Consider the following 56649-nt stretch of genomic DNA (forward strand, 5'->3'; position numbering starts at 1 on the left):
TCTGCGGTTCCAGGTCCTCCTCCTCGAACACCAGCAGCGTGCGGGTGCTGAGCACCTCGGGGATGGCCTGGAGCCGGGTCAGCACCACCTCGCGCAGCGCCCTGTTGTCGGGCGTGTGCACCAGCAGCAGGACGTCGAAATCGCCCCCGACGAGGGCGATGTGGGAGGCGCCGGGCAGTCGGCGGAGCTGCTCGCGGACGGTCCGCCAGGTGTTCTGCACGATCTTCAGGGTGATGTAGGCGCTCGTCCCCTGGCCCGCGCGCTCATGGTTCACCCGGGCTCCGAACCCCCGGATGACGCCGTCCTCGACGAGCCGGTTGATCCGCGCGTAGGCGTTGGCGCGCGAGACGTGCACGCGTTCGGCGACCGACCGTATCGAGGCCCGGCCGTCCGCCTGGAGCATCTGGAGGATGTCCCGGTCGATGGCGTCGAGCGGCCGGGCCGGGGGCGGTTCCTGCACGTACGCCCCGCTCTCCCCGTTCTCCCCGCTCGCCCCGCTCTCCGGGGGCGCCGCGTTCTTCGGGTGCTCGGCCATTTGTTCAGGTGCCATGTCCCCCCGCCTCTCCGCCATGGACGTCCTGCGTCCATCTCAGGTTGTGGAGAACCGTTTGTCCACAGCCTGAGGGTGCCTGTAGCCAAAATGTGCCGACGACCGAACAATCGGTAGGTGAGGCGGGTCACAAGCCGACCCGTCTCTCCGAGCCGCTCCCACGAGGAGGTGCCGTCATGACGGTCATGGAGCAGCGGGGCGCGTACCGGCCGACCCCGCCGCCCGCCTGGCAGCCCCGCACCGACCCCGCGCCGCTGCTGCCCGACGCGGAGCCCCACCGCGTCCTCGGCACCGAGCGGGCCGCGAAGGCCGATCCGGAGCTGCTGCGGCGGCTGTACGCCCAACTGGTTCTCGGCCGCCGCTACAACGCGCAGGCCACCGCCCTCACCAAGCAGGGGCGGCTCGCGGTCTATCCCTCCAGCACCGGCCAGGAGGCCTGCGAGGTCGCCGCCGCGCTGGCCCTGGAGGACCGCGACTGGCTGTTCCCCAGCTACCGCGACACCCTCGCGGTCGTCGCCCGCGGGGTCGACCCGGTCGACGCGCTCACCCTGCTGCGCGGCGACTGGCACACCGGCTACGACCCGTACGAGCACCGGGTGGCCCCCCTGTGCACCCCGCTCGCCACCCAGCTCCCGCACGCCGTGGGCCTCGCGCACGCCGCCCGTCTCAAGGGCGACGACGTGGTGGCGCTCGCCATGGTCGGCGACGGCGGCACCAGCGAGGGCGACTTCCACGAGGCGCTGAACTTCGCCGCCGTCTGGCAGGCCCCGGTCGTCTTCCTCGTCCAGAACAACGGCTTCGCGATCTCCGTACCGCTCGCCAAGCAGACCGCCGCGCCCTCCCTCGCCCACAAGGCCGTCGGCTACGGCATGCCGGGCCGCCTGGTCGACGGCAACGACGCCGCCGCCGTGCACGAGGTCCTCGCCGACGCCGTGCGCCGTGCGCGCGAGGGCGGTGGCCCCACCCTCGTCGAGGCCGTCACCTACCGTATCGACGCCCACACCAACGCCGACGACGCCACCCGCTACCGGGGCGACGCCGAGGTCGAGACCTGGCGCGAGCACGACCCGATCCGGCTGCTGGAACACGAGCTCACCGCGCGCGGGCTGCTCGACGACGACGCCCGGCAGACCGCGCGGGACGCCGCCGAGACGATGGCCGCCGACCTGCGCGCCCGGATGAACCAGGACCCGGCCCTGGACCCGATGGACCTCTTCGCCCACGTGTACGCCGAGGCCACCCCCCAGCTGCGCGAACAGCGTGCCCTGCTGGAGGCCGAACTCGCGGCGGAGCAGGAAGGCGCCCACCGATGACCACCGTCGCCCTCAAGCCCGCCACCATGGCGCAGGCCCTCACGCGCGCGCTGCGCGACGCGATGGCCGCCGACCCCTCCGTGCACGTCCTGGGCGAGGACGTGGGCACCCTCGGCGGTGTCTTCCGGGTCACCGACGGGCTCGCGAAGGAGTTCGGCGAGGACCGCTGCACCGACACCCCGCTCGCCGAGGCCGGCATCCTCGGCACCGCCGTCGGCATGGCCATGTACGGCCTGCGCCCGGTCGTCGAGATGCAGTTCGACGCCTTCGCCTACCCGGCGTTCGAGCAGCTCATCAGCCATGTCGCCCGGATGCGCAACCGCACCCGCGGCCGGATGCCGCTGCCGGTCACGATTCGCGTCCCCTACGGCGGCGGCATCGGCGGCGTCGAGCACCACAGCGACTCCTCCGAGGCCTACTACATGGCGACCCCGGGGCTCCACGTCGTCACGCCCGCCACGGTCGCCGACGCCTACGGCCTGCTGCGCGCCGCCATCGCCTCCGACGACCCGGTCGTCGTCCTCGAACCCAAGCGGCTCTACTGGTCCAAGGACACCTGGAACCCCGAGGACCCGCAGCCGGTCGACCCGATCGGACGCGCCGTCGTGCGCCGCTCCGGCAGCAGCGCGACCCTGATCACCTACGGCCCCTCGGTCCCCGTCTGTCTCGAAGCCGCCGAGGCGGCCCGCGCCGAGGGCTGGGACCTCGAGGTCGTCGACCTGCGCTCCCTGGTGCCCTTCGACGACGAGACGGTCGCCGCCTCGGTGCGCCGCACCGGGCGCGCGGTCGTCGTCCACGAGTCGGGCTCCTTCGGCGGCCCCGGCGGGGAGATCGCGGCCCGTGTCACGGAACGCTGCTTCCACCACCTGGAGGCGCCGGTGCTCCGGGTCGCCGGCTTCGACATCCCCTACCCGCCGCCGATGCTGGAGCGTCACCACCTGCCCGGCGTCGACCGCATCCTGGACGCCGTGGCACGGCTGCAGTGGGAGGCCGGGAACTGATGGCACAGGTGCTGGAGTTCAAGCTGCCCGACCTCGGTGAGGGACTCACCGAGGCGGAGATCGTGCGCTGGCTCGTCCAGGTCGGCGACGTCGTCGCCGTGGACCAGCCGGTCGTCGAGGTCGAGACGGCCAAGGCGATGGTCGAGGTGCCCTGCCCCTACGGCGGTGTGGTCACCGCCCGCTTCGGCGAGGAGGGCACCGAACTGCCCGTCGGCGCCCCGCTGATCACGGTCGCGGTCGGCGCTCCGGCCTCCGGCGGCCCGGCCGAGGGCTCGGGGAACGTGCTGGTGGGATACGGCACCTCGGAGGCACCGGCGCGGCGCAGGCGGGTAAGGCCGGCGCAGTCCCCGCCCGCCGCGCGGGTGACCGCCGCCGCACCCGCCGCGGCCGCACCCGTCCCGGCCGCACCCGCCGCCTCGGTCACGGCGGGGGGTCCGGTCCCCGTGATCTCTCCTCTGGTGCGGCGCCTGGCCCGGGAGGGCGGTCTGGATCTGCGGGAGCTGAAGGGCTCCGGGCCCGACGGGCTCATCCTGCGTGTGGACGTGGAGAACGCCCTGCGGGCGGCGGTGGCCGCTCCCGAGCCCTCGCCCGCCCCTGCCTCCGCTCCCGTCCCCTCCGCCTTCACCGGCGGTCAGCGCGTCCCCCTCAAGGGCGTCCGGGGCGCCGTCGCCGACAAGCTCTCCCGCAGCCGTCGCGAGATCCCCGACGCGACCTGCTGGGTGGACGCCGACGCGACCGAGCTGATGCGCGCCCGCGCCGCGATGAACGCCGCCGGCGGCCCGAAGATCTCCCTCCTCGCGCTGCTGGCCCGTATCTGCACCGCCGCCCTGGCCCGTTTCCCGGAGCTGAACTCCACCGTCGACCTCCAGGCGCGGGAGATCGTCCGGTTCGACCAGGTGCACCTGGGCTTCGCCGCGCAGACCGAGCGGGGGCTGGTCGTACCCGTCGTCCGCGACGCCCACGCCCGGGACGCCGAGGGGCTCACCGCGGAGTTCGCCCGGCTCACCGACGTGGCCCGGGACGGCCGGCTCACCCCCGCCGAACTGACCGGCGGGACCTTCACACTGAACAACTACGGGGTGTTCGGCGTCGACGGCTCCACGCCGATCATCAACCACCCCGAGGCGGCCATGCTCGGCGTCGGCCGGATCGTGCCCAAGCCGTGGGTGCACGAGGGCGAGCTGGCCGTGCGCCAGGTCGTGCAGCTCTCCCTCACCTTCGACCACCGGGTGTGCGACGGCGGCACCGCCGGAGGCTTCCTGCGGTATGTGGCGGACTGTGTGGAACAGCCGGCGGTTCTGCTGCGCACCCTGTGATCACGCGGCTCCCCGCGTTCCCTGTGATCGAGGAGGCCCGCATACTCGGGGGGTGACCTCGTTCGAACCCCCCGGCACGCCCGCCGGCCGTCCACCGGGGCCGGCCGTCGCCGCGTACGACGCCGTCGTGCTCGCGGGCGGCGGCGCCCGGCGTCTCGGCGGCGCCGACAAGCCGGGGGTGCGCGTGGGCGGGCGGGCGCTGCTGGACCGGGTGCTCGCCGCCTGCGCCGACGCCCGCACCACCATCGTGGTCGCCGATCCCCGGCCCACCGCCCGGCCCGTGCGCTGGGCGCGCGAGGACCCGCCGGGCGGGGGTCCCGTGGCCGCGCTCGACGCCGGTCTGTGCCGCACCACGGCCGACGACGTCCTCGTCCTCTCCGCCGACCTGCCCTTCCTCGCGGCCGGCACCGTGAGGCGGCTGCTGGCCGCCCTGCGCGCGGGCACCACGGAGGGCGCCCTGCTCACCGACGCCGAGGGCCGCGACCAGCCGCTCGTCGCCGCGTACCGGACCGCCGCCCTGCGCCGCGAACTGGCGCCACTCGGCGCCGCCCCCGGCGGCCTCACGGGGCTGCCCCTGCGCCGGCTGACCGCCGGCCTCGACCTCACCCGCGTCCCCGACCCCGTCGCGTCCTTCGACTGCGACACCTGGGACGACATCGCCACCGCCCGGGCCCGCATCAGGGAGCATGACCACGTGTTGGACGAATGGATTTCCGCAGTCAAGGACGAGCTGGGCATCGACCTGGAGGTCGACACCGGTCTGCTCCTCGATCTCGCCCGGGACGCCGCCCACGGCGTGGCCCGGCCCGCCGCGCCGCTGACCACCTTCCTGGTCGGCTACGCGGCCGCACAGGCCCAGGGAGGCCCCGAGGCCGTCGCCGAGGCCGCCCGCAAGGCCGCAGCCCTGGCGCTGCGCTGGGCGAAGGAGGCGGAACAGGCGAACGCCGGAGGCCCCGACGGCTCTGCTGCCGCCCGGCCCGGCGGCACGGCACCGGACGCCGGATGACCCGCCGCGGCATCCGTGAGGGCCGGGACACGCAGGCCCCCGATGCCGAGGGCTTCGACGTCGAGGAGGTGCTCGCCCTCGTGAACGACGGCAAGGGCCCCGCCCGCCCGGCCGGTGACCCCGTGCCCGGGCGGACGGCCGCACGGACCGAAGGCGCCGCCCCCACCCACGGCCCCCGTACCCGGGAGGCCGCAGCCTCTCCGGCCGATCGTCACGGCCACCGGCACCACGCCACCCCCTGGCCCGAGGCCCGGACCGTCGCCGCCCGCGCCGCCCGGTCCCAGGCCGCGCGCCGCGCCCCCGTCTCCGTGACCCTCGGCGACGCCCTCGGGCTGGTCCTGGCCGGCCCGCTGACCGCTCTCACCGACCTGCCCTCCTTCGACACCTCCGCGATGGACGGCTGGGCCGTGGCGGGCCCCGGCCCCTGGCGGGTCCGGGACGAGGGCGTGCTGGCGGGCAGCACCGCGCCCGAACCCCTCGCCGACGGCGAGGCCGTCCGGATCGCCACCGGCGCCCGTATCCCCCCGGACACCACGGCGGTCCTGCGCAGCGAGCACGGCCGCACCGACGCCCAGGGACGGCTGCATCCGACCCGGGACATGAGCCACGGCCAGGACATCCGCCCCCGCGGGCAGGAGTGCCGTAGCGGCGATCAGCTGCTGCCCGCCGGTGCGGTGGTGACCCCGGCGGTCCTCGGCCTCGCCGCGGCCGCCGGGTACGACACCCTGTCCGCCGTACCGCGGCCCCGGGCCGAGGTGCTCGTCCTGGGCGACGAACTGCTCACCGAGGGCCGCCCGCACGACGGGCTCATCCGGGACGCGCTCGGCCCCATGCTGCCGCCGTGGCTGCGGGCCCTGGGCGCCGAGGTCGTCGCCGTGCGGCGGATCGGCGACGACGAGAAGGCCCTGCACAAGGCCGTCAGCAGATCCTCCGCCGACCTGATCCTCACCACCGGCGGCACCGCCTCCGGCCCCGTCGACCACGTCCATCCCGTCCTGCGCCGCGTCGGCGCCGAACTCCTCGTGGACGGTGTCCAGGCGCGCCCCGGGCACCCCATGCTGCTGGCGCGCACCAAGGACGAGCAGCACCTCGTCGGTCTGCCCGGCAACCCCCTCGCGGCCGTCTCCGGGCTCCTCACGCTCGCCGAGCCCTTGCTGCGCACCCTGTCCGCCCGGCCCGCCCCGGAGCGCTATGGGATGCCCCTGCGGGACGAGGTGCACGGGCATCCCCATGACACCCGGCTCGTCCCGGTGGTGCTGCGCGGTGATCATGTCGTCCCGCTGCACTACAACGGCCCGGCGATGCTCCGGGGCGTCGCCGCGGCCGACGCGCTGGCCGTCGTACCGCCGGGGGGAGCGCGGGCGGGCCAGCGGGCGGAACTCCTCGACCTGCCGTGGGCGACGGCCGGGGTCGCGGCGTGTTTCACGTGAAACAGCCGGCCTTGGGCACGTCCTGTTTCACGTGAAACAAACCGTCTGTTTCACGTGAAACACCCGCATGGCGGGCCTGTCACACCTGTTCGGGCGCCGGTACCGCCCGGCGGACCGTGATCACCCGGTCCCCCTGCTGGAGCCGGGTGAGCCGGGGGTCGGTGTAGTCGAGCAGCTGCCGGTCCCGTACGACGGCCACGACCAGGTCCGCGGAGCTGCGCGGCGACTGCCCTTCCTCGCCCTCGGTGACGGGGCGTTCGAAGAGGGTCAGCCCGCTGCCGAGGGTCATCAGGTTCTCCAGGGTCTTCGCCACGGTCGGGCTGACCATCGAGACGCCGAGCAGCCGTCCCGCGGACGAGGAGCTGGTGACCACGGTGTTCGCGCCGGACTGCCGGAGCAGGGGCACGTTCTCGTCCTCGCGGGCCGCCACCACGATCGTGGCGCGCCGGTTGAGCTGCCGGGCCGTCAGCGTGACCAGGGCGGCCGTGTCGTCGCGTTGCGGGGCGACGATCACGCGGGAGGCATGCGGTACCTCCGCCCGCCGCAGCACCTCGCTGCGGGTGGCGTCCCCGGTGACGGCCACCAGCCCGTCGTCGCCGGCCGCTTCGGTGGCCTTGCGCTGGGCGTCCACGACCACGATCCGCTCCTTGGCGACACCCTGCCCGACCAGCGTCTGCACCGCGTGCCGGCCCTTCGTGCCGTATCCGACGACCACGACATGGTCCCGGGTGCGCATCCGCCAGCGGTGGATGCGCACCTGCTGCCGGGTGCGTTCGGTGAGCACCTCCAGGGTGGTCCCGACCAGGATGATCAGGAACAGCACGCGCAGCGGGGTGATGACGAGGATGTTGACCAGCCGGGCGGTGTCGCTCACGGGGGTGATGTCGCCGTAGCCGGTGGTGGAGAGGGTGACCGTGGCGTAGTAGGCGGAGTCGAGGAGGTCCACGGAACCGTCGGAGTTGTCGTTGTAGCCCTCGTGGTCGGCGTAGACGATCAGGGTGGTCAGGGCCAGCACCAGCAGGCCCATGGCGAGGCGGCGCAGCACCTGCTGGAGCGGGGGCGCGCCGACGCTCACCGGCATGGTGATGGAGCGCCCCGCCTCGGCGTCGTCGCGTGCCTCCCGGCGGGAGCGGTACCAGAGGGACCTGACGAGAGAGAGCCGCACCGGCCCGGTGGGCTGTCGTTCCTGGTCCTTCATCGCGTGCCCCCTGTGGCCGTGATCCGATCGATGGGCACCATGGTTCCCGGCGGGTTCCCACCCGCCATGAAGCAACACGGTCCCAGGGCCCGTGTCCGTTCCCGTACCGGAGGTCCCCTTGCGCGACCACATTGTCGTCGTCGGCTTCGGCACGAAGGGGAGGTCCGCGATCCGGACGGCCTGTGCCTCGGGGCTGCGCAAGGACCAGGTCGTGGTGATCGATCCCAGCTCGAAGGCGATCGACGCGGCGACGGCCGAGGGCTACGGGGGTGTGGTCGGGGACGCCACCCGCAGTGATGTGCTGCGGCGGGCGGAGGTGCAGCGGGCCGGACGGATCGTCATCGCCACCCAGCGCGACGACACGGCCGTCCTGGTGGCGCTGACGGCCCGCCAGCTCAACCCGGCCGCGAAGATCGTGGCCGCGGCGCGCGAGGAGGAGAACGCGCCGCTGCTGAAGCAGTCCGGCGCCGACGAGGTCATCACCAGCGCCGGGGCGGCCGGACGGCTGCTGGGGCTCAGCGTGCTCAGCCCGTCGGCCGGTCTGGTGATGGAGGACCTGATACAGCAGGGCAGCGGGCTGGACCTCGTCGAGCGGACCGTGACCAAGGCGGAGGCGGGCCGCGGTCCGCGCGAGACGGACGACCTGGTGGTCAGCGTCGTCCGCGGCCACCGGGTCCTCGCCTACGACGATCCCGCCGTCGGCGTGCTGGAGCTGACGGACAGGCTGATCACGATCGTCCGCGTCGACTGAGCGGCCGCGCACCGGACAGCCGCTGCCTTCCCGGAGGGACCCCGCGTCCGGGCGCGGAGTAGCGTCCCCTTCATGCATGCGATCACGATTCCCGAACCTGGTGGTCCCGAGGCGCTGGTGTGGGACGAGGTCCCCGATCCCGTGCCCGCCGAGGGCGAGGTCCTGGTCGAGGTGGTGGCCGGCGCCGTCAACCGCGCCGACATCCTGCAACGACAGGGCTTCTACGACCCGCCCCCCGGCGCCTCCCCGTACCCCGGCCTGGAGTGCTCCGGCCGGATCGCCGCGATCGGCCCCGGAGTCTCCGGCTGGACCGTCGGCGACGAGGTGTGCGCGCTGCTCTCGGGCGGCGGATACGCCGAGAAGGTCGCCGTCCCGGCCGGACAGCTGCTGCCCGTGCCCGAGGGCGTCGATCTCCGGCAGGCCGCCGCGCTCCCCGAGGTGACCTGCACGGTCTGGTCGAACGTGTTCATGGTCGCCCAGCTGCGCCCCGGCGAGACCCTGCTCGTGCACGGCGGCTCCAGCGGCATCGGCACCATGGCGATCCAGCTGGCCAAGGCCGTCGGAGCCAAGGTCGCGGTGACCGCCGGTACCAAGGAGAAGCTGGAGCGCTGCGCCGAGCTGGGCGCGGACATCCTGATCGACTACCGCGAGCAGGACTTCGTCGCCGAGCTGAAGGCGGCCACCGGTGGCGCGGGCGCCGATGTGATCCTCGACAACATGGGGGCGAAGTACCTGGACCGCAATGTCCAGAGCCTCGCCGTCAACGGCCGGCTCGCGATCATCGGCATGCAGGGCGGCATCAAGGGCGAGCTGAACATCGCGGCGCTCCTGAACAAGCGCGCCGCGATCAGCGCGACCTCGCTGCGGGCCCGCCCGCTCGCGGAGAAGACGGCCATCGTCGCCGCCGTACGCGAACACGTCTGGCCCCTCCTCGCGGCGGGGCATGTCCGTCCCGTCGTCGACCGGGAGATCCCGATGAGCGACGCGGCCGCGGCGCACCGGGTCGTCGAGGAGAGCGGCCACGTGGGCAAGGTGCTGCTGGTCGTGCCCTAGCGCGCCGGTTCAGGAGCGCCGCAGCCGGAGCGCGGCGAGGCCGAGGCCCAGCCCGAGCCCGATGAGGACCAGTCCGCTGCCCAGCGGCAGGATCCGCAGCACGGGTCCCTCGGCCCGCTCCCCCGGCGCTGCGGCCGGACCTGCCCCGTCCTGCGGCGCGGAGGCCTGCGGCGCGACGGCCGCCTCCGGCGGCGACTCGGCTCCGGCGTCGGCGTCCGGGTCGCCTTCGGGCCGGTCCAGCGGGTCACCGGAGCCTTCGGAGTCGCCCGAGCCGCTGTCGCCGGAGCCCTCGGTGGCACCGGTGCCGTCCGTTCCGTCCACGCCGGCACCGGCCTCCTGGCCCGTGTCGTCCTCGTCCTGCGCCGCGCCCTGCTCCTCGTCCGGCCGCCCGGGCCGCGCCCGCCCCTCACCGGCCCGGCTCCCGGCCCGGTCGGGGTCGGGGGAGGAGGAAGCGGAGGGGGAGGCGACCGCCACCGGGCCCCTGCGGTGCGCCGAGCCCCTGTCGTCCGTCGCACCCTCGCCGTGCCCGCCGCCGCGCCGGTCGTGCGTCGGGACACCGCCGTACGACGCTCCGCTCTTGTACGTCGATACGGTCCCGTACGACGCGCCGCTCTTGTACGTCGATACGGTCCCGTACGACGAGACGGCCCCGTACGTCGACACGGTCCCGTACGACGAGACGGCCCCGTACGTCGACACGGCCCCGTACGACGAGACGGCACCGTACGGCAGCACCAGCACCCCCACCGCGCACAACCCCCGCCGCAATCGAGTCACGTCCCTCAGACTCACACTCCCGCCAAAGCCCCGCATACCGGACTACACCGAACGCGTGCCGTGCGGAAACGGTGGATCTTCCTTCATGGGGGGCACCACGGTGATGAGGTGGAGGGGTGCGAGAGAATGGCGGCATGGAGATGCCGAGGAACGAAAGGTCGCCGGAGACCGCCCAGAAGATCCTGGTCGTGGGCCAGGACGGTATGGCACTCGGTGGCGTCGACGCCGATGAGGACTCCCGTGAGATCCCGGTGACGGAGCAGGTCGAGCAGCCGGCGAAGGTCATGCGGATCGGCAGCATGATCAAGCAGTTGCTGGAGGAGGTACGCGCGGCTCCCCTGGACGAGGCGAGCCGGGCCCGGCTGAAGGAGATCCACTCCAGTTCGGTGAAGGAACTCGAGGACGGCCTGGCGCCGGAGCTCGTCGAGGAGTTGGAGCGGCTGTCCCTGCCGTTCAACGAGGACTCCACCCCCAGCGACGCGGAACTGCGGATCGCGCAGGCCCAGTTGGTGGGCTGGCTGGAGGGCCTCTTCCACGGCATCCAGACGACCCTGTTCGCCCAGCAGATGGCCGCACGCGCGCAGTTGGAGCAGATGCGCCGGGCGCTGCCGCCGGGGGTGGGCGGTCACGAGGGGGTCGACGACCCCCGCGCGGGCGGCCGCGCGGGCGGCCCGTACCTCTGAGCACAGCGTTTTGCACCGTCGTAGACGACAACAGGGCCCGGCGTGGAAGCCGGGCCCTTTCTTCTGCCTTTGCCGCCGGGCGGGTCAGGACGCCGGATTGCCCGTCGACACGCTCAGCTCGATCTCCGGCACGTCCGACGGGTCGACGTCCGTCCCGGCGGACGGGAACTGGTCCATCACCGCGCCGTCGCCGTAGGTGTTCTCGTCCACGTACTTGATCTTCATCTTCCAGCCGGCCGCCTGGAAGCAGGCCTTGACCGACTGGATGTACTTGAACTTGAAGTCCGGCACCCGGACCTTGTCGGGGTCGTTGTACGACTCCTCCGGCTCGGAGCACTCGGTCGACTCGATCGTCTTGGCGGTGTCGGGGCCGCGGTAGCCCGCCGCCTTCGTCGCCGAGGGGGAGGCGCTGGAGCCGCCGCTGCCGCCCTCGTCGTCGCCGCTGCCGTTGACGGCGAGGCTCATCAGGAACGCGCCCACCGCCACCACGACGACCAGGGCCGAACCGATCACCACCGGCTTGTTGCCCTTGCCGCCGCCCGGGGGCATCGGGGCCGGGGGCTGCGGCGAGAGGTTGTACGCCGGTGGCGTGGGCGGCCCCTGCTGGTGGCCGTAGGCCGGGGCGGGCGTCTGGTAGCCGGGCTGCTGCGGGTAGCCGTAGGAGGCGGACGGCGGGGTCGGGGCGCCGTAGGGGTTCGGGGTCGGCGCCGGCTGGTACGGCGTCTGCACGCTGCCCAGGGGCGGCTGCGGCGTGTTCTGGCCGACCGGCGGGAACACCGCGGAGCCCACACCCGAGCCGCTCTGCACCGGGGTGCCCGGGACGATGCTCGGCGGGGCCGGCTGGAGGGAGGCGGCGATGCGCAGGCACTCGTCGCGCATGGCGACGGCGCTCGGGAAGCGGTCGTTCGGGTTCTTCTTCAGCGCGCGGGCGACCAGCGCGTCCACGGCCGGCGGCAGCGCCCGGTTGATCGAGGAGGGCGCCACCGGCTCCTCCTGCACATGCGCGTACGCGATCGCCAGCGGCGAGTCCGCGTCGAACGGCAGCCGCCCGGTGACCAGTTGGAACAGCATGATGCCGACCGAGTACAGGTCGGAACGGGCGTCCACGCCCCGGCCCAGGGCCTGCTCCGGCGAGAGGTACTGCGGGGTGCCGACGACCATGCCGGTCTGCGTCATCGACGTCACACCGGACTGCATCGCGCGCGCGATGCCGAAGTCCATCACCTTGACGACGCCGCGCTTGGTCATCATCACGTTGCCCGGCTTGATGTCGCGGTGGACCAGCCCCATCTCGTGGCTGATCTCCAGCGCCGCCAGCACATCCGCGGTGATCTTCAGCGCCTTGTCGGCGGGCATCGCGCCCTGCCGCCGTACGTCCTCGTCGAGCACGGAGCCGAGCGGGCGGCCCTCGACGTACTCCATGACGATGTACGGCGTCGTCAGGCCGCCCATCTGGTCCTCGCCGGTGTCGAACACCGAGACGATGTTGGTGTGCGTGAGCTTGGCCACTGCCTGGGCCTCACGGCGGAAACGCTCGCGGAAGGCCTGTTCACGGCCGAGTTCGGTGTGCAGCGTCTTGACCGCGACCTGACGGTCGAGGACCGAGTCGTAGGCGAGGTGCACCGAGGCCATGCCGCCCTGGCCGAGCAGATCGCGCAGCTGATACCGGCCATTGGCCAGCGCCCGCCCCGCGTGCGCGCCCTGGGCGCCGTCCTGGCTCATGTTCCGCGTCCCCCGTAGGCCCTCGAGGCGCCGTCGTCCACCGCCGGGCGTCTCTCTGCCGTTGACTGCCATTGATCGAAAGTGCTATTCCCGGCCAAGTCTGCCGCAGGGCACTGACACGTCAAGCTCGGTGCCCGTTCCGTGACCCTACGAGAAAGAAGCGTCGCGGAAGCGTTACAGGTGGCTTGCGGCCGGTACACAGAATTTGCACGCCGGCAGGTGGTACGGGTTTGATGACCGGTCCGTCTCGGACCGGCGGCGGAGCCCGGCAGGGGCTCATCCAGGACCGGAGGCTTGCGCGAAGGCTGTAGCGTGACCGACGGAGACCGTAACAACACCGCGCGCACCGCGGGCAGAAACGACGGCGAGGACTGATGGCACAGCAGCAGCCCCAGGGCCCGTCCGACCCCGAGGCGACTGGCGGCGGTATGTCAGACGCGCCCGAGAACTGGGGCAACGGCGGGCTGGTCGGCGACGGCCGGTACCGGCTGACCCGCAGACTCGGTCGGGGCGGTATGGCCGAGGTGTTCGCGGCCGAGGACGTACGACTCGGCCGCACCGTCGCGGTCAAACTGCTGCGCGCCGACCTTGCCGAGGATCCCACCTCCAAGGCCCGCTTCACGCGCGAGGCCCAGTCGGTGGCCGGCCTCAACCACCATGCGATCGTCGCCGTGTACGACTCCGGCGAGGACTTCGTGGGCGGCCAGAGCGTGCCGTACATCGTCATGGAGATCGTCGAGGGGCGCACCATCCGCGACCTCCTCCTCAACGCCGAGGCGCCCGGGCCCGAGCAGGCCCTGATCATCGTCTCCGGTGTGCTGGAGGCGCTCGCCTACTCGCACCAGCACGGCATCGTGCACCGCGACATCAAGCCGGCGAACGTGATCATCACGCACAACGGCGCCGTCAAGGTGATGGACTTCGGCATCGCGCGCGCCCTGCACGGCGCGTCCACGACGATGACGCAGACCGGCATGGTCATGGGCACCCCGCAGTACCTCTCCCCGGAGCAGGCGCTCGGCAAGGCCGTCGACTACCGCTCCGACCTGTACGCGACGGGCTGCCTCCTCTACGAACTGCTCGCGCTGCGCCCGCCGTTCATCGGCGAGACCCCGCTGTCGGTGGTCTACCAGCACGTCCAGGACATCCCGATGCCGCCGTCGCAGACCTCCGAGGGCGAGTGCCCGCCGGAGCTCGACGGCCTGGTCATGCGGTCCCTCGCCAAGGAGCCCGACGACCGGTTCCAGACGGCCGAGGAGATGCGCGGACTCGTCCAGTACGCGTTGCAGATGCTGTACGACCAGGGCGGCCACACCGGCACCTGGAACACCGGCCCGGTCGCGATGCACGACGGCCGGGGCGCCGCCGCGAGCCCCTACGCGAGCACCACGATGATGCCCCAGCACGACGGCTCGATGACCTCGCAGATCCCGCAGCCGATCCTGCCCACCGGGTACGGCAACGGCGACGACGGCGGCTTCGAGGGCCACGGGAACAAGGGCAGCGGCCGCGGCAAGCTGTGGATCCTGGCCGTCCTCGCGGTGATCGCCATCGCGGCGGGCGTCGCGCTCGCGCTGAACACCAAGAACACGGGCAGCGGCGACGCCGGCACCACCGAGTCGCCGAGCGCCACCCAGTCCCAGAGCGCCGAGTCCAGCGAGACGCCGAGCGACGAGGCGTCCGAGGAGTCCTCGGACGACACCTCCGACGACAGCACCGGCTCGGACTCCGGCTCCTACAACACCCCGCAGTACACGCCGTCGGACACTCCGTCGTCCACGCCCTCCGAGACGGCCAGCAGCGAGCCGACCGACACGGAGACCGACCCGGGGACCTCCGAGGAGCCGACCGGCCCGACGACGAGCGACCCGGGGACGGACGGCGGCACCGACCAGGGCACGACCGACGGCTCCGCGAACGGCGGCACCGACCAGGGCAGCACCACCCTCGGCGCCGGCCTCGGCGGCAACTGACCGATCGCTTTTTTCAGCCACGCGCGCGTGACGCCCTTTCCTGGGCATCACGCGCGCGTAGTGCATTCGGGGGACTCTTCCCGTGACCTGGGTCACCGGGATAACGTGCCCTTGTTCCGGCCCCCTGCAAGGCTGTGACCAGGAAGAGTTCCCGATTTTGCGAATTTACTTGGAAATCCAAGCAAAAACGCAGGTCAGGAGGGGTTTCACAGAAATGTGGACTACTGGGTAACGTGCCTGTTGCAGGGCGCTCGCCGGGGCACCTGTCACATCTGTGCCCGTTTTGCCGCACCCACCCTGTGCGGATGCGAAGGCGCAGGTGAGCCGCACTGGCACCCGGCGAACCCGGGTAGCCGGACCGACGGAGGAGCACACGTGACCGTGGAGAGCACTGCCGCGCGCAAACCGCGACGCAGCGCCGGAACCAAGAGCACGGCCGGCAAGCGCACGACCGCAAGGAACGCGCCAGGCACCGACCCCGAGCTCGTACAGTTGCTGACGCCCGAGGGCCAGCGCGTCAAGAACGCCGAGTACGACAAGTACGTCGCCGGCGTCACCCCCGAAGAGCTCCGTGGCCTGTACCGCGACATGGTGCTCACCCGCCGCTTCGACGCCGAGGCCACCTCCCTCCAGCGCCAGGGTGAGCTGGGCCTGTGGGCCTCGCTGCTCGGCCAGGAGGCCGCCCAGATCGGCTCCGGCCGGGCGCTGCGCGACGACGACTACGTCTTCCCGACCTACCGCGAGCACGGCGTCGCCTGGTGCCGCGGGGTCGACCCGACCAACCTGCTCGGCATGTTCCGCGGGGTGAACAACGGCGGCTGGGACCCCAACGGCAACAACTTCCACCTCTACACGATCGTCATCGGCTCCCAGACGCTGCACGCGACCGGGTACGCGATGGGCATCGCCAAGGACGGCGCGGACAGCGCGGTGATCGCCTACTTCGGCGACGGCGCGTCCAGCCAGGGCGACGTCGCCGAGTCCTTCACCTTCTCCGCGGTCTACAACGCGCCGGTGGTGTTCTTCTGCCAGAACAACCAGTGGGCGATCTCCGAGCCGACCGAGAGGCAGACCCGCGTCCCGCTCTACCAGCGCGCCCAGGGCTTCGGCTTCCCCGGCGTCCGCGTCGACGGCAACGACGTGCTGGCCTGCCTCGCGGTCACCCGCTGGGCCCTGGAGCGGGCCCGCAACGGCGAGGGCCCCACCCTCGTCGAGGCGTACACCTACCGCATGGGCGCCCACACCACCTCCGACGACCCGACCAAGTACCGCGCGGACGAGGAGCGCGAGGCCTGGGAGGCGAAGGACCCGATCCTGCGTCTGCGCCGGCACCTGGAGACCTCAAACCACACGGACGACGGATTCTTCGCGGAACTCGAGGACGAGAGCGAGGCGTTGGGCAGGCGAGTGCGCGAAGCGGTCCGCGCCATGCCGGACCCGGACCACTTCGCCATCTTCGAGAACGTGTACGCGGACGGGCACGCGCTCGTCGACGAGGAGCGGGCCCAGTTCGCCGCCTACCAGGCGTCGTTCGCGGACGAGGGGGGTAACTGAGATGGCTGAGACCTTCAAGGCCGAGACTTCCACAAGCATGGCACTGGCCAAGGCGATCAACGAATCGCTGCGGCGCGCCCTGGAGACCGACCCGAAGGTCCTCGTCATGGGCGAGGACGTCGGCAAGCTCGGCGGTGTCTTCCGGGTGACGGACGGCCTGCAGAAGGACTTCGGCGAGAGCCGGGTCATCGACACCCCGCTCGCCGAGTCCGGCATCGTCGGCACGGCCATCGGCCTCGCCCTGCGCGGCTACCGCCCCGTGGTGGAGATCCAGTTCGACGGCTTCGTCTTCCCCGCCTACGACCAGATCGTCACCCAGCTCGCCAAGATGCACGCCCGCTCGCTGGGCAAGGTCAAGATGCCGGTCGTCGTCCGCATCCCCTACGGCGGCGGCATCGGCGCGGTCGAGCACCACTCCGAGTCCCCGGAGTCGCTGTTCGCGCACGTCGCCGGATTGAAGGTGGTCTCCCCCTCCAACGCCTCCGACGCCTACTGGATGATGCAGCAGGCCATCCAGAGCGACGACCCGGTGATCTTCTTCGAGCCCAAGCGGCGCTACTGGGACAAGGGCGAGGTCAACACCGAGGCCATCCCCGGCGAGCTGCACAAGGCCCAGGTGGCCCGGGAGGGCACCGACCTGACCCTGGCCGCCTACGGCCCGATGGTGAAGCTCTGCCTGGAGGCCGCGAACGCCGCCGCCGAGGAGGGCAAGAGCCTCGAGGTCCTCGACCTGCGCTCGGTCTCCCCCCTCGACTTCGACTCCATCCAGGCCTCCGTCGAGAAGACCCGCCGTCTGGTCGTCGTCCACGAGGCCCCGGTGTTCTTCGGCTCGGGCGCGGAGATCGCCGCGCGCATCACCGAGCGCTGCTTCTACCACCTGGAGGCCCCGGTGCTCCGGGTCGGCGGCTACCACGCCCCGTACCCGCCGGCCCGCCTGGAGGAGGAGTACCTGCCGGGCCTGGACCGGGTGCTCGACGCCGTCGACCGTGCCCTGGCGTACTGAGGAGAGGGTCGTGACGACGATGACGGAAGCGTCCGTACGCGAGTTCAAGATGCCGGACGTGGGCGAGGGCCTCACCGAGGCCGAGATCCTCAAGTGGTACGTCCAGCCCGGTGACACGGTCACCGACGGCCAGGTGGTGTGCGAGGTCGAGACGGCCAAGGCCGCCGTCGAACTGCCCATCCCCTACGACGGTGTGGTCCGCGCGCTCCACTTCCCCGAGGGCACCACGGTGGACGTGGGCATGTCGATCATCGCGGTGGACGTGTCGGGCGGCGCGGCCCCGGCTCCCGCCGAGGCACCGGCGCAGGCTCCCGCTCCCGCCCCCGAGGAGAAGAAGCCGGAGGGCTCCGGCCGCCAGCCGGTGCTCGTCGGGTACGGCGTGGCCGCCTCCTCCACCAAGCGCCGCCCCCGCAGGAGCACCGCGATCCCGGCCCAGGAGCCCGCCGCGGCGGCCGTCCAGTCCGAGCTGAACGGCCACGGCACCGCCCCGGCCTCGAAGGAGCGCCCGCTGGCCAAGCCGCCGGTGCGCAAGCTCGCCAAGGACCTGGGCGTGGATCTCACCGCGGTGGTTCCGACCGGCCCGGACGGCGTCATCACGCGCGAGGACGTGCACGCGGCGGCGGCCCCGCAGACCACGGCTCCGGCAGCCCCGGCCCAGGCGCCCACGCCCGAACCGGTCAGCCCGGTCAGCCCGGTCAGCCCGGCCGGCCAGGCCCCGGCACCGGTCACCACGCCCGCGCCGGCGCCCGTCGCGTCGTACGACCCGGCCCGCGAGACCCGTGTCCCGGTCAAGGGTGTCCGCAAGGCGACCGCGGCGGCGATGGTCGGCTCGGCGTTCACCGCGCCGCATGTCACCGAGTTCATCACGGTCGACGTGACGCGCACGCTGAAGCTGGTCGAGGAGCTGAAGCAGGACAGGGAGATGGAGGGGCTGCGGGTCAACCCGCTGCTGCTGATCGCCAAGGCCCTGCTGGTCGCGATCCGGCGCCACCCGGAGATCAACGCCTCCTGGGACGAGGCGGCACAGGAGATCGTGGTCAAGCACTACGTCAACCTGGGCATCGCGGCGGCCACCCCGCGCGGTCTGCTCGTCCCGAACATCAAGGACGCGCACGCCAAGACGCTGCCGCAGCTGGCCGAGTCCCTGAGCGAGCTGGTCTCCACGGCCCGCGACGGCAGGACGTCCCCCGCCGCCATGCAGGGCGGCACGGTGACGATCACCAATGTCGGCGTCTTCGGCGTCGACACCGGCACCCCGATCCTCAACCCCGGGGAGTCGGCGATCCTCGCCGTCGGCGCGATCAAGCTCCAGCCGTGGGTCCACAAGGGCAAGGTGAAGCCCCGCCAGGTCACCACCCTGGCGCTGTCCTTCGACCACCGTCTGGTCGACGGGGAGCTGGGCTCGAAGGTGCTGGCCGACGTGGCGGCGATCCTGGAACAGCCGAAGCGGCTGATCACCTGGGCGTGAGACGGATACGGCCCCCGCTCGGCGGCGGGGGCCGTGACCGCTAGGCCGGTACGTGCACCGTCTCCACCCGGCTCGCCACCAGCCGCTCCCGTTCCCGGCGGGCCGCCCGCTTGCGCAGCCGCAGGATCTGGCTGACGCCGAGGGCCTGGAGGACGAACACCGAGGAGAAGGCGATCGTGTAGTCGTCGCCGGTCGCGTCCAGCAGCACGCCGACGGCGAACAGGGTCGTCATGGAGGCCGTGAAACCACCCATGTTGGTGATGCCGGAGGCGGTGCCCTGACGCTCGGGCGGGTTCGCGGGGCGGGCGAAGTCGAAGCCCAGCATCGAGGCGGGGCCGCAGGCGCCGAGGACCGCGCAGAGGACGACGAGCAGCCACATCGGCGCGTGGTCGCCGGGGTAGACCAGGGTCACCGCCCAGGCGAGGGCGGTCGCGCCCACCGTGCCCAGCGCCAGCGGGAGCCGGGCGCCGTGGTGCCGGGCGACGATCTGGCCGTAGACCAGACCCACGACCATGTTGGACAGGACGACCAGCGTCAGCAGTTCGCCCGCTGTCGCCCGGGACAGGCCCTGGGCCTGGACGAGGAACGGCAGGCCCCACAGCAGCAGGAACACCATCGCCGGGAACTGGGTCGTGAAGTGCACCCACAGACCGAGCCGGGTCCCCGGCTCCCGCCAGGACGCGGCGATCTGCCGGCGGACGTACGCGGCGCCGTGGTGCGGGAAGGGTTCGGGCGCGTGGCCCTCGGGATGGTCCTTGAGGAAGAGGACGAGCAGGACCAGCACGACCACGCCCGCGAGGGCGCTGCCCGCGAAGGCCGGCGTCCAGCCGATCCCGTGCAGCAGCCGGGCCAGCAGCAGCGTGGAGACCAGGTTGCCCGCCATGCCGGCGAGGCCGGCGAACTGGGCCACCAGGGGGCCGCGCCGGGCCGGGAACCAGCGGGTGCCGAGCCGCAGCACGCTGATGAAGGTCATCGCGTCCCCGCAGCCGAGCAGCGCGCGTGAGGCGAGCGCCATGCCGTACGACGAGGAGAAGGCGAAGCCGAGCTGGCCCGCGGTGAACAGCACGACGCCGATCGTCAGCACCCGCTTGGTGCCGAGCCGGTCCACCAGCAGGCCGACGGGTATCTGCATGCCGGCGTAGACGAGGAGCTGGAGGATCGAGAAGGTCGACAGGGCCGAGGCGTTCACCTGGAAGCGGTCGGCCGCGTCGAGGCCGGCGACCCCCAGTGACGTACGGAAGATGACGGCGACGAAGTAGACCGAGACGCCGATCCCCCAGACGGCCATCGCGCGCCGTCCGCCGGGGGGATCACCCGGAAGGGTGGAGTGGGATCCACCGCGGGTGACGCTCATCGGACCTCACCCCGGGCCAGGTGGGAGAACCAGCCGACGTGCCGGTGGACGATGTCCACGGCCGCGTCGGCGTCGCCCGCGCGCAGTGCCTGGAGGATCTCCTCGTGCTCCGTCAGCGTCTTCGCGATGCGGTCGGGGTGGGAGTGCAGGACGGCGACGCCCATCCGCAGCTGGCGGTCGCGGAGCTGGTCGTAGAGGCGGGAGAGGATCTCGTTGCCCCCGCTGCGGACGATCTCCGCGTGGAAGCAGCGGTCCGTGACCGCGGTCGCCGCGAGGTCGCCCGCCGCGGCCTGTGCCTTCTGCTGCGCGAGCAGCTCCTCCAGGCGGTCGAGGAGGCCGGGCGGTGCGGGGACCGCCTTGCGCGCCGCGTGCTCCTCGACCAGCAGCCGGGTCTCCACGACGTCGGCGATCTCCTGTGCGGAGACCGGCAGGACCAGGGCGCCCTTCTTCGGGTACAGCTTGATCAGGCCCTCGACCTCCAGGCGGAGCAGCGCCTCGCGCACGGGGGTCCGGGAGACCCCGACGGCTTCGGCCAGCTCGCCCTCGGTGAGGAGGGTGCCGCCCTCGTAACGGCGGTCCAGCACACCCTGCTTGACGTGGGCGTAGACCCGTTCGGCGGCGGGCGGCTGCTTCAGGGAGACGGACGGGGAGACGGGGGCGGTGGCGGGACGGGGCGGAGCGGACGACGGCATGCCCACAGGATAGATACAACATGGGCGCAAAGGGGGGAGCGTCCAGTATCCGAAACCCGGGTCGCCCCCAGGGGTGTTCGCGCTCGGGGTAATCAGAAATTCGTCCCAGCGGGCGCACAACCTTCTGTGCTACCTGTGTGTCACACACGTGCGGCCCCACCAACTTTCCCCATGCCAACTCGGCCGCACTTCAGGGGCATTCAACATAATCGGGGTATTTCAGTTGATAACCGCCACCAAGGGCATCCGAGTTCGAGCCGCCGCCGTCGTCGCCACGGCCAGCGCAGTGCTCGCCGGAGGAGTCCTCACCGCGGCTCCCGCGCAGGCTGTCACGACGCCCACCATCACGGCCAAGGGCGCGTACCTGATGAACAGCGCGACGGGCAAGACGCTCTTCACCAAGGCCGCTGACACGAAGAGGCTCACCGCCTCCACCACGAAGGTCATGACCGCGAAGGTCGTGCTCTCCCAGGCGAACCTGAACCTGGACACCAAGGTCACCATCAAGCAGGCGGTCAGCGACTACATGGTCGCCGAGGGCTACCCGTCGTCGGCCCGGCTGATCGTCGGCGACAAGGTCACCGTCCGCCAGCTGCTGTACGGGATGATGCTGCCGTCCGGCTGCGACGCGGCGATGGCCCTCGCCGACAAGTTCGGTTCCGGCACGACCGTCGCGGCCCGCACCAAGAACTTCATCGCCAAGATGAACACCATGGCCAGGAGCCTGGGCATGACGAACACGAAGTTCGACTCGTTCGACGGCCTCAGCAACGGCGCCAACGCCTCGACGCCGCGCGACCTCACGCTGCTCGCCCGCAGCGTGATGAAGAACTCCACGTTCAAGACCGTCGTCAAGTCCAAGTCGTACACGGCGAAGACCATCACCAAGACCGGCGCCACCCGCACCATGGATGCCTGGGTCAACACCAACACGCTGCTCGGCTGGAACGGCACGCTCGGTGTGAAGACCGGTTCCGGCACCGAGGCCAAGTACTGCCTGATCTTCGCCGCCACGCTCAACGGCGAGTCGGTCATGGGCACCGTGCTCACCGCGCCCGACGCGGCGAGCCGCACGGCCGACGTCAAGAAGCTCATCAACTACGGCTACGCCAAGATCAGCTGACGCTCGCCGGTACGTACGGAACGGGCCCGCCGTGATCCCCACGGCGGGCCCGTTCCGCTGTTCGCTTCCCGCTGTTCGCCTCGTGCTGTCCGCTCACCCGATCTCGTACTCGAACCACACCCGGTGCGTCCCGTCGGCCTCCACGGTCAGGCCCCCGGTGCCGGTGATCCCGGTCAGCGCGCCGGTGCCGCTGGACGGGACGACGGTGAAGAACTCCGCGCTGCGGTCGCTGCCGGAGGTGGTCGCCGAGTGCACGAAGTTGAACGCGCCCTCCCGGCCGTGCAGCGCGCCCTCGAAGGACTCCATGGCCACATAGGTGCCGACACCGGTGGCCTGGTCGAACGCGGCCGTGAACAGGGTCGCCGAACGTCCGGTGACCTCCCCCTCGTACCGCTTCTCCATGGTCGCGACGCCGACCGGCAGAGCCGTGGCCACCGCCGGCTCGGGCTTCAGCCCGGTCGGGACGAACGCGTGCACACTGAAGGTTCCGCTGGCTCTCATACGTCGACCGTACCGAGCGCCACTGACAGCGGCGGGCACGACCGGCGGGCCGGTGGGCTACCTGGTCACCGCGAAGTTCCGCAGGATCGCCGCCGTCAGCCGGGGCTCCCCCTCCGCCTTCACCCGGTCCGCGACCGCCTCCGCCGTCACCCGGCCGCAGGCCAGCCGGACGTATGTCTCCCAGTCGAGCGAGAAGGAGGCGGCGGGGCCCAGCGCCGGGGCGGTCTCCAGGGTGCCGCGGCCCTGGATGTCGACCCGGATCGTGCGCAGGAACTCGATCGGCCCGTGCACGTCGAAGACGACCGCGGAGCTGCGCGGGGCGTCGGCGCGGTCGGCCACGACGGCCGGCAGCTCACCGAGGAGCACGTCCCGGGCGATGTGGGCGCCGGGGGAGTCCAGGTTGCCGGGGCGGCCGAGAGCGGCGCGCAGGTCCTGCTCGTGCACCCACACGTTGAACGCGTGGCCGCGCATGGACTCCTCCAGCGTCAGCTCCGCGCCGAGGGGTCCGCGCACGACCGTGCCCGGCTGGCGCGACTCGTTGCGCAGCTGGCGGTTGCGCCGGATGATCATCAGCTCCAGCTCGGAGGTCATCTCGGGCGCCGTGTGGTGCCGGCGGACGTCGACCTGCATCTCCATGTACCGCTGGAGATCGGTGGTGACGTGGAAAAGGTCCCGGGGCAGTGAGTGGATCGGGCGGGGATCGCCGTACATCTCACTGTCCAGGCCGATCACGTGCGAGACCACATCGCGGACCGACCAGCCGGGGCACGGGGTCCGCCAGTTCCACTCGCCCTCGACGAGCGGCTGCACCAACTCGGATATCGCTTCGATGGAGTGGGTCCAGGCGTCGGCGTAGGGCTGGAGGGTGGGATGCAGACTCACGGAACGGGACCCCTCGGCGGTCGGTGCACGGGCAGATGGTGGCGGCGGGTGGCGGCGTTGCCAGCGGGAGGCGGAGACGGTCGGCGGCTGTCGGCGGGTGTCGTGAAACGCTAAGTTACGCTGCTGTGAGGCACCCCGGCAGTGCTTTCGTGTGACGATCGTAGGCCCGTGTGGACTACTCGAATGCCAGGACGGTGGTACTGTGCGCGCCTCTCTGATCCAGATCGCCGTAGAAGAGGGCGAATCGGTCGAATCGCGGCGGGGGCGGGTCGCCTCCCTCGTACGGGAGCAGGCCGGCGCCGCGGACCTCGTGGTGCTGCCGGAGCTGTGGACGACCGGCGCCTTCGCCTACGAGGCGTTCACCGACCAGGCCGAGCCGCTCGAGGGGCCGACCTACGAGGCGATGGCCAAGGCCGCGAGCGACGCGGGCGTGTGGCTGCACGCGGGCTCGATCCCCGAGCGGGACCCTGACGGCTCCCTGTACAACACGTCTCTCGTCTTCTCCCCCTCCGGTGAGCTGAAGGCCGCCTACCGCAAGATCCACCGCTTCGGCTTCGACAAGGGCGAGGCCGTGCTGATGGGCGCGGGCCGGGACCTGGTGACGGTCCGTCTCCCGGAGACGACCGTCGGTCTGGCCACCTGCTACGACCTCCGGTTCCCCGAACTCTTCCGCGGTCTCGTCGACGCCGGCGCCGAGACCCTCGTCGTCTCGGCGGGCTGGCCGGAGCGCCGCCGGGCGCACTGGACGCTGCTGGCCCAGGCGCGGGCGGTCGAGAACCAGGCGTTCGTGCTCGCGTGTGGAACGGCCGGGACGCACGCCGGAGTTCCCCAGGCGGGTCACTCGATCGTGGTGGATCCGTGGGGCGAGGTGCTGGGCCAGGCCGGTCCCGGCGAGGAGATCCTCACCGTCGGCCTCGACCCGGCGAAGGTCGCCACGACCCGGGAACAGTTCCCGGCCTTGAAGGACCGCGTGCTCGGCCGGCGGTGAAGGGCGGTTCCGGGACCCCACGGCGGTCCCGGCCGGCTCGGTGTGCCGCTCGTCCGGTGGTCCGGACGAGCGACGTCCCTCCTCCGGTACCGGGGCCTGTCCTCGGCTCCGTGACCGGATCCGACCGCGGAGGCCGGCGCGGTATCCGTCTCGCCGGCTGCCGTGTCGGACCCTCGGCTCAGCCGATGCCCTGGGTGCGGACCCTGTCCGGTTCGAAGTCGTACACCGTCTGGTTGATGCGCAGGCCGTCGACGGCCCCGATCCACATGTAGTCGCGGCCCTTGCCCACGGCGGCGGTGTAGACGGTCGGCTCCGCACCTCCGTCGCTGAGGGCCGTCCTGAGCTGCTGGAAGGTGCAGGTCGTGGTCAGGTTGCAGCCGGTCACGGTTCCCGCGTTGCCGGTGAGGAACCACTTGCCGGTCGTGGTGGCGTCCAGGTAAGGGCTCCAGCTGTTGACCGTGGGGGAGGGGTCCGGGACCCACACCATCGAGGAGTAGGTCGTGGCGGGGGCCGCGGTGAGGCTCGGATTGATCTCGAACGTGATGTTCGGCATGTTTCCGGGGCCGCCGTAGGTGATGTTCTCGCCGGTCTGGAAGACGTGGAAGCCGACGTTGTCGATACCCAGCACCGGGTCGCCGTAGAAGTCGACCTCGTTGCCGAAACTGGCTTTCTCGCTGGGCGGCGTGAGGCTGGTGGAGCGGTCCGCCACCTCGATCCCGAGGCTGCCCTGTCCGTAGGGCGGTCGCGCCGAGGGGCCGGGTACGCCGAACGAGCCGAACGGGCCCTTCCGCAGAGCGGCGACGGGGGAGCCGATGGTGTTCCGGGCGATGACACCCCAGTGGTCCTGGACCGGAGGGGTCCCGTAGGGGTCGGCGGATGCCGATGCCGGAGCAGCGGTCGCGGCGATCACGGTCAGTGCCGTGATCCCCAGCGTCAGTCTTCGCCGGGTGCTGGAGCGATCGTTCACAGTTACTCCTTTTCGCTGGTCGGATGAGGTGTGGGACCCACACTGCCGGGGCTTGCCGCACCCCCTCGATCACGCACGGTAACGGCCCCGAGAGCCCGACCAGCCGCGACGCACCTGCGTCGTATCATCATTTGATCCTCATGGCGGAAGCCCGGACGGAGCCACCCCGCTCCCGTTCGGTCGTCCGCTCCTCCTCCTCAGTCCTCCTCCCTCCCCTTCTCGGAGAGGTGGATCACGCACACCGTCACCGCGATCAGCAGCGCCGGGTCCGCGTCCTCCCGTACGACGTCCACGCCGTACGTCTCCCGCACGTGCAGCCACCGGCGGGAGACGACGGCGAGCAGCTCACCGTCGTACTCGATGGCGAACTCCCGGTCGAGGATCTTCCCGCTGACGTCGAGCACGGTCCGCCCGTCCGCCAGCGTCACCCGGTAGTGGTTGCGCAGCAGCGACAGCCTTTTGCGCCGCACCGTGGCCAGCGGCTCGCCGTCCCGCTCGATCACCATCGTGTCCCGCAGGGCGAACATCTTCTGGTGGATGTCGATCAGGACCCGCCCCTGCGTGTCCTTCAGCTCGAAGGTGTCCCGCAGCCGGATCGCCTTGCCGTCGACGAGGTACGCCTTCTCGCCCCGGTCGTCCTCGATCCAGTAGTCGTCACCGAGGGCCAGGAGCCGGTCGCGCACGAGGAATCTCATGTCGGTACTGCTTCCCCCGGCGGGGACGATCCCTCCCGGAGGGGGCGGGAAATGATCGGACGGACGAACCGGCTGCGGGTGTCGGCCGCGGTGGGGGCGCCGCTCACGGGCCCGTCGGCCTCGGGCTGCCGGACGACGTCGACCCCGGCACCGCCCCGGTCCGCTTCCGTGTCACCGGCGAGGACGGCCCGCGGAAGGCCTCCCGAAGACGGTGCGGAGGGCTTGGCCGGAGCAGTCGGGGTGACCGGCCCGCGAGCCCTACGCCCCCGTCACCCCACCCGTCCCCCCGCCCGCCGGGCCGAAGCGCCGCCGGTACGCCGACGGGCTGAGGCCGGTTTCACGGCGTACCCGCGCGCGGAGGTTCGCCGCGGTCCCCAGCCCGCTCCTCGACGCGACCACCTCGAGCCGTTCCTCGCCCCGCTCGATGAGCCGGCAGGCGAGGGCCACCCGTTCGCCGGTCAGCCAGGTGAGGGGGGTGGTGCCGAGCTGGGAACGGAACCGGCGGTGCAGGGTGGCGGGCGAGACGGCCGCGCGGGCCGCGAGGCCGGCCACCGTCAGCGGCTCGCCCAGCCGTGCCCGCGCCCACGCCAGCAGCGGCGCCAGCGACTCGTCGGGCACGTCCGGCAGCGGGCGCTCCACGAACTGGCGCTGTCCGCCGTCCCGGTGCGCGGCGAACACCAGCCGCCGGGACACCGCGTTGGCGACTTCGGCGCCGTGGTCGCGCCGTACGACGTACAGCCCGAGGTCGAGGGCGGCGGCGCTGCCCGCGGCGGTCAGGACGTCCCCCTCGTCGACGAACAGGACGTCGGGCTCCAGCCGTACGCGCGGATGCAGCTCGCGGAAGGCCTCCGCCCACATCCAGTGCGTGGTCGCCCGGCGGCCGTCCAGCAGCCCGGCCTCGGCGAGCGCGAAGCTGCCGGTGCACAGGCTCAGGACACGGGCCCCGCGCGCGTGGGCACGACGGATGGCGTCGAGGACGTCCTCCCCGCGCGGTACGACGTTGTCGGGCCGCCCCGGTACGACGAGGGTGTCCGCGTCATCGGCGGCCTCCAGCCCCGGCACGCCGGTCAGCCGGAAGAACCCGTGGTTCATCCGCACCTCACGCGCGGGTGTGCACAGCGTCACCTCGTACAGCGGCCCCGGCAGCCCCAGTTCGGGCCGTGGCAGCCCGAACAGCTCGGTGGCGACCCCGACTTCGAAGGGATTGGTCCCCTCGTCGACGATCACCACGACCCGGTGCGGCCGGTGCGAGGATCCTTGCGGCATGTGCGATTCCTAGCACTCGTCCATGGCCGGCGCCAGGGACGACGATGACCGGCATGACCACCGAACCCGTCAGCCTGGCCACCGCCCTCGCGTCCTTCTCCGAGCGCTGGAGCCCCCGCATCGTCACGACCGTCAACGACTACGACGTCCGCGTGGCCAAGGTCGAGGGCGAGCACCTCTGGCACGTCCACGACCACACCGACGAGCTCTTCCTGGTCCTGTCGGGCGAGCTCCACATCGGTCTGCGCGAGGCGGCCGGCGAACGGACGGTCGTCCTCCCGAAGGGCTCCGTCTTCACGGTCCCGCGCGCCACCGAGCACAAGCCGTACGCCCCCGTCCCCACCGAGATCCTCGTCCTCGAACCCACCGGCACCTCCACCGTCGGCGACCGCCACGACGAGATCCCGTCCCATGTGGACGCGACGACGGGCCACCCGCTGACGACGTGACCGTCAGTGGCGGACCTGGATCTCCACCCGGTGCCGGATGTACGCGTCCGGGTGGGACCGGGCCAGCGCCACCGCCCGGTCCACCAGGTCGTGCAGCTCGGCCGGGTACGCCGACGGGTCGAGCGGCAGAATCGGCAGGACGCAGCGCCGCACGTGCACGTCCTCGTCGCTCACGAAGGTGCGCAGTGCGGCCTCGTTCCACTCGGCCACCAGGGCCGAGCGGCCGCCGGGCTCGGGCGCACCGCCGGGCTCGGGCGCACCGGCGGGCTCGGGCGCACCGCCGGTGCCGGGGTTCTCCGCCCGTACGAGAGGCATCCGCAGGGGCAGCGCCGTCCAGTACCAGGCCCGGGCGGCGCCCGCCCGCTCCTGGGCCGTGCCCGTCCGCAGGTATCCGAGCAGCGCGCCCCGCACGCGCGCGTACCCGAAGGCGTTGAGGGCCGGCTCCACGAACTGGCGGTTGAAGCTCGGGTCGGGATCGTGGACGGCCGCCCTGAGCAGCGGGCCGAAGGACTCCTCGGACACGGTCATGCCCCGTCGGCAGGCCTCGCGCAACGCCGCCCGGGCGTGATGCGCCCAGGTCCAGTGCGCGCGGTCCTCCGATGCGGGGGCGATCCGGAGTCCGAGGCTCCGCACCACGTCCGCGAGGCATGCCTCCAGCGTCGCCCTACGGTCCCGCGGGCTCCCCGGCAGTGCCACGAACACCCGTTCCTTCGGCGCCGTCCCGCTCTCGCTCTCGTCCCCGGACAACCGTCGCTCCCCTCCCGTGGCCGCCCGATCCGGCCTGCGTACCCGGATGTACCCGGATGGCAAGCTTGACAGCATGAACGATTCCGCCCCGGCGCCCACCCCCGCGCCCGCGCCCCGCCGTGTTCGTGTCCGCGCTCCCGAGCTGATCGGCAAGGGCGGCTGGCTGAACACGGGCGGGGAGCAGTACACCCTGGCCGACCTGCGAGGACGTATCGTCATCCTCGATTTCTGGACCTTTTGCTGCATCAACTGCCTGCACGTCCTCGACGAGCTGCGCGAGCTGGAGGAGAAGCACCGGGACACGGTCGTCGTGATCGGGGTGCACTCGCCGAAGTTCGTGCACGAGGCCGAGCACCGGGCCGTGGTGGACGCCGTGGAGCGGTACGGGGTCGGGCATCCCGTGCTGGACGACCCCGAGCTGGCCACCTGGAAGCAGTACGCGGTGCGGGCGTGGCCGACGCTGGTCGTGATCGACCCGGAAGGGTACGTCGTCGCGCAGCATGCCGGGGAGGGGCATGTGCACGCGATCGAGCGGCTGGTGACGGAGCTGGAGGCCGAGCACGGGGCGAAGGGGACGCTGCGGCGCGGCGACGGGCCGTACGTGGCGCCGGAGCCGGAGCCGACGGCCCTGCGTTTCCCCGGGAAGGCGGTAGTCCTGCCCGACGGGAACTTCCTCGTCAGTGACACCACCCGGCATCAGCTCGTGGAGCTGGCCGCCGATGGGGAGAGCGTCGTACGGCGGATCGGGTCCGGTGTGCGCGGGTTCGCCGACGGGACCGCAGGGGTGGCTGCCTTCAACGAGCCGCAGGGGCTCGCCCTCCTCGACGGCTCCTCCGTGGTCGTCGCCGACACCGTCAACCACGCCCTGCGCCGGCTCGATCTCGCGACGGGGGAGGTGACCACCCTCGCGGGGACCGGGAAACAGTGGTGGCAGGGGTCGCCCACCTCGGGGCCCGCCCGCGAGATCGATCTGTCCTCGCCGTGGGACGTGGCCGTCTTCGACGGGCGGGTGTGGATCGCCATGGCCGGTGTCCACCAGCTGTGGGCCTACGACCCGGCCGGGCGGACGGTGGCCGTGGCCGCCGGCACCACCAACGAGGGGCTCGTCGACGGGCCGGTCGCCGAGGCCTGGTTCGCGCAGCCCTCCGGGCTGGCGGTGTCCGGCGACGGGGAGCGGCTGTGGCTCGCCGACGCCGAGACGTCCGCGCTGCGGTGGGTGGACCGGCAGGGGGTCGTGCACACCGCCGTCGGCACCGGGCTGTTCGACTTCGGGCACCGGGACGGGTCGGCCGGGCAGGCCCTGCTCCAGCATCCGCTGGGGGTCACGGTGCTGCCCGACGGGTCCGTCGCCGTCAGCGACACCTACAACCACGCCCTGCGGCGGTACGACCCGGCGACCGGCGAGGTCAGCACGCTGGCCACCGACCTGCGGGAGCCCAGCGACGCCGTGCTCGTCGGGGACGACATCGTGCTCGTGGAGTCCGCCCGGCACCGGCTGACCCGGCTGCGGCTGCCGGAGGAGGCGGTACGGGTGGCGTCCGTGGCGCACCGCACCCGGCGCGCCGCCACCGAGGTCGCGCCGGGCACGCTGCGGCTGGACGTGATCTTCCAGGCGCCGGCCGGGCAGAAGCTCGACACCCGGTACGGTCCTTCGACCCGGCTGCTGGTCTCCGCCACCCCGCCCGGGCTGCTCCTGAAGGGCGAGGGCGCGGGCACGGACCTCTCCCGGACGCTGGAGCTCGACCCCGAGTTCGAGGAGGGTGTCCTGCACGTGTCGGCCATGGCCGCCTCCTGCGACGACGACCCGGCGAACGCATACCCCGCCTGCCATGTGCACCAGCAGGACTGGGGTGTTCCGGTCCGCCTCACCGAAGGCGCGGCGGACCGGCTGCCGTTGGTCCTGGCCGGGATGGACGACTCAGCCGTCTGACCGGTCTCAGCCGCGGCGCGAGCGCGGGGCCAGCTTGAACAGGGCGACGCCCGCGGCGACCAGGGTGGTGGCGGCGACGACCAGCGCCATGCTGTTCATCCACAGGCCGGTGGCGGCCAGGGTGGCGCCGCCGGCGCCCGTGGTTCCGGCGCCGATCACTCTTCCGTACATCGTGCTTCTCCTAGCGGGGGTGAGTGCAATGGGGGTGAGGGGGGTGGGTTCAGGAGGCAGGCCCCGGGGCCTACGTCGCCACCCACTTCTCCTCGCTGCGGCGCACCAGCCCCCACAGCGAGGTGAAGTAGACGGCGTGCTGGAAGAGGTCGTAGAGCATCTCCGGAACCATCAGCGCGGCGACCAGGACGGCCTTCGGGCCCGCGCGGCGTACGGAGACGGTCTTCTCGACCACGAAGATCAGGCCGATCGCCGTCCAGAACGGTGAGAGGCCGGGCCAGCCGTACAGCGAGGTGAAGGTGGCCATGTAGGTGAGGTAGATCAGGAAGGACAGCGCGCCGAAGCCCATCAGGAACTGCTGCATGAAGTAGCGGGCGGTGACCTTGGTCCAGCCGTAGTCGCGCAGGTTCTCCAGGGCGCCGCGCTGCCAGCGCAGCCGCTGGTGCCAGAGCTTGCCGAGGCTGGGCATGACCTCGGTGACGACCGCGCAGCCGGCCGGGGACATGGCCCGGTAGCCGAGGGTCTTGACCGCCTTGGTCATCTCGTCGTCCTCGGTGAGCGAGGCGAGGCTGTAGTAGCTGGTGCCGCCGCCGATGACCCCGGCGCGGCGGGCGGTGCGCACCTCGCGCAGGACGCGGGCGCGGAACATGGTGCCGGTGCCGGTGAGGACCTGGGCCTTGCCGCCGGTGCGCTCCAGTTCCCAGGCGTAGCGGTGGAACTCCATGCGCTGGAGCAGTCCGAGGAGGCCGCCGCCCTCCTCGCCGTAGAAGACTCCGCCGACGGCGCCGACCTTGCGGTTGAAGGTGCCGAGCGCGGTCTCGGCGAACCAGGGGTCGAGGACGGTGTCGGCGTCCTGGACGAGGAGCAGGTCGCGGTCGTCGAGGTGGGGCAGCATCCAGGCGATGGCCTGGTTGAGCGCGCCGGCCTTCTTGTGGGTGTTGCCCTGGGTGTGGAAGACCTGGGCGCCGTGGGCGACGGCGATCTCGGCGGTGTCGTCGGTGCAGTTGTCGCAGACCACGACGACGAGGTCGGGCCGCCGGGTCTGGTCGCGCAGGCCGTCGATGGCGGCGCCGATGCGGTCCGCCTCGTTGTGCGCCGGTATCAGGACGGCGAGCCGGGGGCGCTCGGCCGGTTCCTCGGGGGCCGCGTGCGCGCGGCGTGACGCGTGGCGTCGCGCGTCCCGCGCTCGCGGACCGCTCGGTGGCGCGAGGTCGAGCACGCCGGGACCCCCAGGTGTGAAGGTGTGGGGCCCGCACCCCTCGGGTCCCTTTGTCCCCAGAAGTCTTCACGAAACTACGACAACCCGACAAGTTGTCCCGAGTAACGGACTGCTCACGGTTGTCTGAATTTTTCCTGTGCATCCCGTTCATGATGAGCTGTCAGGAAAGGGGGTGTCGGCAAAGGGGTGTCAGAAAGGGGGTTCCCTGCGCCGGTCGTCCTCGACCACGGTGGTGGGCGGCACCACCATGCGCCGGCGCCGGGCGATGCTGCTGAACGTGGTCAGGCCGATCAGCCCGACGATCATCAGGATGACGCCGACCAGGTCGAGGTCGACCCCCTGCATGTCCCAGTCGGTCGCGAAGGTCAGGATCGCTCCCACGGCGATGAGGATGATGCATCCGCCGAGGCCCATGAGTCTCGCCTCCAGTCCGGTCCGATGTCTTTCGGCTCCGCACCGGCGGGTACCCCGCTTTCCTCCAACTACCCTTCCAGGAACGCCACCAGCGCGTTCGCCAGCAGATGCGGGTCGGCGTCGCCGCACAGTTCGCGGGCGCTGTGCATGGACAGGATCGCCACGCCGATGTCGACGGTGCGGATCCCGTGCCGGGCGGCGGTGATGGGGCCGATGGTCGTGCCGCAGGGCATGGAGTTGTTGGAGACGAACGACTGGAACGGCACGCCCGCCTTCTCGCAGGCGGCGGCGAACACGGCACGGCCGGTGCCGTCGGTGGCGTAGCGGTTGTTGACGTTGACCTTGAGGATGGGGCCGCCGTTGACCCGCGGGTGGTGTGTCGGGTCGTGCCGCTCCGCGTAGTTGGGGTGGACCGCGTGGCCGGTGTCGGAGGAGAGGCACACCGTGCCCGCGAAGGCCCTCGCCCGGTCCTCGTACGATCCGCCGCGCGCCAGCACGGAACGTTCCAGCACGGTGCCCAGCAGCGGTCCGTCGGCGCCGGTGTCGGACTGCGAGCCGTTCTCCTCGTGGTCGAAGGCGGCGAGCACCGGGATGTACGGCAGGTCGTGGTCGCCCGCCGCTACGGCCGTCAGGGCCGCCGTAGCGGCGTGCACGGACAGCAGGTTGTCCATGCGCGGGCCGGCCACCAGTTCCTGGTCGCGGCCCAGGTAGGCGGGCGGCTCCACGGAGTGGGTCATCAGGTCCCAGCCGGTGACCTCGCCCGCGGGGATCCCCGACTCCTCCTCCAGGAAGGCGATCAGATCGCCGTCGCGGACGTCGTGGCCGAGGCCCCAGACGGGCTGGAGGTGACGCTGCTTGTCGAGCTTGAGGCCGTCGCTGTTGACCGCGCGGTCGAGGTGGATGGCGAGCTGGGGGACTCGCAGCAGGGGGCGGCCGACGTTCACCAGGCGGGTCGAGCCGTCGCGCAGGGTGAGCCGGCCCGCGATGCCGAGGTCGCGGTCGAGCCAGGAGTTGAGCAGCGGCCCGCCGTAGATCTCCACGGCGATCTGCCGCCAGCCGTGCGCGCCCGTGTCGGGCAGCGGCTTGACGCGCAGGTTGGGCGAGTCGGTGTGGGCGCCGACGATCCGGAACGGGGTGTGCGGCGCGGCGCCCTCGGGGACGTACCAGGCCACGATCGCGCCACCGCGCAGCACGTACTTGCCGCCGCTCGTCCCGTCCCAGGCGTCCGTCTCGACGACCTGGCGGAAGCCTGCCTTCTCCAGCCGCGCCGCCGCGTTCGCGACGGCGTGGTACGGCGACGGGCTCACCGTGAGGAAGGACATGAGGTCGTCGGTGTGGCCGCGGTCGAAGCGGGGGGGTTCGCTCATGGGGTTCACCTTAACGACGTACGAGGGCCCGTTCCCGGTCGTGGGAACGGGCCCTCGTGAGGACGGTGTGGAGGGCGGCCCCGCCCGGCGGCTCCCGTCGGGGAGTGGGGACCGGGTGGGGGACCGGGGCCGCATTTCTAGCATGCCGCGCCGGTCCCCGGGCCGGGGAGGGCCGAACCCTCCGGGCTGGGGTGGGCCGGATCCTCCGGGGCTGGGGTGGGCCGGATCCTCCGGGCTGGGGTGGGCCGGATCCTCCGGGGCGGGGTGGGCCGGATTCTCCGGGCCGGGATCGGCCGGTCCCCGTGGCTGGGGTGGGCCGAACCCTCCGGGCCGGGTGGGTCGGATTCTCCGGGCTGGGATCGGCCGGTCCCTGGGCTGGGGTGGGCCGAACCCTCCGGGCTGGGGTGGGCCGGATTCTCCGGGCCGGGATCGGCCGGTCCCCGGGCTGGGGTGGGCCGAACCCTCCGGGCTGGGGTGGGCCGGATTCTCCGGGCCGGGTGGGTCGGATTCGCCGGGCTGGGATCGGCCGGTCCCGTGGCTGGGGTGGGCCGAACCCTCCGGGCCGGGGTAGGCCAGATCCCTCGGGCCGGGGTAGGCCAGATCCCTCGGGCCGGGGTAGGCCAGATCCCTCGGGCCGGGATCGGCCGAACCCTCCGGCCCGGGATCGGCCGAACCCTCCTGGCCGGGATCGGCCGAACCCTCCTGGCCGGGATCGGCCGGCCCCCCGGGCCCGGGATCGGTCCGGAACGTCAGAAAGCCGCCTCGTCCAGGTCCATCAGGTCCAGCTCGACGCCCTCGGCGATCTTGCGGGCCAGGGTGACCCCGGGCAGGACGTTGGCCGCGAAGAACTTCGCCGCGGCGATCTTGCCGGTGTAGAAGGACTTGTCCTTCGCCGAGGCCGTCTCCAGCTTCTCGGCGGCGATCGCGGCGCCCTTGAGCAGCAGGTAGCCGACGACCACGTCACCGGAGGCGAGCAGCAGGCGGGTGGTGTTCAGGCCCACCTTGTAGATGTTCTTGACGTCCTGCTCGGTGGCCGCGAGGTCGGTCAGCATCAGGCCGACGATGGCCTCCAGCTCGACGGCGGCCTTGGCGAGGTGCTCACGGGCACCGGCCAGCTCCTCGCCGCCCGTGCCGAGCGCCAGGAACTTCTTGATGTCCTCGGCGAGCGAGTTCAGCGCGGCGCCCTGGTTGCGGACGATCTTCCGGAAGAAGTAGTCCTGGCCCTGGATCGCGGTGGTGCCCTCGTACAGGGTGTCGATCTTGGCGTCGCGGATGTACTGCTCGATCGGGTACTCCTGGAGGAAGCCGGAGCCGCCGAACGTCTGGAGCGACTGGGCGAGCTGCTCGTAGCCCTTCTCGGAGCCGTAGCCCTTGACGATGGGCAGGAGCAGGTCGTTCAGCGCGTGCTCGGTCCTGGCGTCCTCGCCCGCGGCCTCCTTGACGGCGATCGCGTCCTGGACGGAGGCGGTGTACAGCACCAGCGCCCGCATGCCCTCCGCGTACGCCTTCTGCGTGATCAGCGAGCGGCGCACGTCGGGGTGGTGGGTGATGGTGACCTTGGGCGCGCTCTTGTCCATGAAGTTCGCGAGGTCGGGACCCTGGACGCGCTCCTTGGCGTACTCCAGCGCGTTGAGGTAGCCGGTCGACAGGGTCGAGATGGCCTTCGTGCCGACCATCATCCGGGCGAACTCGATGATCCGGAACATCTGGCGGATGCCGTCGTGCTTGTCGCCGATCAGCCAGCCCTTGGCGGGGTGCCGGTCGCCGAAGGTCATCTCGCAGGTGTTGGAGGCCTTCAGGCCCATCTTGTGCTCGACGTTGGTGGCGTAGACGCCGTTGCGCTCGCCCAGCTCGCCGGTCTCGAAGTCGAAGAGGTACTTCGGGACGAGGAAGAGGGAGAGCCCCTTGGTGCCGGCTCCGGCGCCCTCGGGGCGCGCCAGCACGTAGTGGAGGATGTTCTCCTCCATGTCGTGCTCACCGGAGGTGATGAACCGCTTCACGCCCTCGATGTGCCAGGAGCCGTCCTCCTGCTGCACGGCCTTGGTGCGCCCGGCGCCCACGTCCGACCCCGCGTCGGGCTCGGTGAGCACCATGGTGGAGCCCCAGGTGCGCTCCACGGCGATCTTGGCGATCTTCTTCTGCTCGTCGTTGCCCTCGTCGTGGAGGATGCCGGCGAACGCCGGGCCGGAGGAGTACATCCACACGGCCGGGTTCGAGCCGAGGATCAGCTCCGCGTACGACCAGATCAGCGACGGCGGGGCGGTGGTGCCGCCGATCGCCTCGGGCAGGCCCAGACGCCAGTACTCCGACTCCATGAAGGCCTTGTACGACTTCTTGAAGGACGGCGTGACCGGCGCGGTGTTGGTCTCCGGGTCGAAGACCGGGGGGTTGCGGTCGGCGTCGGCGAAGGACTCGGCCAGCTCGTTCTCGGCGAGGCGGGTGAGCTCCTCGAGGATGCTCTTCGCGGTCTCGGTGTCCATCTCCTCGAACGGGCCGGTGCCGTACAGCTTGTCGCGTCCCAGTACTTCGAAGAGGTTGAACTCGATGTCGCGGAGATTCGACTTGTAGTGCCCCATGGCGACGGCTCCGTAGAGAGATCGGCGAGGCACTTGATCCTCGCGCCAGTTCACTTACCAACTAGTAGCACCGATGATGCTACCCGCCGGTAATAAGCCGCAACCCCGATCCGGTCATCTGTGACGGTTCCCACCGAGGGCGCACGCCGCGCCCGGCGCACCCGGACCGCCCCACCCGGACCGCCCCACCGGCCGGGCCGTCTCGGTACGCTTGCGCCCATGTACGGCTACGAGCAGAACATGGGCGCCCAGCAGCAGTACGCCCCACCGCAGCAGCCGATGGCCGGCGGCTACGGGCAGCAGCCGCCCCTGTACCCCGAGCCGTCCCCGCCCTCCCTCGCGGACGCGGTCCGTGCCTTCACCACGGGGCAGATGGCGGCGGAGGACTTCCAGCAGGTCTTCGCGACCTCCAAGGTCTACTGCCCGCGCGGCGACAACCCCGGCTTCCTCGCCCTGCACAACACCCAGCAGCCGGTGATCCCGATGTTCACCTCGCTGAAGGAGCTGCGCCGGTACGCGGGCAAGGAGTCCAAGTACTTCGTCATCACCGGCGCCGAGGTCATCGACCTCCTCCCCACCGGCTACGGCTTCGTCGTCGACATGGAGGGCGAGCACCGGATGGTGTTCGACGCGAAGGCGGTCGAGCAGATGGTGGAGTTCGCGATGCGCAGGATGTACGGCTAGGAAAACCCGCTCCCCGTTTGTCACAGCCATGCCATAAGGTGCCCTCAGGCAGCCGCGCCCCGCGCGCAACCGCTCTTCCGCGGTCGCGTCCGGGTGCCGCGCGGCGCTCTCATCTACCCGGCGAACCCGGGTTTCCACTGGGGGTTCATCACTGTGCGCATGCGCAGCACTTCGGCCGCGACGGCACTCGCGGTCCTCTTCAGCTCGGCGGCGCTGAGCGTCATGGCGGCGGGGACCGCCTCGGCCGCCGCCACCACCGTCACCAACACCGGCGGTCTGGTCGTGGACGGCGCCCTCCAGCGGGTGTTCGTCGGCGACGCGGCGAACGGCCGGATCCTCGCCTCCGACTACAACGGCACCCTCGTCGACGTGAACGCCGGCTTCGGCAGCGTCAGCGACCTGGCCCTCTCGGACGACGGCTCCACCCTGTACGCGGCCCTGCCCAACACGCACCAGATCCTCGCGCTCGACCCGGCCACCCTGGACGTCAAGCAGACGTACACGATCCCCACCGACACCGGCCCGCGCCACCTGGCCTTCGCCGGCGGCAAGGCGTGGTTCTCGTACGGCGACCAGTGGGACGGCGACATCGGCTCCGTCGACCCGGCGGTGGACCCGGCGAGCGGCACCGACCCGGTGGCGATGGCGCAGTTCCCGACCGAGGGCACCTCGATCGGCATCTGGGGCCAGGCGCTGCTGGACACCGACCCGAACCGGCCGGGCCTGCTGGCCGTCGGCGAGACCGGCATCTCCACCGACTCCATGGCCGTCGTCGACGTCTCGGGCGCCACCACCAAGGCCACCGCCTGGTACGACGGCGACTACACCCTGAACAGCGGCATCGGGGACATCGACCTGGTCCCCGGCTCCGACGAGGTGCTGGTCAACGGCACCGACCGGGACGCGTGGGCGGACGGCAAGTTCACCAAGGCCGGCGCCTACCCCGGCGCGTGGGGCGCCGACGTCGCGCCGAACGGGCTGGTCGCCCAGGTCGCCGCCGGCAAGGTCGCGGTCTACCGGCCGAACGCCACGCAGCCGCTGCGCACCTACACCGTCGGCTCGTCCTCCGACTACAACGTCGGCACGGTGCGCTGGGCGCCGGACTCCTCGCGGATCTTCGCGCTCGTCCCGGGCAGCGGCACCTACACGCTCAGGGCCCTCACCCAGCCGACGCTGAACGTGCCGACGCTCACGGTCAACGCCCCCAGCTCGGCGACCCGCGCCAAGAAGCTCACCGTCACCGGCAGGATCTCGGCGACGGTCCCGCTGCCCGCGGGCGTCAAGCTCTCCGTCACCCGCACCGACCTCGACAGCCCCAGCGGCAAGGCGCTCGCCGCCGTCACGGTCAAGGCGGACGGCACGTACTCCTTCACGGACACCCCGCCGGCCGGCGGCACGGTCACCTACAAGGTCACCTACGCGGGCGACGCCGAGCACATCGCGGTCTCCGCCTCCGACAAGGTCGCGGTGTCCCGCGCCGCGACGAGCCTGAGCCTGAACAACAACGGCAAGCTGTACAACTACGGCGCCGATGTGAAGTTCACCGCGCACCTCGGCTCGACGTACAAGAACCGCACGGTCGAGATCTGGGCGGACCCCTTCGGCAGCGACAAGCCGAAGAAGCTGATCAAGAAGGGGAAGGTCAACTCCAGCGGCAACATCGCCGCCTGGGTGGACATGACCCGGGACACCACCGTCACCGCGGTCTTCACGGGCGACTCCCGCTACCAGCCGAAGACCGTGAAGGCCACGGCCTACGCGCGGGTCAAGGTCTCCACCGCCGTCTCGAAGCACTACAGGACGGCGAAGATCGGCTCGACGTCCTACTACTGGTTCCACAAGAACACCGACCCGCTGCTCACCACGACGATGACCTACTACCCGGGCCGTCAGCAGCGCTTCGACCTCCAGGTCTACTACCAGGGTTCGTGGTACTCGACGGACTCGGAGTGGTTCCCCGTCGGTGCGAACGGGAAGTCGGCCGTCAGCCTCGGGGCGCCCGGTGAGTCGGGCATCCGGGCCCGGATGCGCTCGGTGTACGTCAACGGCTCGTCCGGCGACAGCGTGAACTCCACGACGTACGGCGCCTGGAAGTACCTGTACTTCAGCAACTGATCCCTCGTCCGAGGGATGACATGGCCCGGAGGGAATGTCCTCCGGGCTTTCGTCGTTAGGGCTGGCAGAAAGTTCAATGCTCAACTAAACTGGGACGCACGTCGCCCAAGGAGGTAGGGACCATGCCTGCAGTGACCGTCGAGAACCCGCTGACGCTGCCGCGTGTCGCCGCGTCGGCCGAGGCCGTGGCGCGTCCCGTGCTGGGTGTCACGACCGCGCCGAGCGGTTTCGAAGGTGAGGGTTTCCCCGTTCGCCGGGCGTTCGCGGGGATCCACTACCGCCATCTGGATCCGTTCATCATGATGGATCAGATGGGTGAGGTGGAGTATCAGCCTGGGGAGCCGAAAGGGACCCCGTGGCACCCGCACCGCGGCTTCGAGACCGTCACCTACATCATCGACGGGATCTTCGACCACCAGGACAGCCAGGGCGGCGGCGGCACCATCACCAACGGCGACACCCAGTGGATGACGGCCGGCTCGGGTCTGCTCCACATCGAGGCGCCGCCGGAGTCGCTGGTCATGTCCGGCGGTCTCTTCCACGGCCTGCAGCTGTGGGTGAACCTGCCGGCCAAGGACAAGATGATGGCGCCGCGCTACCAGGACATCCGCGGCGGGCACGTACAGCTCCTCACCACCCCCGACGGCGGTGCGCTGCTGCGGGTCATCGCCGGCGAGCTGGACGGGCACGCGGGGCCGGGCATCACCCACACCCCGATCACCATGGTTCACGCGACCCTCGCGCCCGGCGCGGAGCTCACTCTTCCGTGGCGGGAGGACTTCAACGGCCTGGCGTACGTCCTCGCGGGCAAGGGCGCGGTGGGCGCGGAGCGCCGTCCGATCCACCTGGGTCAGACCGCGGTCTTCGGCGCGGGCTCCTCGCTGACGGTCCGCGCGGACGAGAAGCAGGATGCAAACACGCCGGACCTGGAGGTCGTGCTGCTGGGCGGACAGCCGATCCGTGAGCCGATGGCGCACTACGGCCCGTTCGTCATGAACACCAAGGACGAGCTGCAGCAGGCGTTCGAGGACTTCCAGAAGGGGCGGCTGGGAACGATCCCGGCAGTGCACGGCATGTCTGAGGGCGGACTGTAGGGCTCACTACGGCCGCATGTGGACGAGTCCACCCGGAAAGGGGTGAGGCTCGTCCGCGCTCGCAGCCGCCTTCTTGGTCTCCTAGTGGGCCAGATCGGTGCCCTGCGGGGATCTTCCCCGCAGGGCACCGATCTGGCCGTTTCCTGATGACTGGCGTGGGGTGTGACGGTCGTAATCGAGTGTCCTGCAGACTGAGTGCGGACTGCCGAGCGCTACTCGTGGCTCAGAAGAGTGGGATGCCGAGGTTTGCCGAAACCAACTGGGCAACCCCTGTCCAGCCAAGGGCGGGCAGGTTGGCCCTGGCGCTCTGAAGCACCCTCTCCGCGAGCTGGCGAACCCGACCGGACTCAGGTGCGGCTATGGCGAGCTCCGTCTGCAGAGCCTCCACGTCGGCGACGACCATGGCTCGGACCTCCTCTGGCACGTCCGCTGACTGCGCGGCGGCCAGAACCTCGCGCGCGAACTGCGTGAGCTGCTGGGGGTCGTAGCCGAAGGTGTTGTTCTGGGTGTTGTCCTGTCCCATCTGGGGCGCGCCCCCGTTAACGGTGATGTTCCACTCGTTGTGGATCCTGGGCTGTCGCTGATCGTTCAAGAAGTTCCTCACAGAGATGGGATCTTTGAACCCGCACTCGATGCCGAGGGTGGTCAGGGTGACGGCACGAACCGTTTGAGGCGACCGGGAATCAACCGTCACGATCCCGTTCGCCTCTAGGTATTCGACGGCCCGGAAGACTTCGGCAACCTCCAGAATTTCGTCCAGAACGGCCGTGCGCATGGAGCACAGGAAGTCGATCAACTCCAGTCGGGTCGTCGGGTAGGTCTCCATGGCGGCTGCTACAAGCCCGTTGATGGCATGGTCGAGCCTTATGCGGGGGTTATCCCGGTCTGCAATGAGCCGCTCAGCTTCAGCTACTCCGTGTGCGGTGAGCGAGCAGGCCGTTCCAGAGGCACAGAGCTCGGTGTTGTGCACCATGCCCGCGCCCCTGAGGTAGTCGATGAGGGCGACCAAGCCGTCATCGCCGGGCGGATACCAGAAAGGCTCCGCGTCCACCAAGGCTTGGGTGTCGCCGTTGGACTCCCCGCGCAGCCAGACCAGGAGCAGGTCCGCCTCTCTCTCGATCGTCACGGAAGGATGCTAGTACGAGGGTTGACGTTTCGGACCGTCGATGATCACGCGGTCGACTCGGTTGCCGAGCGCGGATGGCGAAGGGCCCACTCAAACCGTATTTGTCGCTCTAACTCCAGCCGTCGAGTGAGACCTGCGGGCCTCCTGCGAGGTACTGATGGAGGGCACTGGCTGTGGTGTCCACGAATTCGTCGGGGATGGCGTCGGCGTCGACCCAGCGGACCTGGGCGTGTTTGCGTGGCTCGCGGTTTTCGGGTTCGCCGGTCCATTCGTGGGCAGCGAAGACGACGGTGAGGAAGCCGTTGGGGGCCTCCACACCCCAAGCGCCATGGATGATGTGGGCGACCTGCAGGGACTCTGGCTTCACGGTCAGGCCGGTCTCCTCGTACAGCTCCCGCACGGCCGTTTCCGTGATCGGCTCGCCGGGTTCGCTCTTGCCGACAGGGAGGTCCCACATGCCCTGGGCGAACTTGGCGTTCTGGCTGCGCTGGAGGAGGACGACGCGGTTGGTGGCCTTGTCGTGGACGATGACGGCGGCGACCAGGAGGGTCATGGATTCGAGGGCGGGCGGGAGGGCTTTGGGCTGGTCGTCGGTTGTCCGCTGAGCCACGGCTGGTGTCCCTTCGTCGGCCGGTTGGTGGGCAGCTTAGGCCAGCGCTTCGCGTGCGCGGCGGGCGAGTTCGGCGGCTCCGGGCACTCTGCGGCGCTGGTAGATGGAGAGTGTGGAGCGGAGCGAGGTGATCGCTTTGCGGGTGCGGCCGGAGGTCATGCCTTCCATGAGGGTCAGGGCCTGGGACCAGGCTGCTACGGCCTCGTCGGCCCGGGCCTGGGTGGCGAGGCTGTCGCCGAGGTCGGCGTAGGTGAGGGCGTGGACGCGCTTGTACTTCTCGGGGTCCCACCGGACCAGGGCGTCGCGGTGCTGCTGTTCGGTGCCGATGTAGTCGGCGAGGTCGGTGAGAGTGCGGGCGGTGTGGCTGGCGACGGTGCCGGAGGCGGGGCCGCTGACGCGGGAGTAGCTGGGCTGGGGACCGTCGTCGCGCAGTAGGGCGTCTTCGGCGGCGAGCAGGGCGCGGGCCGCTGCAGGTTTCTCGCCTGTGGCGGCGTAGGCGCGGGCGTGGGTGATGTGGAGGAGGGCCTCGGTCTGGCCGTCGACGTGGCCGAAGCTGCGGGCGAGGGATCCTTCGACGAGGTCCACGCAGTGGCGGGGCTGCTTGAGGCTGAGGGCCTGGTGGGCGAGGGCGCGCATCATCCAGGCGGCGTGTCCGTGGGGATCGGCTTCGCAGGCGAGTTGGTAGCCGACCTGGTAGTAGCGCTGGGCGGCACCTTCCTGGCCGAGGTCGTGGTGCTTCCAGCCTGCCAGGTAAGCGAGTTCGGCCACGGCGCCGAACGCGGCCTGTCGTAAGACTTCGTTCGGGTAGCGGCCTCGGAGCATGGGGGCGGCGGTGTCGGCGAGGTAAGCGGTGACCGTGGTCAGGCCGTGGCCGCCGCCGAGCCGTTCGTCGGCCGCACTGAAGGCTGCGGTGATTTGGCGTACGACGTCCACGTCCTCTGTCCCGACCACGGACGTTCCGGTGCGAGCGCGGAGCATGCGGGCGGTGGCCTCGTGGTCGTGGGTGAGCGGCATGGCGACGCCGGCGGTGGTGAAGGCGGCCACCGCGAGGAAGCGGCGGCGCTCGACATCGGCACGGCCGAGGTCGGTTGCGGCCAGGACGGGATCCCGCTCGTCCGCAATCTCGGCGTCTGGTGCGCGCAGGCCGATCTCGGTCCGGCTGACGGTCCGGCCTGCCCGGCGTGACAGAGCTTCGGCGAGGTACTGGCCCGTCCGGCCGGTGGGCTGGCGGGTGCCGTTCACCCAGTGGGAGACGGCCGACTTGTTGGTCTGGAGGAGCTCGCCGTTCTCGGCCGCGATGCGTCGGATGTCCTTGGCCAGGGCCTCGTACGTGCAGCCGGTCGCGTCGATGATGTCGCGCAGGCGGGAGTTGGGTTCTCTCTGCGCTGCCACGATCGCCTCCCGTCCGGAGCTGTAAACCGCGTATACCGCTTCAACTGCCTCTCACCGTACCCACTGTGCGTGACGGAGGGTTCACTAATCATCAGCCGCCCGGCCCCGGTCCGACACCGTGACCAGGCTCCCCCCTTCGGCCGGGCGGCACCCGAAGTTCCGTACGCCTACACCGGGTTCGGGCATTCCTGTGCCCGAACCCGGCCGATCAGAGACGGAGACACGGTGACCACCATCGACACCACGGCCATCACGGTCCTACTGCCCGACGCGTTCGACGAGCGCTGGAGCCGCCTGCCCGGCATCCACGTCGACGGCCGGCGCATCACCATCGACCCGGCCGAGTACTTCTTCCGCTTCGAGTCCAGCTCCTGGCTCGTCGCCAACTGGGAGCTGGTCAAGTCCCATCTCTTGGACGTGGAGGAGACCACCGAGAGCGCGGTCGAGCAGCTCGCGCTGGACTTCATCAAGGCCCACGCCACCTCCACCTCGGACGCCGCCAAGGTGCTCTCCACCGCCTACGAGGTGTACGCCTACCTCTTCCGCGAGGAGCACCTCGCCGGCCTCGGCCTGCCGCAGATCACCGCCGAACACCTGCGGATGCTGCGCGAGGCGGCCACGCTGATGGCGCTGAACAAGGTGGAGCTGGACGGGCACATCTCCAACGTCGGCCCCTGCTGGTTCTTCCCCGCCGCCACGTCCGTCGTCTTCGACCTGGACGACGAGATGGGCGGCATGCTCGACGAGGTCTACCACGGCGGCTGGTTCAACGAGCACCGCCGCATCGAGTCCATCAAGGCCCACGCCGCCCTCGGCGGACGGCTCGTGCACGGCTGTCAGTCCGTGCCGGACCAGTCCGGCGGTGTCGTGGCGCCCTACGGTGCCTCGATGGCCACCTTCCGCAACGACCTCGCCGCTTTCAAGGCCGGCTGGATCGAGCAGGTCTACGCCCACCGCGTGAGCCCTGCCGCGTAGCACCACAGTCCTGGCTCCGGGGCGGGCCAGCACTCTCGCCCGCCCCGGACGCCGCCAACAGCACTGGACGCCGCCAACAGCACTGGAGCCCCTGATGGAAACGAGCCTCAACGCCGATCTCCTGGACAACCTGCTGACCATCGCAGGCCGGTCCACCGCTGCGCGCGAGGAGGTGCGGGTGTGGTCGATGTCCGGCGTCGAGCGTCTGACCTTCACCGACGGCACCACCGCCATCTTCAAGTACGCCAAGAAGCCGTTCGACAGCGAGGATCAGGCACTCCGGCTGGCCCGCACCCTCGGTGTCCCGGTGCCTGCCGTTCACGCCTCAGCGGTCGTGGACGGCTGGCTCGGGATGCTGCTGGAGGACCTCGGCGCTCCCGCCCGCGAGGCCGACGACCTCGACGGTGCCACTGCCGCCGTCGTTCTGCACCGCACCCGCACGGCTGCAGCCCTGCCGGTCCTCGACCGGGAAGGGCTGCGCAGGCTTCCGAGCCGGGCTCTGGAGCACCTCGGCCAGCTGCGCAAGGCCGAGCGGTGGCAGGACGCCGACGATGTCGAGGACGCTCTCGTCCGGATCGCACATGGCGCCGAGGCCCGCTCGGTGGGTACTGCAACGGCGCCCTTCGGCTGGGTGCACTCCGAGTTCCACCCCACCAGCCTCCACATCGGCCGACACGGCTGGAGGCTCCTGGACTTCGCCCGCGCCTTCACCGGCCCCGGCCTGCTCGACCTCGCCAGCTGGCATGGCACCCTCGACACCCCCGACCCCGTACGCCTGCGCGTCTTCCTGGAGACCTACGTCACCGAGGGCGGCACCCCCGACGCCCTCACTCCGCGCGGTGGGCTCACCGCCGAGAACTGGGCGCTGGGTTGGCACCGCATGTGGGCCGTCGAGTGGTTCATGGAGCAGTCCATCCGCTGGATCAACGACCCGGCCACCGACCCCGCCTACATCAAGGCCGTACGCCGCCACCTCACCGATGTCCTCCACCTCCTGGAGGTCTGACGTGCTCGCCCAGGCGTCCCCCTGGTACGTCCACGCTCTTCAGCGCACCACGGCCAGTCCCGCCTAGCCGCTGTCCGTGCCCGCGCGGATGGAATGGACCACGCGGCCCGGCAGCGGGCCCGGCGCCGACATCCTCGGCCAGGATCTGCGCCGCAAGCGGCTGCTGGAACTCGGCTGCGGTCCCGGCCACAACGCTGCCCACGTTGCCACCCGCTACGGTGCCCAGGTCACCGGCGTCGACCTCGTCGGCCTGCAGGTCCGTCGAGCCCGCTCGCACTACGGCCGGCTGAACAGCCTCACCTTCGTGGCGGGCCATGCCCTGTACTACCTGCAAGCCTCGGACGAGCAGTTCGACGCGGTTTACTCCGTCTTCGGCGCTATCGGGCTCGTCGCCCCCGAACTCCTGCTCCCGGCCATCGCCCAGCACCTCAAGCCCGGCCGCACTCTCGCCTTCTCCGTACCTCACCCGCAGCGCGGCGGCCTCCGCCCGGCCACCGACGACCGGCCGCGCCGCGACTACGTCACCCTCCCCGACCGCACCCGACTGCCCATCGCTCGCTGGGACTTCGACGCCGACCGCTGGGAGAAACACCTCGACCGCGCCGGCCTCTGGCTCACCTCGGCCCAGGAGTTCCACGACGCCCGCCACGGAGGCCGTTGGCCCACCACCCTGCTGATCACCGCGCGCAAGCTCTGACCCTCACCCCGGCTCCCTTGGGAGAATCCGATGCGCCCGCCCTACCTGCTCCTCGACATCGACGGCGTCCTCATACCTTTCCCCGACGCGGAGGGCTCGACCCCAGCCACTCACGCCCGCCACGACGTCGTCCCCACCGGCCGCAGCGCCGACGACCCGGTCACCATCTGGCTCAACCCCGCCCATGGGCCCATGGTCATGGAAGTGATCCGTAACGGCATGGTCACGCCAGTCTGGTGCACCAGTTGGCGCCAGGACGCCGCCACTCTGATCGGACCGCTCCTCGGTCTCCCACCCCTGCCGCACGTCGATCTTCCCCGCCCCAAGATCACAACAAGCCACCCCAATGGTTACCTGTGGAAGCGCGACTACGTTGATGTGTGGCTGGCTGACGCCCCCGCTGTGTGGATCGACGACGACTTCACTGACCTCGACCACTCCTGGGCCGCGGAGCGCACCGCCCGTGGCGCGGCGACCCTGCTGGTACAACCTGATCCCCGTGCCGGGCTGCAGGCTGAACACCTGGCCGAAGCCCGAGCGTGGGCCGGGCGGCTGCTCGCCGTGCGGCCCGGTGCACCCGCTGCCCCGAGCGGAACCGAAGCAGCCTGACGCGAAGCTGTGGCAGAACAGTCGATGCCCCCGCCGCGCCGTATAGCGAGGGCATCCGACCGGGTTCAGCGGTGTCGACCACGTTCTTCGGGCGTCATGTTCGCTGGTGTGGCCGGAGGATGTGGAGCGGCGGACGTGGACGTCGTGCCGCTGATGGTGCTTTGCCTACGTCCTGCGTGAGCGCGCCTGTTCGGTTGAGCAGTGATGCGCCAGTTGAGGACTTCGGCGGGATGCTCAGCACTATCGAGTTCCCGCCGGGCGCCGACCTCGGACAGGAGGCGCCGGGGGTTGTGGCCGGCGGTCTCGGCGCGGGCGAGGGTGGTGGTCAGGGCCGGCCAGGCGGGATCGGAGAGGACGCGGTCGGCGTGGTCGGGGAAGGCTGCGCGCAGGTCCTGCTCGAAGCGGCTGGCGGTTGTGGCGCGCGGTGCGCGACGGGCGAGATCCGCGAAGACTGGCTGGGCGGCCTGCTGGTAACCGGCCTGCAGGTGGCGGAAGGCTTTTTCGGCCGCTGCGGCCTGCTGCTCGTGACCGCGCTGCTCATGCCACTTGGCGGCGGCGCGCGCCACGTGGAGCGCGGCGAAGATCAGGGCAACGGCGAGTCCGCCCGGATCGTGTGTGGCGTAGGCGAGTTCCTTGGCTGCTTCCCGCAGGGCGGTGGCTGCCTGGTGGTCGACCCGGATCGCCGAGCGGCGGGCGCGGTTGAACGCCCTTGCTGCTGCTTGCAGTTCGGCCCGGTGCCCACCGTTGATGGCGAGGGACAGGTTGTGGAGAGCCTCGCCGAAGGCATCCAAATGCCCCTGGGCCACGGTGTCGTCGCCCGAGTCGAGGACGGCGTGGGCGTCGCGGATGGCGATTTCGGCGCGGTGCCACGGTTCGGCCGGGTCCGCCAACTGCTGGGGGCGGTCGGCCAGGGGCTGGGTGGGGAGTCGTTCACACAGGCGGTTGTAGGCCAGGTCGGGGGCGAGGCTTGAGCCGCCGAACCAGATGGGCTCGCCGTGCGTGGTGTCGCCGGGTGCGGCCAGGCTGTAGCCGGTCACCTCGCCGGTCTCGGGGCCGATGCGCGGTTTGACCTGGATGCCGAGGGAGCGCAGCACGGTGAAGTACTCGTCGATGCTGCGTACGGCGGCGGCGACCGCGTACGCTTGCTCGCGCAGCCACTCCCGCGCGGCCTTGTCCTGGCCTTGGCGCTCGGCCTTCGCGCGCTCGGCGCCGGTCGGGGTGCGCGGGGCGGTGAGGTCGCCGGACTTCAGACGGCGCAGCCCGAACTCGGCCTCGATCTTGCGGCATTCGAGCTGTGCCCGCCAGCCGTCCCGGTTCGTGCGAGGGCGGCGGCCGTCGGCGCGGACGGTGGTGGCCATGATGTGGATGTGGTCGTCGGCGTGCCGGACCGCGATCCATCGGCACGCCTTCTCGTCACCCTCGGGGGCGATGCCCGTGGCGGCGACGACGCGGCGGGCGACCTTGGCCCATTCGGCGTCGGTGAGGTAGCGGTCGCTGGGCGCGGTGCGTACGGGGCAGTGCCATACGTGTTGTGGCGGCTTCTTGCCGCCCAGCTCACGGGTGCGCAGGTCGACGTGGTGGTCCAGGCGCCGGGCGAGCTGGGTGTAGGTGGCAGCGGGGTTGCGGCCGGGATCGGGGGCACCGGCCATGTCCCAGGCGGCCACGATGTGGGGGTCCTTGTGCTCGTCGCGCCGCCCCTTGCCGAAGAGGTAGTTGACCAGGCCGAGCGTGCTGGAGCCGGTGGAGACGTCAGGCACCATGGCCGGCCCCTTCCGCCAGGAGCTGGTCCAGCAGTGCGTAACTGGCCTGGGCGGCCTGCTCGATACGGTCGAGGACGGCCTCGGCGCGCTCGGGTATCGCGCCGGAGTGGATGGCTGCCGTGATCTGGTTGAGGTTGGTGCCGATCCGGTTCAGAGCCTTGGTGTGCGCTTCGATGGCCTCCACCAGTGGGCGGATGGGGTCGTCCTCCGGACTGCCGACCATGCCCGCCTTGCCGAGCGCGACGGCGAGGGCGGCGTCGCCGACGAAGCCGGCGAACTTCTGGCGGCGCCGCTTGGCCTCGGCGTCGATGAGGCGGACCGCGGTCGGCGTGAAGCGGATCTTCTTCTCCTGGTCGCGCTTCTCGGTCGTGCGCTTGCGGTTCATCCGCGCGGGCAGCGCGGGGGCGTCGGGCTCGCGCCATGAGGGCTGCTCGAGGGCGGCGGGCGGTTGGGGATTGGCAGACGGCTCGGCGTCTGAGGTGATGGAGTCGGCGACGGGCTGCTGGGGGCTGTCGGCGGCAGACGTGCTGCGGGGCTCGTCCACCCCCTCCTCAGGCTCGGACGCCCGCTGGCGCCCGGCCCTCTCTTCCTCCGCCACCCCAGAGGCGGGGGCAAGCGCGGACGAAGCCCCGTTAGGGGCTCGTTCGCTCCAGCTTGCTGCTGTTCGTCGGTCCCGGCTGAACCAACCCCAGCGGCGAGAAGAAGAGGGGTCCGTGTCGTTCTTGGTGTGCATGGTGGTGCTCCGCAGGAGAGGGGGATGGGGCCGTGTCACGTCCGTCGCATCCGTCGCATGCCTGGTCAGCACAGGTACGGATACGCGGCCAGGTACGGAGAAGTCCGTCCCGGCGAGAGAGTCCGTCCCCGCGCTGACCTGCGCGGGGACGGATGTGACGCAGTGATACGGACCCCGGCGGGATCAGAGAGTGCGCTTGAGTCCGGCGGGGCCACCGGGCGGGCCGACAGGCAGCACCCCCGCCGGGGCGGCGGGCGGCCTGCCCTGGGCCATGCGGGCAGGGGCAGCGCCGCGTTCGGGCTCGGGTGCCGCCTCGACGAGGTCGGGGCAGTTGCGGGCCCAGGCGTCCAGGAATCGGTTGCGTATGTATGCCTTGGCCTGCCTGCCCTTGTCGAAGCGGTAGTTGGCCGGGCTGATGTTGAAGTCCCGCAGCAGGTTGCTCAGGTGGTAGGCGTTCAGCCCTTTGGAGCCGTGCTCCGCCCACGGGGCCTCGGCGTCCTGGAGCAGCGCGGCGACCAGATCCTGGGTGGACAGGGCCTTGGGGTTCTCCGCCTGCGCGAAGATGCGATGGATGTCGCGCAGCAGCCGCGTCTTCAGGCTGCTCTGCTCGTCCTGGACCGCTTCGTGGCGGGTCATGGCCAGGCAGGCGGCACGAGCCTGGGCGGGCCAGTGGCCGCCGGCCAGGTCGGCGATGATGACGAGCGGCTCCCAGGTGTCCGCCGCCCGGTCCTCCACCGGCATCTGCGGCACCATGCGGGCAGCCTGCCCGCGCAGCGGGCCCAGCCAGGCGGCCAGCTGATCACGCAGCGCGTTGAGTTCGGGCACCGAGTACCGGGAGCGGAAGGGGACGACCCTTTCGCCCGGCTTGCGCTTCTGCATCCGCAGAACGACCGCCCGGTCCATGATCGTGTCCGGCAGGTCGCCGATCCCCGCGATGGCGGCCATGGCGAAGGTGGGGAACGGGGTCGGTTTGTGGTCCGGACCGGAGATCCGCCAGGCGGGCCGGTTGCGCTGGTGCCCGGCATTCAGTAGGCCGCGCAGGATCTCACTGTCGCCGCTCGCCTTGGGGCCGAAGATGGTGTCCGCCTCGTCCACCAGCAGGGTGGGCGGGTTCTTGCCGATGATGCGGAAGATGACCGCCGGGGACGTGTTCACCGTCATCATCGGCTGGTGCACGGTCTCGTGGAGCACGTCCAGAACCCGGGACTTGCCGCATCCCTTCGTCGGGCTGACCACTGCCAGACGGGGCGCGTGCTGCAGAGCCGTCTGGATGTGCGTGGCCGCCACCCATAGGGTGGCCGCGGTCAACGCCTCCTCGCTGGGCAGCACCACGTACCGGCTGATCGCCGTTCGTAGTTCGTCCAGCAGCACGGCTCCCTCGACGGCCACCTGGCCGCCTGCATCAGCACGGTCACCGGTCCCCGACCCGTTGTCGGGGACCGTGGTCCCCGAAGTGCCCTGGGGGCCGTCCCCACGGCGATCCCCTTTCGTGGTCTGAGCGACCGGAACTCGGGGACCGGATCCGGGGGTCGGCTGACCGGAAGTCCCCACCAGGTCCCCGGCTTCCGGTCCGTCTGTGCCAGCATGGCCTGCACTGCCGGGTCCGGTCCGCAGGGCGTTGACCTGCGGATCCTCTGCCAGGGCAGGGGTGATCGTCGAGCGTGCGGTCCCTATCTGTTCCGGGGACCGGTCCCCGGCGTCCATTGCTTTGATGCCATGCGTGGTCCCCAGGCCCGATAGGGGATCACCGTTACTCGCTGAGCCAGGCAGCGGATCGACTGCGGTGGCCCGCTCCCCGGGGCCGGAGCCGTGGGGACCGACCGGCTCAGCAATGCGGTCCCCGCCCTGAGGAAAGGCGGGGTCTCCGTCTGGATTTGATCCGAGCGACAGCATCGTCTGGCCGGGAATGGCGACCGGCGGCCAGATGGCCTTCGTGGTGTTCTGCGGCTTGGGGAAGGTGGCTTCCATAGTGCTCCTGGGGTGCGCGCAGGCAGGGGCCCGCTACGCGGGGTGGATTCGTACGGAAACGCCACTCAGGCGGCAAGGCTCAGCGCAGCGCTGGACGCCCAGGGGCCGAGCACTTTCACAACGGGCTTGTGGTAGCAGACCCGGCGGCCATTTTGGGTCGGGAACTCGACCGTTTGGATCGCGAGTTCGCAAAGCGCAGCGTCACCCACCGTGGCCAGTTGAGTGCGTATCCGTTGTACCCCCTCGGCGAAGCGCCAGGAGGAGGACCTGAAGCGGAACGAGCCGACGTTAGGGCATCCAGCCAGGTGGAACAGAAGTGTCGTGATCGGCTGCGGCCCTTGGCCGGCCCTGGCCCGCGCCCTGCGCTCGGCCATGGTCGGCGGGCATCCGCAAGGGTGACCTGCATCAGCTTCCGGGGACAGGAACGCACGCCCGTCGCAGTGGTGCGCCAGGCCACGGGAGTCCCACAGCTTCATCTGCCCTGTCAGCCTGTCAGCATTTTCGATGACGACTCGGAGATTGGCCTTCTCGGCTACGACTTCGAACTGCTCCAAGCCGTTGGCCAATCGCCGCTGCGGCTCGGCTCCGAGCGCGCTCGCGATGCTCTCCGCCACATGGGGCGACACCGTGAGCAGGCGCCAGACCGGGCGGGTGAGCAGCTTGCCGTCGACGACGCGGCCGAAGTCGCAGTCACCGGCGACTGGTTCGGATGCCCTGGACAGAGAGCAAGTGTGAGGGGTGCCGAGTCGCTGACGGTGAGTGGTGCGCGGTCGGGTGCAGCCATGCGTCGCGGCGTTGCGATGCCGTCGGCGATGGCCAGAACAGTCGCCGTCGGTCGGCGAAGCGGCGGCCGGGCTGGGCGCGGGGTTGTGCAAGAGACGGCTCCTGACGGTTGGGAGACGCAGGGGCGCCAGAGCAGCGACGCGGCTGCCTGGAGCCCCCGAGGACACCGTCAATGCTCCGGAGAATCGCCGGTTTCGCTAACCGGCGATGTCGGTGTACTCTCCCTCGCTCGTCTCGGTTCAGCGGCACGTCAGACCGCTTCTGCAAGCACCTCCGGCTGCCTCGATTCGCCAGTCTCTGCGTCATCGCCCTCGGCCTGTTCCGGTCGTACGAACTCGACCGCCGCCCGCTTCTCGACGGGCGTCGACCTTCCCGCGCCGGTCGCCTTGGTAACCGTGACCCGGCGCACGAACAACTTGACGAAGTCCCGGCGCTCCTGGGTCGTAGCGGCCTCCCACCACGAACCCTCGCCTACCGGATCGACGTCCCCCGCGCCCAGGGGCAGCCACAGGTGGATCGGGAGCGTTGGCGTCGCCGCCTCTTCCAACTCGGTGAGACGGGCCTCCGCCCGCTCCATACGGCCGAGGAGCCGTTCCCTGCGCTCCCTGAACCGGCGCCGTCCGACGGGGTCGTCGTAGTCGCCGGCCTCTTCCCTGTCGTAGAGCTCTTCCAATGCGTGCTTGGCATCGGCCCGTTCGGTGACGAGGCTTCGGCGTTCGCCCACGATTTCCGGCTGTTCCGTCTGTGCCGCGTACCGACGGGCGGCCTCGGCGAGGAAGACCGCCGTTTCGGGGTCGTCCTCGGCCGTCTGGATGAGGGCGAAGACCCGCCGGGCAACGTACAGGTCCAGGGTCTGCATGCTGATGGTGCACTCGCCCTCGTGCTGGCCCGGCAGCGCTTTCCGACGGCGGCAGCGGTACGCGGCCTTGTTGGGAGTGGTGGCCCGGTGCGACGTCATCACCGCACCGCAGTCGCAGAACAGGACGTCCATGGCGGAGAGGACGGCGTGTCCGCGCGACAGGCCCTTGCCCTGGCCCCTGCCGTCGAGCCACTTCTGCAGTTCGTGCCAGTCGTCCGGCGGGATGATCGGCGGGCACGCCTGGACCGGCTTCATGGTCTCGGGGTCGCGCTCGATGCGGTAGCTCTCGATGGTGCTGGTCAGCTTGCCGTCCTCCCGGCGCTTGTACACCGGGGTCGCCGCGTAGCCCGCGATGCGCGGGTCGCGGAGGATGCGCATGGCCGTCTTCGGATCCCAGATACTGTCCTTCGTCTTCTTGCCGACCCGCTGCCCCTTCGTCGGCACGCCGTCGGCGGTCATCTGAGCGCAGATGCCCGTGAGGGAGCCCGGATGCCGGCGTCCTCCTCCGGGCCGGTACGGCATGTCCTTGTGCTCCTTGATCCGCGCCCACATGTCCTGAATCACCGGCACCTCGTCGGGATCGTGCTCCAGGACATGGATCACGACGGGCCTGCCGTCGGTCGTCGTGCGCGTCGCGGGGACCATGCGAAAGCCGTACGGCGGCTTGCCGCCCACGTAGCCACCGAGTTCACGGGCCGTCTTCTTCGCGCCCCGCACCGCGTCGCTCTTGTTCTTGCTCTCGCTGTGAGCCGCGTCGAGCCGCAGGATCAGATGGATCAGGTCCATCAGATTGCCCTTGCGGAACTCGCCCTCGGTGAGGCTCACGATCGTCACGCCGAGGTTGAGCAGCTCCGTGACGATCGGGATGGCGTCGAGCGGGTCCATCCGCGACAGGCGGCTGATGTAGTAGACGATGATCAGGTTGATCCGGCCGTCGTGGCAGTCTTTCAGAAGCCGGTCGAAGTCCGGGCGGCCGTCGCCCGTGAACGCGGATATGCCGAGGTCCTCGTACTCGGTGATGCTGACGGCCCCGCGCCGCTTCGCCTCGGCCACGCCCGCAGCGCGCTGTGTGACCGTGCTGACCTCGGACTTGTTGGCGCGCCCCACGGACTGACGCCCATAGACACCTGCATGGATGTCCATGCCGGTCACCACCCCTGGTCTGATCATGGGGGGACTCTAGCTGATTTTTTGACCCCCCAACTGGTTTCACCCAAGGGCACCCCCTGGCACCCGAACCGCGGCTTCGAGACCGTCACCTACATCATCGACGGCATCTTCGACCACCATGACAGCCAGGGTGGCGGCGGCACCATCACCAACGGCGACACCCAGTGGATGACGGCCGGCTCGGGCCTCCTCCACATCGAGGCGCCGCCGGAGCACCTCGTCATGTCCGGCGGCCTCTTCCACGGCCTCCAGCTGTGGGTGAACCTCCCCGCCAAGGACAAGATGATGGCGCCGCGCTACCAGGACATCCGCGGCGGCAACGTCCAGCTCCTGACCACCCCCGACGGCGGCGCGCTGCTGCGGGTCATCGCCGGCGAGCTGGACGGCCACGCGGGCCCCGGCATCACCCACACCCCCATCACGATGATCCACGCGACGCTCGCGCCCGGCGCGGAGCTGACCCTCCCCTGGCGGGAGGACTTCAACGGCCTGGCGTACGTCCTGGCGGGCAAGGGCACGGTCGGCGCCGAACGCCGTCCGATCCACCTCGGCCAGACCGCCGTCTTCGGCGCGGGCTCCTCGCTGACCGTCCGCGCGGACGAGAAGCAGGACTCCCACACCCCGGACATGGAGGTCGTCCTCCTCGGCGGACAGCCGATCCGTGAGCCGATGGCCCACTACGGTCCGTTCGTCATGAACACCAAGGACGAACTGATGCAGGCCTTCGAGGACTTCCAGAAGGGCCGCCTGGGCACCATCCCGGCGGTGCACGGGATGACGGAGGCGGGGCCGGAGGCGTCGTAACGGTCACGCACAGGGGCCCCGACAGGGGGCGGACGCTGTTGGTCAACTGTTGACCAGCAGCAGCAGGGAAGCGTACGGAGCGCGTGCCATGATCGTGCACCTGTTCGCTTCCGTGTCTCCCGCCCGATTTCCTCTGGAGCCCCTGTGCGCCGGCATCTCATCGCCCCGCTCTCGCTCGTCGCCGGCCTGGTGACCGTCGCGACGGCCGGCCCCGCGCTCGCCGACACCACGGACCTCGTGCTGCCCGTCGTATCCGCGCTCGGCGGCGACCCGGACGACGCCGGCTACCTGGAGTTCCACGCCACGTCCGACACCGCGATCGACCCCGACTCCCTCACCGCGCAGCTCACCCTGCGCGTCTCCGGCGACCGGCCGGTGACGACCGTCACCGGATTCACCCTCGTCTCCGGCACTGCGGAGGACGGCACCTGGCGCAGCTCCGACCGGATGGCTCTGGGCACCCACGGTGTCTACGACACGACCCTCGACCTCGCCGACGCCGACGGCGACCACCCCGCCCACCTCGGCCAGGGCGTCGTCCGCTACGAAGATCTGCCCGTTTTCAGTGACACCGCCCTGGACCGGACCACGGTGGACTTCGAGCACCGGACGGTGACCGCCACCGGGAAGGTGTCGACGTTCGACCCGGCCACCGGAGCCACCACCGCCGGCTGGACCGAGAGCGAGGTCTACCTCACGGGGACCCGGGGATCGGGAACCTACGAGGTCGGGGCCGAGGTCCAGGCCGACGGAAGCTACCGGGTCACCGCCCCTGTCCGCAGCTACGTGTATGTGTACGCGGTGCAGCAGGACGATCAGACGGTCAACACCGACCCCGTACTGGTGACCAGGACGATCAGCCCCACCCGGGTCGTCTTCGACAAGGCGGCCGGCACCGCCGTGTACGGCAGCTCCTACACGGTCGGCGGCACCGCGCAGTACCTGAGCCCCACGACGAACACCTGGACACCGCTGACGGCCGGGGACCCGGACACCGAAGTGCTGCTGACGGGCCCGAACGGCAACCACGCCTACGAGCTCGGCTCCGGAGGCAGGTTCAGCGAGACGCTCGGCACGGTGACCGGTGACACCAGCTGGACGGCGGTCGTCGGAGGCTTCGGTTTCCTCCAGCAGGGCAGCGCGCAGGCAAGCCTCCACGCCCTCTCACGGTCCGTCCTCACCTGGACCGACCACACCTTCACCGGCGCCGGGGCCATCAGGGTCAAGGGCCGCCTCGGTGCCTCGGCAGGCTCGCTCCCCAGCGGGCGCGTCCAGCTCCAGCAGTCGACCGACGGCCGCACCGGCTGGAAGACCGTGGCGACGGTGACCCCTGACGCCACGGGCGCCTTCGACGCCTGGCACCCGCTGCGCCCGGCCACCGGCTACCTGCGCCTGTACTACCCCGGCAGCGCGAACGCCACCTCGACCACGACCGGCGTCCTGCACCTGACCCGGGCGGTCACCCGCATCACCGGCTTCAACGCCTCACCCGAGCCGGTGCGCAAGGGCCGGACCCTGACCGTGACGGGCATCCTGCAACGCCAGAACGGCTCCACGTGGACGGGGGTGTCCGGCCAGCACGTGACCATCCGGTTCCGCGCCGCCGGAGCCGCGACCGGCACCCGCATGGCGACCGTGACAACCGGCAAGGGCGGCAGGTTCACCGTCACGTTCACCGCCAAGCAGGACGGCACCTGGAGCGCCGCGTACACGGCGACCGGCTCGTACCTCGACACCACGTCCGTCGGCGACTACGTCGACGTCCGCTGACCACAGGGGAAAGGCCCCGCACAGCGCGGTGACGGTGTGCCGAAGGCGCACGAAGATGCTCTGCGGACGGGGGGATCGATGCGATGAGCGCCACGAGACTGGGCCTGATGACCAGGAGCCTGGAGGGACTGGTCCTGGGGGACGCCTTCGGCGACGGCTGGTTCCTGCGCTCGGCGCAGGACGCGGAGGGGCTGTGGGCGGCGCGGGAACTGCGCCCCGCCCCCTGGCTGTGGACGGACGACTCGGCGATGTCCTTCGTCCTGTGCGCGCACCTGTCGGAGCACGGGGAGGTCCGGGAGGACGACCTGGCGCAGGAATTCGCCGCCGCGTACGAGCGCGACCCGGACCGCGGATA

At 71.1% G+C, this 56649-nt stretch carries 50 protein-coding genes and 1 pseudogene (1 of these 51 only partly in view); 26 read left to right on the forward strand and 25 right to left on the reverse strand.

From position 1 onward, the window contains the following. A partial coding sequence (locus tag AQJ64_RS21960; protein WP_244902678.1) for an Lrp/AsnC family transcriptional regulator occupies positions 1-403 on the reverse strand: 403 nt, incomplete at its 3' end. 323 nt (positions 404-726) lie between these two features. Here AQJ64_RS21960 and pdhA (AQJ64_RS21965) point away from each other — a divergent pair. The 5 genes from pdhA (AQJ64_RS21965) to AQJ64_RS21985 are packed head-to-tail and all read left to right on the forward strand — an operon-like array spanning position 727 to position 6616. Continuing rightward, positions 727-1863, forward strand: a complete 1137-nt coding sequence (gene pdhA, locus AQJ64_RS21965; RefSeq protein ID WP_055634519.1) for a pyruvate dehydrogenase (acetyl-transferring) E1 component subunit alpha — start codon at positions 727-729, stop codon at positions 1861-1863. Beyond that, entirely contained in the window at positions 1860-2864 is a 1005-nt protein-coding gene (locus AQJ64_RS21970; RefSeq protein WP_055634518.1) for an alpha-ketoacid dehydrogenase subunit beta, read from the forward strand. The genes pdhA (AQJ64_RS21965) and AQJ64_RS21970 overlap by 4 nt, the downstream gene beginning before the upstream one ends. Beyond that, the gene (locus tag AQJ64_RS21975) at positions 2864-4180 is read left to right on the forward strand and encodes a dihydrolipoamide acetyltransferase family protein (RefSeq protein WP_055634517.1); all 1317 of its coding nucleotides are present in this window, start codon (positions 2864-2866) and stop codon (positions 4178-4180) included. The genes AQJ64_RS21970 and AQJ64_RS21975 overlap by 1 nt, the downstream gene beginning before the upstream one ends. A gap of 52 nt (positions 4181-4232) precedes the next feature. After that, positions 4233-5186 (forward strand): NTP transferase domain-containing protein, encoded by a 954-nt coding sequence (locus tag AQJ64_RS21980; RefSeq protein ID WP_059202890.1) that lies wholly within the window; start codon positions 4233-4235, stop codon positions 5184-5186. Then, positions 5183-6616 (forward strand): molybdopterin molybdotransferase MoeA, encoded by a 1434-nt coding sequence (locus AQJ64_RS21985; RefSeq protein ID WP_059202891.1) that lies wholly within the window; start codon positions 5183-5185, stop codon positions 6614-6616. The genes AQJ64_RS21980 and AQJ64_RS21985 overlap by 4 nt, the downstream gene beginning before the upstream one ends. Before the next feature lie 79 nt (positions 6617-6695). On the opposite strand, the gene AQJ64_RS21990 is transcribed toward AQJ64_RS21985, so the two are convergent. After that, positions 6696-7814 (reverse strand): potassium channel family protein, encoded by a 1119-nt coding sequence (locus tag AQJ64_RS21990; RefSeq protein ID WP_055638559.1) that lies wholly within the window; start codon positions 7812-7814, stop codon positions 6696-6698. A gap of 118 nt (positions 7815-7932) precedes the next feature. Here AQJ64_RS21990 and AQJ64_RS21995 point away from each other — a divergent pair. Both AQJ64_RS21995 and AQJ64_RS22000 read left to right on the forward strand, forming a co-directional pair. Continuing rightward, positions 7933-8565 (forward strand): annotated as a pseudogene (locus AQJ64_RS21995) (potassium channel family protein); the annotation flags it as partial. Between the two features lie 72 nt (positions 8566-8637). Beyond that, a complete protein-coding gene (locus tag AQJ64_RS22000; RefSeq protein WP_055638558.1) occupies positions 8638-9618 on the forward strand; it encodes an NAD(P)H-quinone oxidoreductase in 981 nt (326 codons plus the stop codon). Between the two features lie 9 nt (positions 9619-9627). Here the strand turns inward: AQJ64_RS22000 and AQJ64_RS22005 are convergent, their stop codons facing one another. Next, positions 9628-10395 (reverse strand): hypothetical protein, encoded by a 768-nt coding sequence (locus AQJ64_RS22005; protein ID WP_063788876.1) that lies wholly within the window; start codon positions 10393-10395, stop codon positions 9628-9630. 134 nt (positions 10396-10529) lie between these two features. Between AQJ64_RS22005 and AQJ64_RS22010 the strand changes: the two genes are divergently transcribed. Beyond that, complete coding sequence (locus AQJ64_RS22010; protein WP_055638556.1) at positions 10530-11078, forward strand: bacterial proteasome activator family protein; 549 nt, start codon at positions 10530-10532, stop codon at positions 11076-11078. An 84-nt stretch (positions 11079-11162) separates the two neighbouring features. Here AQJ64_RS22010 and AQJ64_RS22015 read toward each other — a convergent pair whose 3' ends face one another. Beyond that, complete coding sequence (locus AQJ64_RS22015) at positions 11163-12800, reverse strand: Stk1 family PASTA domain-containing Ser/Thr kinase (RefSeq protein WP_059202892.1); 1638 nt, start codon at positions 12798-12800, stop codon at positions 11163-11165. A 374-nt stretch (positions 12801-13174) separates the two neighbouring features. Here AQJ64_RS22015 and AQJ64_RS22020 point away from each other — a divergent pair, with 374 nt between their 5' ends. The 4 genes from AQJ64_RS22020 (at position 13175) to AQJ64_RS22035 (ending at position 18798) form a co-directional block, all read left to right on the forward strand. Beyond that, positions 13175-14773, forward strand: coding sequence for a protein kinase domain-containing protein (locus tag AQJ64_RS22020; protein ID WP_055635220.1), 1599 nt, complete (start codon positions 13175-13177; stop codon positions 14771-14773). 375 nt (positions 14774-15148) lie between these two features. Further along, positions 15149-16327 carry a pyruvate dehydrogenase (acetyl-transferring) E1 component subunit alpha gene (gene pdhA / locus AQJ64_RS22025; protein ID WP_055635219.1) on the forward strand — a complete coding sequence of 393 codons (1179 nt, stop codon included), beginning with the start codon at positions 15149-15151 and terminating at the stop codon, positions 16325-16327. Positions 16328-16364: 37 nt separating this feature from the next. Then, on the forward strand, positions 16365-17330 hold the full coding sequence (locus tag AQJ64_RS22030; RefSeq protein WP_397802727.1) for an alpha-ketoacid dehydrogenase subunit beta: 966 nt from the start codon (positions 16365-16367) through the stop codon (positions 17328-17330). Between the two features lie 10 nt (positions 17331-17340). Beyond that, complete coding sequence (locus AQJ64_RS22035; RefSeq protein ID WP_055635217.1) at positions 17341-18798, forward strand: dihydrolipoamide acetyltransferase family protein; 1458 nt, start codon at positions 17341-17343, stop codon at positions 18796-18798. 40 nt (positions 18799-18838) lie between these two features. Here the strand turns inward: AQJ64_RS22035 and AQJ64_RS22040 are convergent, their stop codons facing one another. Beyond that, the gene (locus AQJ64_RS22040; protein ID WP_079061846.1) at positions 18839-20152 is read right to left on the reverse strand and encodes an MFS transporter; all 1314 of its coding nucleotides are present in this window, start codon (positions 20150-20152) and stop codon (positions 18839-18841) included. Continuing rightward, a complete protein-coding gene (locus tag AQJ64_RS22045; RefSeq protein ID WP_055635222.1) occupies positions 20149-20844 on the reverse strand; it encodes a GntR family transcriptional regulator in 696 nt (231 codons plus the stop codon). The genes AQJ64_RS22040 and AQJ64_RS22045 overlap by 4 nt, the downstream gene beginning before the upstream one ends. Before the next feature lie 223 nt (positions 20845-21067). Between AQJ64_RS22045 and AQJ64_RS22050 the strand changes: the two genes are divergently transcribed. Next, positions 21068-21967, forward strand: coding sequence for a D-alanyl-D-alanine carboxypeptidase family protein (locus AQJ64_RS22050; protein ID WP_079061848.1), 900 nt, complete (start codon positions 21068-21070; stop codon positions 21965-21967). Between the two features lie 93 nt (positions 21968-22060). On the opposite strand, the gene AQJ64_RS22055 is transcribed toward AQJ64_RS22050, so the two are convergent. Next, on the reverse strand, positions 22061-22468 hold the full coding sequence (locus AQJ64_RS22055; RefSeq protein WP_055635215.1) for a DUF3224 domain-containing protein: 408 nt from the start codon (positions 22466-22468) through the stop codon (positions 22061-22063). Positions 22469-22525: 57 nt separating this feature from the next. Further along, entirely contained in the window at positions 22526-23350 is an 825-nt protein-coding gene (locus AQJ64_RS22060; RefSeq protein ID WP_055635214.1) for a maleylpyruvate isomerase family mycothiol-dependent enzyme, read from the reverse strand. Between the two features lie 202 nt (positions 23351-23552). Between AQJ64_RS22060 and AQJ64_RS22065 the strand changes: the two genes are divergently transcribed. Next, on the forward strand, positions 23553-24338 hold the full coding sequence (locus AQJ64_RS22065; protein WP_055635213.1) for a carbon-nitrogen family hydrolase: 786 nt from the start codon (positions 23553-23555) through the stop codon (positions 24336-24338). Positions 24339-24516: 178 nt separating this feature from the next. On the opposite strand, the gene AQJ64_RS22070 is transcribed toward AQJ64_RS22065, so the two are convergent. The 3 genes from AQJ64_RS22070 to AQJ64_RS22080 all read right to left on the reverse strand — a co-directional run bounded on the left by AQJ64_RS22070 (position 24517) and on the right by AQJ64_RS22080 (position 27266). Further along, positions 24517-25305, reverse strand: a complete 789-nt coding sequence (locus tag AQJ64_RS22070; RefSeq protein WP_055635212.1) for a hypothetical protein — start codon at positions 25303-25305, stop codon at positions 24517-24519. A 197-nt stretch (positions 25306-25502) separates the two neighbouring features. Then, on the reverse strand, positions 25503-26000 hold the full coding sequence (locus tag AQJ64_RS22075) for an LURP-one-related/scramblase family protein (protein WP_055635211.1): 498 nt from the start codon (positions 25998-26000) through the stop codon (positions 25503-25505). 258 nt (positions 26001-26258) lie between these two features. Beyond that, positions 26259-27266, reverse strand: a complete 1008-nt coding sequence (locus tag AQJ64_RS22080) for a GlxA family transcriptional regulator (RefSeq protein ID WP_059202893.1) — start codon at positions 27264-27266, stop codon at positions 26259-26261. A 53-nt stretch (positions 27267-27319) separates the two neighbouring features. On the opposite strand from AQJ64_RS22080, the gene AQJ64_RS22085 reads away from it, so the two are divergent. Continuing rightward, positions 27320-27715, forward strand: a complete 396-nt coding sequence (locus AQJ64_RS22085; protein WP_055637839.1) for a cupin domain-containing protein — start codon at positions 27320-27322, stop codon at positions 27713-27715. A gap of 3 nt (positions 27716-27718) precedes the next feature. Here AQJ64_RS22085 and AQJ64_RS22090 read toward each other — a convergent pair whose 3' ends face one another. Further along, entirely contained in the window at positions 27719-28462 is a 744-nt protein-coding gene (locus AQJ64_RS22090; protein WP_206189896.1) for a hypothetical protein, read from the reverse strand. A gap of 73 nt (positions 28463-28535) precedes the next feature. Here AQJ64_RS22090 and AQJ64_RS22095 point away from each other — a divergent pair, with 73 nt between their 5' ends. Beyond that, complete coding sequence (locus tag AQJ64_RS22095; RefSeq protein ID WP_055637841.1) at positions 28536-30392, forward strand: NHL domain-containing thioredoxin family protein; 1857 nt, start codon at positions 28536-28538, stop codon at positions 30390-30392. A gap of 6 nt (positions 30393-30398) precedes the next feature. On the opposite strand, the gene AQJ64_RS49715 is transcribed toward AQJ64_RS22095, so the two are convergent. The 5 genes from AQJ64_RS49715 to AQJ64_RS22115 all read right to left on the reverse strand — a co-directional run bounded on the left by AQJ64_RS49715 (position 30399) and on the right by AQJ64_RS22115 (position 36139). Continuing rightward, on the reverse strand, positions 30399-30563 hold the full coding sequence (locus tag AQJ64_RS49715; protein WP_167739008.1) for a hypothetical protein: 165 nt from the start codon (positions 30561-30563) through the stop codon (positions 30399-30401). A gap of 70 nt (positions 30564-30633) precedes the next feature. Next, complete coding sequence (locus AQJ64_RS22100; protein WP_276206722.1) at positions 30634-31782, reverse strand: glycosyltransferase family 2 protein; 1149 nt, start codon at positions 31780-31782, stop codon at positions 30634-30636. Positions 31783-31971: 189 nt separating this feature from the next. Next, positions 31972-32196, reverse strand: a complete 225-nt coding sequence (locus AQJ64_RS22105; protein WP_055637838.1) for a DUF6458 family protein — start codon at positions 32194-32196, stop codon at positions 31972-31974. 68 nt (positions 32197-32264) lie between these two features. Then, complete coding sequence (locus AQJ64_RS22110; RefSeq protein WP_059202894.1) at positions 32265-33563, reverse strand: M18 family aminopeptidase; 1299 nt, start codon at positions 33561-33563, stop codon at positions 32265-32267. Positions 33564-34312: 749 nt separating this feature from the next. Next, positions 34313-36139 (reverse strand): acyl-CoA dehydrogenase, encoded by a 1827-nt coding sequence (locus tag AQJ64_RS22115; RefSeq protein WP_055638058.1) that lies wholly within the window; start codon positions 36137-36139, stop codon positions 34313-34315. A gap of 219 nt (positions 36140-36358) precedes the next feature. Here AQJ64_RS22115 and AQJ64_RS22120 point away from each other — a divergent pair, with 219 nt between their 5' ends. From AQJ64_RS22120 to AQJ64_RS22130, 3 genes are all read left to right on the forward strand, one after another. Further along, positions 36359-36823 (forward strand): SseB family protein, encoded by a 465-nt coding sequence (locus AQJ64_RS22120; protein WP_055638059.1) that lies wholly within the window; start codon positions 36359-36361, stop codon positions 36821-36823. A gap of 159 nt (positions 36824-36982) precedes the next feature. After that, positions 36983-38938: an NHL repeat-containing protein gene (locus AQJ64_RS22125; protein ID WP_055638062.1), complete on the forward strand. Its 1956-nt coding sequence runs from the start codon at positions 36983-36985 to the stop codon at positions 38936-38938. Between the two features lie 122 nt (positions 38939-39060). Then, positions 39061-40032 carry a pirin family protein gene (locus AQJ64_RS22130; RefSeq protein ID WP_055638060.1) on the forward strand — a complete coding sequence of 324 codons (972 nt, stop codon included), beginning with the start codon at positions 39061-39063 and terminating at the stop codon, positions 40030-40032. Positions 40033-40255: 223 nt separating this feature from the next. On the opposite strand, the gene AQJ64_RS22135 is transcribed toward AQJ64_RS22130, so the two are convergent. The 3 genes from AQJ64_RS22135 to AQJ64_RS22145 all read right to left on the reverse strand — a co-directional run bounded on the left by AQJ64_RS22135 (position 40256) and on the right by AQJ64_RS22145 (position 43160). Next, positions 40256-41158 carry a hypothetical protein gene (locus tag AQJ64_RS22135; protein ID WP_055638061.1) on the reverse strand — a complete coding sequence of 301 codons (903 nt, stop codon included), beginning with the start codon at positions 41156-41158 and terminating at the stop codon, positions 40256-40258. 109 nt (positions 41159-41267) lie between these two features. Next, on the reverse strand, positions 41268-41768 hold the full coding sequence (locus AQJ64_RS22140; RefSeq protein ID WP_059202895.1) for an NUDIX domain-containing protein: 501 nt from the start codon (positions 41766-41768) through the stop codon (positions 41268-41270). 36 nt (positions 41769-41804) lie between these two features. Next, a complete protein-coding gene (locus tag AQJ64_RS22145; RefSeq protein WP_055632687.1) occupies positions 41805-43160 on the reverse strand; it encodes an NsdA family TPR-like regulatory protein in 1356 nt (451 codons plus the stop codon). 225 nt (positions 43161-43385) lie between these two features. Here AQJ64_RS22145 and AQJ64_RS22150 point away from each other — a divergent pair, with 225 nt between their 5' ends. The 4 genes from AQJ64_RS22150 to AQJ64_RS22165 all read left to right on the forward strand — a co-directional run bounded on the left by AQJ64_RS22150 (position 43386) and on the right by AQJ64_RS22165 (position 46447). Continuing rightward, a complete protein-coding gene (locus tag AQJ64_RS22150; protein WP_055632686.1) occupies positions 43386-44135 on the forward strand; it encodes a hypothetical protein in 750 nt (249 codons plus the stop codon). Positions 44136-44229: 94 nt separating this feature from the next. Further along, positions 44230-45141, forward strand: a complete 912-nt coding sequence (locus tag AQJ64_RS22155; protein WP_055632685.1) for a phosphotransferase family protein — start codon at positions 44230-44232, stop codon at positions 45139-45141. An 88-nt stretch (positions 45142-45229) separates the two neighbouring features. Continuing rightward, complete coding sequence (locus AQJ64_RS22160) at positions 45230-45838, forward strand: class I SAM-dependent methyltransferase (protein WP_055632684.1); 609 nt, start codon at positions 45230-45232, stop codon at positions 45836-45838. A 30-nt stretch (positions 45839-45868) separates the two neighbouring features. Beyond that, positions 45869-46447: an HAD domain-containing protein gene (locus tag AQJ64_RS22165; RefSeq protein WP_055632683.1), complete on the forward strand. Its 579-nt coding sequence runs from the start codon at positions 45869-45871 to the stop codon at positions 46445-46447. A gap of 65 nt (positions 46448-46512) precedes the next feature. On the opposite strand, the gene AQJ64_RS22170 is transcribed toward AQJ64_RS22165, so the two are convergent. From AQJ64_RS22170 to AQJ64_RS22190, 5 genes are all read right to left on the reverse strand, one after another. Then, positions 46513-48207 carry a relaxase/mobilization nuclease domain-containing protein gene (locus tag AQJ64_RS22170; RefSeq protein WP_055632682.1) on the reverse strand — a complete coding sequence of 565 codons (1695 nt, stop codon included), beginning with the start codon at positions 48205-48207 and terminating at the stop codon, positions 46513-46515. Next, a complete protein-coding gene (locus AQJ64_RS22175) occupies positions 48197-48751 on the reverse strand; it encodes a MobC domain-containing protein (protein ID WP_240512526.1) in 555 nt (184 codons plus the stop codon). The genes AQJ64_RS22170 and AQJ64_RS22175 overlap by 11 nt, the downstream gene beginning before the upstream one ends. Positions 48752-49123: 372 nt before the next feature. Further along, a complete protein-coding gene (locus AQJ64_RS22180) occupies positions 49124-50329 on the reverse strand; it encodes a DUF3631 domain-containing protein (protein WP_055632680.1) in 1206 nt (401 codons plus the stop codon). 644 nt (positions 50330-50973) lie between these two features. Next, positions 50974-51783: a recombination directionality factor gene (locus AQJ64_RS22185; protein ID WP_157880869.1), complete on the reverse strand. Its 810-nt coding sequence runs from the start codon at positions 51781-51783 to the stop codon at positions 50974-50976. 158 nt (positions 51784-51941) lie between these two features. Beyond that, positions 51942-53720, reverse strand: a complete 1779-nt coding sequence (locus tag AQJ64_RS22190) for a recombinase family protein (protein ID WP_063788677.1) — start codon at positions 53718-53720, stop codon at positions 51942-51944. A gap of 21 nt (positions 53721-53741) precedes the next feature. On the opposite strand from AQJ64_RS22190, the gene AQJ64_RS22195 reads away from it, so the two are divergent. The 3 genes from AQJ64_RS22195 to AQJ64_RS22205 all read left to right on the forward strand — a co-directional run. Next, on the forward strand, positions 53742-54524 hold the full coding sequence (locus AQJ64_RS22195; RefSeq protein ID WP_240512525.1) for a pirin family protein: 783 nt from the start codon (positions 53742-53744) through the stop codon (positions 54522-54524). A gap of 144 nt (positions 54525-54668) precedes the next feature. After that, positions 54669-56294: a hypothetical protein gene (locus AQJ64_RS22200; protein ID WP_055632678.1), complete on the forward strand. Its 1626-nt coding sequence runs from the start codon at positions 54669-54671 to the stop codon at positions 56292-56294. Between the two features lie 83 nt (positions 56295-56377). Next, positions 56378-56649: the beginning of an ADP-ribosylglycohydrolase family protein gene (locus tag AQJ64_RS22205; protein ID WP_059202896.1), read on the forward strand. Its footprint extends 661 nt past the window's final position; only the first 272 of its 933 coding nucleotides appear in the window; the start codon lies at positions 56378-56380; the stop codon falls past the right edge of the window.

Origin of the sequence: Streptomyces griseoruber, from assembly GCF_001514205.1 — a bacterium.
Lineage (GTDB): Bacteria > Actinomycetota > Actinomycetes > Streptomycetales > Streptomycetaceae > Streptomyces > Streptomyces griseoruber.

Excerpts from the sequence above, each read along its gene's own strand:
- AQJ64_RS22000 (WP_055638558.1), top strand. The coding sequence starts at position 8,638 with ATGCATGCGATCACGATTCCCGAACCTGGTGGTCCCGAGGCGCTGGTG.
- AQJ64_RS21990 (WP_055638559.1), bottom strand. The coding sequence starts at position 7,814 with ATGAAGGACCAGGAACGACAGCCCACCGGGCCGGTGCGGCTCTCTCTC.
- AQJ64_RS22040 (WP_079061846.1), bottom strand. The coding sequence starts at position 20,152 with ATGAGCGTCACCCGCGGTGGATCCCACTCCACCCTTCCGGGTGATCCC.
- AQJ64_RS22010 (WP_055638556.1), top strand. The coding sequence starts at position 10,530 with ATGGAGATGCCGAGGAACGAAAGGTCGCCGGAGACCGCCCAGAAGATC.
- AQJ64_RS22165 (WP_055632683.1), top strand. The coding sequence starts at position 45,869 with ATGCGCCCGCCCTACCTGCTCCTCGACATCGACGGCGTCCTCATACCT.
- AQJ64_RS22155 (WP_055632685.1), top strand. The coding sequence starts at position 44,230 with ATGGAAACGAGCCTCAACGCCGATCTCCTGGACAACCTGCTGACCATC.
- AQJ64_RS22075 (WP_055635211.1), bottom strand. The coding sequence starts at position 26,000 with ATGAGATTCCTCGTGCGCGACCGGCTCCTGGCCCTCGGTGACGACTAC.
- AQJ64_RS21985 (WP_059202891.1), top strand. The coding sequence starts at position 5,183 with ATGACCCGCCGCGGCATCCGTGAGGGCCGGGACACGCAGGCCCCCGAT.
- AQJ64_RS22125 (WP_055638062.1), top strand. The coding sequence starts at position 36,983 with ATGCGCAGCACTTCGGCCGCGACGGCACTCGCGGTCCTCTTCAGCTCG.
- AQJ64_RS22120 (WP_055638059.1), top strand. The coding sequence starts at position 36,359 with ATGTACGGCTACGAGCAGAACATGGGCGCCCAGCAGCAGTACGCCCCA.
- AQJ64_RS22030 (WP_397802727.1), top strand. The coding sequence starts at position 16,365 with ATGGCACTGGCCAAGGCGATCAACGAATCGCTGCGGCGCGCCCTGGAG.
- AQJ64_RS49715 (WP_167739008.1), bottom strand. The coding sequence starts at position 30,563 with ATGTACGGAAGAGTGATCGGCGCCGGAACCACGGGCGCCGGCGGCGCC.
- AQJ64_RS22110 (WP_059202894.1), bottom strand. The coding sequence starts at position 33,563 with ATGAGCGAACCCCCCCGCTTCGACCGCGGCCACACCGACGACCTCATG.
- AQJ64_RS22055 (WP_055635215.1), bottom strand. The coding sequence starts at position 22,468 with ATGAGAGCCAGCGGAACCTTCAGTGTGCACGCGTTCGTCCCGACCGGG.
- AQJ64_RS22020 (WP_055635220.1), top strand. The coding sequence starts at position 13,175 with ATGGCACAGCAGCAGCCCCAGGGCCCGTCCGACCCCGAGGCGACTGGC.
- AQJ64_RS22105 (WP_055637838.1), bottom strand. The coding sequence starts at position 32,196 with ATGGGCCTCGGCGGATGCATCATCCTCATCGCCGTGGGAGCGATCCTG.
- AQJ64_RS21970 (WP_055634518.1), top strand. The coding sequence starts at position 1,860 with ATGACCACCGTCGCCCTCAAGCCCGCCACCATGGCGCAGGCCCTCACG.
- AQJ64_RS22190 (WP_063788677.1), bottom strand. The coding sequence starts at position 53,720 with ATGATCAGACCAGGGGTGGTGACCGGCATGGACATCCATGCAGGTGTC.
- AQJ64_RS22170 (WP_055632682.1), bottom strand. The coding sequence starts at position 48,207 with ATGGTGCCTGACGTCTCCACCGGCTCCAGCACGCTCGGCCTGGTCAAC.
- AQJ64_RS22115 (WP_055638058.1), bottom strand. The coding sequence starts at position 36,139 with ATGGGGCACTACAAGTCGAATCTCCGCGACATCGAGTTCAACCTCTTC.
- AQJ64_RS22015 (WP_059202892.1), bottom strand. The coding sequence starts at position 12,800 with ATGAGCCAGGACGGCGCCCAGGGCGCGCACGCGGGGCGGGCGCTGGCC.
- pdhA (WP_055634519.1), top strand. The coding sequence starts at position 727 with ATGACGGTCATGGAGCAGCGGGGCGCGTACCGGCCGACCCCGCCGCCC.
- AQJ64_RS22160 (WP_055632684.1), top strand. The coding sequence starts at position 45,230 with ATGGAATGGACCACGCGGCCCGGCAGCGGGCCCGGCGCCGACATCCTC.
- AQJ64_RS22085 (WP_055637839.1), top strand. The coding sequence starts at position 27,320 with ATGACCACCGAACCCGTCAGCCTGGCCACCGCCCTCGCGTCCTTCTCC.
- AQJ64_RS22095 (WP_055637841.1), top strand. The coding sequence starts at position 28,536 with ATGAACGATTCCGCCCCGGCGCCCACCCCCGCGCCCGCGCCCCGCCGT.
- AQJ64_RS21975 (WP_055634517.1), top strand. The coding sequence starts at position 2,864 with ATGGCACAGGTGCTGGAGTTCAAGCTGCCCGACCTCGGTGAGGGACTC.
- AQJ64_RS22130 (WP_055638060.1), top strand. The coding sequence starts at position 39,061 with ATGCCTGCAGTGACCGTCGAGAACCCGCTGACGCTGCCGCGTGTCGCC.
- AQJ64_RS22080 (WP_059202893.1), bottom strand. The coding sequence starts at position 27,266 with ATGCCGCAAGGATCCTCGCACCGGCCGCACCGGGTCGTGGTGATCGTC.
- AQJ64_RS22045 (WP_055635222.1), bottom strand. The coding sequence starts at position 20,844 with ATGCCGTCGTCCGCTCCGCCCCGTCCCGCCACCGCCCCCGTCTCCCCG.